The organism is Achromobacter insuavis (genome assembly GCF_902859645.1).
Lineage (GTDB): Bacteria > Pseudomonadota > Gammaproteobacteria > Burkholderiales > Burkholderiaceae_B > Achromobacter > Achromobacter insuavis.
Genome location: NZ_CADIJR010000027.1, coordinates 1 through 55,987, shown reverse-complemented (window position 1 = coordinate 55,987; position 55,987 = coordinate 1). Strand labels below are relative to the sequence as shown.

The following is a 55,987-nucleotide window of genomic DNA, read 5'->3' as shown; positions in this document are numbered from 1 at the left end:
CTATGGCGGCCGCTGGGACATCCTGCAGGCCACCCGCGCCATGCTGGCGGCCGAACCCGCCCTGGCGACGCAGCCGCAACTGGTCGACGAGGCGCGGCTGGCGCGGCATCTTTCCATGTCCTGGGCCCCCGAGCCCGACCTGTTCATCCGCACCGGCGGCGAGCAGCGCATTTCCAATTTCCTGATCTGGCAGATGGCGTACGCGGAGTTCTACTTCACCGACCGTTACTGGCCGGATTTCGGCGCCGACGAGCTGCGCCAGGCGTTCGACTGGTACCGGACGCGCGAGCGCCGCTTCGGCCGCACCAGCGCCCAGCTCACCGAAACCGGCGAAAAATAGTCCGGCCGCGGCTCGCCGCGCCCCGCGCGCGGCGGCTGTGGGCCGACCCGAGGAGATCGTCACCATGTTGGGCCAGCGTATCGTTACCGCCATCGTCCTGCTCGCCGTCCTGGCGGCCGCGATGATGAGCGCCAATCCCTGGTGGTTCGTGGCGCTGCTGGCGCTGGCGGCCGCCTGCGCCAATTGGGAGTGGCTGCGCCTGACGCTGCCGCAGCCGCCGTCGCCCGTGATCGCCGCGGGCATTCCCGTCCTGTTGTTCGCGGCCATGCTGGCCCTGGCGTCGGCCTGGCTGTCGGGCCAGCGCGATGGCATCGCGGATCCGTCCTGGATCCTGCGCTACGCCGCGCCGCTGGTCGCCGCGGTGTGGCTGTTCGGCGCCACCGCCGCGGTGGTGCGCGGCCGTTCCGACGCCGCGCCGGCAAGCCTGGCGTGGTCGCTGTTTTCGGTGCCGGCCGCGTTCACCGCCTGGGCGGTGCTGGCGCAGATGTTCATGGCGCGCGGCGCTGCCTTCGTGGTGTCGCTGCTGGCCCTGGTGTGGGTCGCCGACATCGCCGCCTATTTCGCCGGCCGCGCGTTCGGCAAGCGTAAACTGGCGCCGCGGGTCAGCCCCGGCAAGACCGTGGCCGGCGCGGTCGCCGGCGTGCTGGGCGCGGTCATCTGGATCGGCCTGTCGAGTTTGTGGGAAGGCACGTTCGGCCACGCGCTGGTGGCGCACTGGTCGTTCTGGCTGGCGCTGCCGATCGCGGCGCTGCTGGGGGTGTTGTCCATCATCGGCGACCTGTTCGAGTCGTTGCTCAAGCGCCGCGCGGGCCGCAAGGATTCCAGCGCGCTGCTGCCGGGCCACGGCGGGGTCTATGACCGTATCGACGCGATCCTGCCGGTCGCGCCGTTGGCGCTAATCTTGTCTGGAGTGTTGTTTTGACGGCTTTTCAACGCGTCGTGGTGCTGGGATCGACCGGCTCGATTGGCGAGAGCACGCTGGACGTGATCGCGCGCCATCCGGACCGCCTGGCGGTGTATGCCCTGTCTGCCTACAGCCGCATGGAACGGCTGGCCGAGCAGGCGCTGGCCAGCCGCGCCGCGGTGGTTGTGGTGCCCGACGCCCGGGCGCGCGACAAGTTCGTGGCGGCCTGGCCGGCCGGCCAGGCGACGCCCGAGATCCGCGTCGGCGCCCAGGCCCTGGCCGACACCGCGGCCGATGCGCAATGTGACGCGGTCATGGCCGCCATCGTCGGCGCCGCCGGCTTGCCCGCGGCCCTGGCGGCGGCGCGCGCCGGCAAGCGGGTGCTGCTGGCCAACAAGGAAGCCCTGGTCGCGGCTGGCTCGCTGTTCATGCAGGCAATTCGCGACAACGGCGCCGAATTGCTGCCTATCGACAGTGAACACAATGCCATTTTTCAGTGTCTGCCGCATGGCGGCCGGGCCGCCGCGCCCGACGCGCCGGCGCCGGGCGTGCGCCGGCTGCTGCTGACCGCCTCGGGCGGCCCGTTCCGCGGCCGCGACCTGGAGGACCTGCACGAGGTGACGCCGGACCAGGCCTGCGCCCATCCGAACTGGAGCATGGGCCGCAAGATCTCGGTCGATTCCGCCACCATGCTGAACAAGGGCCTGGAGGTGATCGAGGCGCACTGGCTGTTCGCCATGCCGGCCGACCGTATCGAGGTGGTGGTGCATCCGCAGAGCGTGATCCACTCCATGGTCGAGTACAACGACGGCTCGATCTTGGCGCAGCTGGGCCAGCCCGACATGCGCACGCCGATCGCCTACGGCCTGGGCTTTCCCGAGCGGCTGGACAGCGGCGTGGGCGCGCTGGACCTGACCCGCCTGGGCCGGCTCGACTTCGAAAAGCCCGATCTGGCGCGCTTCCCGTGCCTGGCGCTGGCGTTCGACGCCTTGCGGGCCGGGCAGGGCGCCTGCATCGCCCTGAACGCCGCCAATGAGGTGGCGGTGGACGCCTTCCTGTCGGGGCGCCTGGGGTATACCTGGATACCGCGGGTTATCGAGGCGACCCTGGAGTGGCAGGGGGGGCAATCATCTGTTACGCTCAACAGTCTTGACGATGTGCTGGCGCTGGATGCCGCCGCGCGCGTTTACGCCGGCAATCTCGGCCTGGCGTGATGGCCGCGCAAGCCCCTCGCGCCCCATTGATCCCTTGCGTTGATTCCTTGATTTCCTGACCCCGATGCTTTTCACCCTGCTGGCCTTTGCCGTCGCGCTTGGCTCCCTGATCATTTTTCATGAATTGGGGCATTATTGGGTGGCGCGGTTGTGCGGCGTCAAGGTGCTGCGCTTTTCGGTCGGCTTCGGCAAGGTGATCCTGCGCCGCACCGACCGCCATGGCACCGAATGGGCCCTGTCGGCCTTGCCCCTGGGCGGCTACGTCAAGATGCAGGACGATGCCCCGGCCGGCGCCAGCCCCGCCGAAGCGGCGGGCGCGTTCAACAACAAATCCGTCGGCAAGCGCATCGCCATCGTTGCCGCCGGTCCCATTTTCAATCTCATCCTCGCGGTCTTCCTGTATGCCGGCCTGAACATGGCGGGCACCGAGGAGCCGGTCGCCGTCATCGCCCAGCCCGCCGCCGATACGCCCGCCGCGCGCGCCGGCCTGGCCGCGGGCGACCGCATTCTGTCCATCGACGGTCAGGAAGTCGCATCGTGGTCGGACGCCCGCTGGCGCCTGATGGATGTCATGGCCACCGGCGGCCTGACCCGGATCGAAGTCGGCACGCCCGGCGGCGCCTCGCAGCAGCGTGACGTCACCCTGCCGGCCAATGCCATGGATCCGGCCGGCGGCGATCCGCTGCTGGCCGCCGGCATCCGCCTGGCCCAGCCCAAGCCCGCCGTGCGCGTGGTCAACGATGGCGGCGAAGGGCAGGCCGCCGGACTGCGTCAGGGCGACCTGATCCTGGCCGTCGACGGCCATCCTACCCCGGACACCGGCGCCCTGGTCAAGCAGATCCAGGAAAGCGCGGGCAAGACGCTGGCGCTGACGCTGGTTCGCGATGGCGCCCAGGTTTCCCTGAACGTCACGCCGCGCGCCGAGACGGTCAATGGCCAGGTCATCGGCCGGCTTGGCGTCCAGCTGGGCGGCGACGTGCCCATGGTGACGGTGCGCTACGGCGTCTTCGACAGCCTCTGGCGCGGCGCCGTCCGCACCTGGGACACCGCCCTGTTTTCGCTGCGCATGATGGGTCGCATGGTGACGGGCGATGTCTCCTGGCGCAACGTCAGCGGCCCGGTCACGATCGCCGATTATGCCGGCCAGACCGCCCGGATCGGCATTGTTGCGTATATCGCCTATATCGCGTTGATCAGTATCAGCCTTGGCGTACTAAATTTGCTGCCCATTCCTATGCTGGACGGTGGCCATCTGCTGTACTATCTCGTCGAAATTGTGCGGGGCAGTCCGCCGCCCGCACGGTGGATCGATATCGGACAGCGCGCAGGCATTGGTTTATTGGCAAGCCTGATGGGGCTTGCGTTGTTCAATGATTTCACGCGCTTGTTCACTTAAGCGCCAATTAGCATAAAATCCCCCGCCATTTGCACGACCGAGGATACTCAAGGATGTCTTTTCGCCGGATGTTTCATCACAAAAAGGGTGTACTGCCGGGCATAGTGCCGAGTCTGATCGCCGCATTGCTGCTGCCAGGCATGGCCCACGCCTTCGACCCTTTTGTCGTGCGGGATATCCGCGTAGAAGGGATCCAGCGAACCGACGCCGGCACCGTCTTCGGTTATCTGCCCGTCAAGGTCGGTGAGAAATTCACCGAGGAAGAGGCCACCGAGGCGATCCGCCGCCTGTACGGCACGGGGTTTTTCACCGACGTGCAGATCCAGACCGACAATAATGTCGTGGTCGTGGTGGTTCAGGAACGTCCGACGATTGCATCCGTGAATTTCAACGGCATGCGCGAATTCGATTCCAAGGCCATTACCAAATCGCTGGGGCAGGTCGGTTTCGCCGAAGGCCGCATTTTCGACCGCTCGATGCTCGAGCGCGCCGAATACGAACTCAAGCAGCAGTACCTGTCCAAGGGCAAGTACGGCGTCGAGGTCACCTCCACCGTCACGCCGCTGCCGCGCAACCGCGTCGGCGTGAGCTTCGACGTGTTCGAAGGCTCGGTCGCCCGCATCCAGGAAATCCGCTTCGTCGGCAACAAGGCCTTCTCGGAAAGCGATCTGCTCGACGAGTTCAAGCTGACCACGCCGGGCTGGCTGACCTGGTACACCGATACCGACAAGTACTCGCGCGAAAAGCTCGAAGGCGACCTCGAACGCCTGCGTTCGTTCTACCTGGACCGCGGCTACCTCGAATTCACGGTCGAGCCGCCCCAGGTCACGATCTCGCCCGACCGCAAGGACATCCGCATCACCATCACGGTCCATGAAGGCGAGCCGTACAAAGTGCGCAGCGTCAAGCTGGCCGGCAACCTGATCGGCCTGGACAAGGAAATCAACAACCTGGTCAAGATCAAGCCGGACGAAACCTTCTCGGCGGCCAAGGCCAACGATTCGGCCAAGGCGATCACCGACTATCTGGGCGAGCTGGGCTACGCGTTCGCCAACGTCAACCCGAACCCGCAGCTGGACCGCGCCAAGCACGAGGCCGACCTGACGTTCTACGTCGATCCGAGCCGCCGCGTGTACGTGCGCCGCATCCAGATCGGCGGCAACACCCGCACGCGCGACGAAGTCGTGCGCCGCGAAATGCGCCAGCAGGAAGCCGCCTGGTACGACGCCAAGGACATCAAGACCTCGCGCGACCGCGTCGACCGCCTGGGCTACTTCAGCGACGTCAACGTCAAGACCGATCCGGTGCCGGGTTCGCCCGACCAGGTCGACGTCAACGTCGACGTGAAGGAAAAGCCCACCGGCATGATCAACCTGGGCGTGGGTTACGGTTCGTCTGAAAAAGCGATCCTGTCCGCCGGTATCAGCGAAGACAACGTGTTCGGCAGCGGCACCAACCTGACGCTGCAGTTGAACACCAGCAAGACCAACCGCGCGATCGTGCTGTCGCACACCGATCCGTACTGGACCAAGGACGGCATCAGCCGCACCACGTCCGCGTACTACCGCGTGACCGAGCCCTGGAACAACAACGACGGCGACTACCGCGTCAAGTCCATGGGCCTGGGCATGAACTTCGGCGTGCCGATCTCCGAATACGACCGGATCTTCCTGGGCGCCAACCTCGAGCGCAACCAGATCGACCTGTTCTCGAATTCGCCGCTGGCCTACCGCAACTTCGTCAATCAGTATGGCGACTCGACCAACTCGGTGATCTTCACCGCCGGCTGGTCCAACGACACCCGCGACAGCGCCCTGGCGCCGACCAAGGGTTCGTACACCCGCCTCAAGAGCGACTTCTCGACGGTCGACCTGAAGTACTACATGCTCACCGGCCAGCAGCAGTACTTCATCCCGCTGGGCGGCTCGTACACCCTGGCGCTGAACGGCATGGTCGACTGGGGCCAGAGCTACGGCGGCAAGGACTACCCGATCATCAAGGACGTGTACGCTGGCGGTATCGGCACGGTGCGCGGCTACGAAGGCTCGTCGCTGGGTCCGCGCGACTCGGTCACGGGCGATTACCTGGGCGGTTCGCGCCGCATCGTGGCGAACGCGCAGCTGTACCTGCCGTTCCCGGGCGCGTCCAAGGACCGCACGCTGCGCTGGTTCATCTTCAGCGACGCGGGCCAGGTGGGCGCGGGCAGCGGCCTGTCTTGCACCAACGGCAAGCCGGGCAGCGAGGTCGACGATCCTTGCGGCTGGCGTTTCTCGGCCGGTATCGGTCTGTCGTGGCAGTCGCCGATGGGCCCGCTGCAGCTGTCGTACGCGCGTCCGCTCAATGCCAAGCCGGGCGACGACAAGCAGAGCTTCCAGTTCCAGATCGGGACCGGGTTCTAAGCACTGGCGTTACGCTTGAAAACAAGGGAGAGGACCCCTGGTCCGGCTCCCTTGCCGTTTAGTGGCACAATACATACTTTGGCTTTGCCTTACTGGAAGGTGAGATTTTCATGATGTCTGACTTCGCACTTAAATCATCGAATTCGCCGCGCGTTAATCGTCGTGGCAAGCTGGGCGGCTCCATTGCCCTGGTGGGTGCGCTCATTCTCGGTTCCGTCGCGGCGGTGCCCGCTCAGGCTCAGAACACCAAGATCGGCTTCGTCAATACCGAGCGGATCCTGCGTGAGTCCGGTCCGGCCAAGACGGCGCAAAGCAAGATCGAAGCCGAATTCAAGAAGCGTGACGACGAACTGCAGCGCCTGAACACCAGCCTGCGTTCGCAAGCCGAAAAATTCGACAAGGACGCGCCCGTGCTGTCCGAGTCCGACCGCGTCAAGCGTCAGCGCGAGCTGTCGAACCTGGATACCGACCTGCAGCGCAAGCGCCGCGAATTCCAGGAAGACTTCAACCGTCGCCGCAACGAAGAGTTTTCCAGCATCGTGACGAAGGCCAACGAGGCCATCAAGCGCATCGCTGAACAGGAAAACTACGACCTGATCATCCAGGACGCCGTCACGGTCAACCCGCGCATCGACATCACCGACAAGGTGATCCAGAGCCTGGGCAAGTAAGCTGCAGTCGCCGTATGCCGGTTCTACTGGATCTTGCCCGCGCGCCGACGCTCGAAGCGCTGTTGAGCGCCGCCAATACCCAGGGCATGGACTGGCGCATCAGCGCGCCCGCCGGCGCAGACCCCTTGCGGGTCTGCGGCATCGGCACCCTGGCTTCGGCCAGCGGCCAGGAAATCAGTTTCCTGGCCAACCCCAAGTACCAGAGCCAGCTCGCCGCCACCCAGGCGGGGGCGGTGATCGTCTCGGCCGACGTGGCCGAGACGCTGGAAGCCGCCGGCGCCGACCGGCCGCGCTTCACGCTGGTCGTCTGCAAGCATCCCTATCTGCTGTACGCCCGCGTGGCGCAGTGGTTCGACGCCGCCCGGCGTCCGGCCCTGCCTGCATCCACGCATCCCTCGGCGGTGGTCGCGCCTGACGCGCACATCGAAGAAGACGTGCGTATCGGTCCGAATTGCGTGATCGAATCGGGTGCGCGCATCGGCCGCGGCAGTGTGCTGGGTGCCAGCTGTGTCATCGGCGCCGGGTCCTCGATCGGCCCGGACAGCCGTCTGCATGCGCACGTCACGCTGTACGAAGGCGTGAAGATCGGCGCGCGCGCCATCATCCACAGCGGCGCGGTGCTCGGCGCCGACGGTTTCGGTTTCGCGCCGGATCCATCGCTGGGCAAGGGCGCCTGGGGCAAGATTCCCCAGCTGGGCGGGGTGTCGGTGGGCGACGACGTCGAAATCGGGGCCAATACGACCATCGACCGCGGCGCGCTCGAAGACACCGTCGTGGGCAACGGCGTCAAGCTCGACAATCAGATCATGGTGGCCCACAACTGCCGTATCGGCGCCTACACCGCGATCGCGGCGTGCGTCGGCGTGGCGGGGTCCACCACCATCGGCGAGCGCTGCACCATCGGCGGCGCGGCCATGCTGTCGGGGCACCTGACGCTGGGCGACGACGTACACATTTCGGGCGGCACCGCGGTGACGTCCAACATTTCCAAGCCTGGCCGCTATACCGGGGTGTACCCGTATGCGGAACATGGCGAATGGCAGCGCAACGCCGCCGTGATACAACAGTTAGCGCAATTGCGCCGCCGCTTGCGGACGCTGGAAAAAGACTAGGGCGCCGCCATGCCGCCCTGGCGCTCGCGGCGCCGACAGATTTAATTCATTACGCAGGAATTCACAGAAAAATGGAACTCGACATCAAGGGGATCATGGAGAGGCTGCCGCATCGTTACCCGATGCTGCTGATTGATCGTGTCGTCGAAATGGTGCCCGGCAAATCCATCGTCGCCATCAAGAACGTCTCGATCAATGAACCGTTTTTCAACGGCCACTTCCCCCACCATCCGGTGATGCCGGGCGTGCTCATCGTGGAAGCGATGGCCCAGGCTTCGGCGCTGTTCTCGTTCACCGACGAGAACGGCGGCCTGAAGTGCGAAGGCGCCAAGACGGCCTACTACCTGGTCGGCATCGATGGCGCGCGTTTCCGCCGTCCGGTGGTGCCGGGCGACCAGTTGCGCATCGAGGTCGAAGCCGAGCGCCTGAGCCGCAGCATCTGTAAATACCAAGCGCGTGCCACCGTCGACGGACAGGAAGTGGCGTCGGCCAAGCTCATGTGCGCGATCCGTAGCCTGGAAGAGTAAATGGCAGGAAACATCCATCCCACCGCCGTCGTTGATCCGGCGGCGAAAATCGACCCCAGCGTGGTCATCGGCGCATTCTGCGTCGTGGGACCCGATGTGACGATCGGCGCCGGCACCGAGCTCGGCCCGTATTGCATGGTCGATGGCGTGACCACCATTGGGCGCGACAACCGGTTCTACCGGTATTGCTCGATCGGCGGCATGCCGCAGGACAAGAAGTACAACGGCGAGCCGACCCGCCTGGTGATCGGCGACCGCAACACGGTGCGCGAGTTCGTCACGCTGAACACCGGCACGGTGCAGGATGGCGGCGCCACGACGCTGGGCGACGACAACTGGATCATGGCCTACGTGCACGTGGCGCATGATTGCCATGTCGGCAGCCACACCATCCTGGCCAACTCGGTGCAGCTGGGCGGCCACGTCCACGTCGGCGATTGGGCCATCGTGGGCGGCCTTACCGGCGTGCACCAGTTCTCGCGCATCGGCGCCCACAGCATGACGGGCGGCAACAGCTCGCTGATGCAGGACACGCCGCCGTTCGTGCTGGCCGCGGGCAACCCGTGCCGTCCGGTCGGCGTCAACGTCGAGGGCCTGAAGCGCCGCGGCTTCACGCCGGCCCAGGTGTCGGCGCTGCGCGACGCCTACAAGATCATCTACCGCCGCGGCCTGTCGCTGGATGACGCGCGCGCCGAATTGCGCGCCCGCCAGCAGGCCGAGCCCGAAGTCGCCGAGCACCTGCAGACGCTGCTGGATTTCCTCGACGTGTCGTCCCGCGGCATCATCCGTCCATGAACAGGCGGATCGGCATGGTGGCCGGCGAGCCCTCGGGCGATCTGCTGGCCGGACGCATCATTGCCGGTCTGCAGCAGCGCGCCCCGGGCGTGCTGTGCGAGGGCATCGGCGGCCCGCAGATGCAAGCGCGCGATTTCGACACCTGGCACCCGATGCATGCGCTGACGGTGTTCGGCTACGTCGACGCGCTCAAGCGCCTGCCGAGCCTGCTGCGCACCTATCGCGACGTTTCACGCCGCTGGCTGGCCGAGCCGCCGTCGGTGTTCGTCGGCATCGACGCGCCCGATTTCAACCTGCGCCTGGAGCACCAGCTGCGCCAGGCCGGCACGCCCACCGTCCATTTCGTCGGCCCCTCGATCTGGGCCTGGCGCTACGACCGCATCCACAAGATCCGCGAATCGGTGTCGCACATGCTGGTGCTGTTCCCGTTCGAGGAAGAGATCTACCGCAAGGAAGGTATCCCGGTCACCTATGTCGGCCATCCGCTGGCCGGCGCCGTGCCGATGCAGCCCGATCGCGCCGCCGCGCGCACGCGGCTCGGCATCGACCAGGACGCGCGCGTGCTGGCGATCCTGCCGGGTAGCCGTTCGTCCGAGATTCGCCTGCTGGCGCCGCGCTTCCTGCAAGCCGCGCAGATGCTGCAGAAGCGCGATCCGGCGCTGCAGTGCGTGGTGCCGATGGTCAACGACCAGCGCCGCGCCGAATTCCAGGCGATCCTGGCCAAATACCCGGTGCCGGGGCTGCGCTGCGTCACCGCCCAGGACCTGCACGGCGCCGATGGCGATCGCCAGGCGCCGGTGGCGTGGTCGGTGATGGAAGCCAGCACCGCGGTGCTGGTGGCCAGCGGCACCGCCACCCTGGAAACCGCGCTGTACAAGCGGCCCATGGTGATTTCCTACGTGCTGTCGCCGCTGATGCGCCGCATCATGGCCTGGAAGTCCGGCCAGGAACGGCCGTATCTGCCGTGGGTGGGCCTGCCCAACGTGCTGCTGCGCGACTTCGCGGTGCCCGAGCTGTTGCAAGACGACGCCACGCCGGAGAAGCTGGCCGAGGCCACCTGGACGGCCTTGACCGACGAAGCCCTGGCGGCGCGCATCGAAGCGCGTTTCACGGCCCTGCACCAGGAACTGCTGCGCGATACGCCGGCGCTCGCCGCCCAGGCGATCCTGGAGGTGGCCGGTGGAGCAGCCTGACCTGTTTGCCGCGCCGGCGCAGCCGGCCTTGGTGACGGCCGGCGTCGACGAAGCCGGCCGAGGTCCGCTGGCGGGCGCCGTGTACGCGGCCGCCGTGATCCTGAATCCGGCCCGGCCCATCGACGGCCTGGCCGACTCCAAGGTGCTGAAGGCCGCCACGCGCGAGGCGCTGGCGCTCGAGATCCAGGCGCATGCGCTGGCCTGGTGCGTGGCCAGCGCCAGCGTGGCCGAGATCGACAGCCTGAACATCCTGCGCGCCACCTTGCTGGCGATGCGGCGCGCCGTCGAGGGCCTGTCGCTGGCGCCCCAGCTGGCGCTGGTGGACGGCAACCAGGCGCCCAAGCTGGGCTGCACGGTGCAGACGGTGATCAAGGGCGATGCCCTGGTGCCGGCGATCTCCGCCGCATCGATCCTGGCCAAGACCGCGCGCGACGCCGACCTGCTGCGCCTGCACGCGCTGTACCCGCAGTATGCGTTCGATCAGCACAAGGGCTACGGCACCGCCTTGCACCTGCAGATGCTGCGCGAACACGGCCCCTGCGCCGAGCATCGCCGCAGTTTCGCGCCCATCAAGGCCTTCGGCCTGGTCTCATGAAACACATCAGTTCCCGCGACAACCCCGCGGTCAAGGCGCTCGTCAAGCTGGCGGGCACCGCCGGCAAGCGCGGCGCGCCCGTGCTGCTGGACGGCGTGCACCTGTGCCAGGCGTGGCTGCAGCATCATGGCGCGCCGGACCAGGCCATCTTCGACGTCGAGCGCCTGTCGCAGCCCGATATCGCGGCGCTGGCGGCCGCCGTGCCGGACGCCCGCTGCCTGGCGCTGGACGCCCGCCTGATGCAGGCGCTGGCCAGCGTCGAAAGCGGGCAGGGCGTCGCCTTCGTGGTGACGCCGCCGTCGCTGTCCCTGCCCGAGGCGGTGGACGAGAATTGCGTGCTGTTCGACCGTATCCAGGACCCGGGCAACGTCGGCACCTTGCTGCGCACCTGCGCCGCGGCCGGCATCAAGCGCGTGTTCCTGGCTACCGGCACCGCCGCCGCCTGGTCGCCCAAGGTGCTGCGCAGCGGCCAGGGCGCGCATTTCGCGCTGGCGATCCACGAGCACGTGGACTTGCCGGCGCTGCTGCCCGGGTTGCGCGTGCCGCTGGTGGCGACCGCGCTGGAAGGCGCCCAGGACCTGTACGCCGGGCGCCTGCCCGAGCGTTGCGCCTGGGTCTTTGGCCATGAGGGCCAGGGCGTGGCCGCCGAGTTGCTGGCGGCGGCGCGGCTCAGGCTGCGCATTCCTCATGACATGGCCGCGGTGGAGTCGCTGAACGTCGGCGCCGCCGCCGCCATCTGCCTGTTCGAGCAGCGCCGCCAGGCGCTGGCGGGCGCGCCGCGCTGATTCTGCATTGGTGCGTGTCTGAGCCCGCCGGGGGGACGCCGGGCCGGCATATACTCGACGCTTTGCCGCTCCCAAGGTGTTCCATGGCGCCATTGCCGGTCGCTCATTCCCTGCCAGGCCGCGCCACGCGCGCGCGCTGCCAGTCGTTGCTTGCCGCCTGCCTGTGCGCGCTGGCGCTGGGCGGATGCGCCTCGGGCAAGCCGCAACGGGTCAGCCTGGTGCCGGTCGACATGACCGAATCGGCCGGCCGGCTGCAACTGTCGCGCGAGGTGGTGGCGAAGCTGCCCAACGACGCCGCCGTGACGCTGCCTTCCGGCTCGCAATGGCGGCGGGCCGGCGCCATCGTGCAGGGCGACGTGTTCCGGCCGCTGGGCGGCCCGTTCTCGATTGCCTTGCCGCGCCGCACGGAGGCCTATCTGGTGGCCTCGTCCGGCAAGCTGGTGGGCTTCTACCTGCCGGTCGACAGCAGTTACATCGAACTGTCCCGTCCCGTCGTCCTGCCCGGGGCGGTGCGGCAGTGACGGATGGGCGCAGCCGGGTTTGCCGATCAGGGCGCGCCAATGGCGCGCCCTGATCGTTTTCAGCCGCGGTCCAGGCCCACTTCCTGCAGCACCGTGGTCGAGATCTCCTCGATCGACTTGGTGGTGGTGGACAGCCACGAAATGCCCTCGCGCCGCATCATGCGCTCGGCCTCGGCCACTTCATAGCGGCACTGCTCCAGCTGCGCGTAGCGGCTGTTGGGGCGGCGCTCGTTGCGCACTTCGGACAGGCGCTCGGGCTGGATCGACAGGCCGAACAGCTTGGCGCGGTGCGGCGCGATGGTCGAGGGCAGGGTGCCGCGCTCGAAATCGTCGGGCGTCAGGGGGAAGTTGGCGGCCTTGATGGCGTATTGCATGGCCAGGTACAGGCTGGTCGGGGTCTTGCCGCAGCGCGAGACGCCCACCAGGATGACGTCGGCCTGGTCCAGCTGGTTGACGAACTGGCCGTCGTCGTGGGCCAGGCTGAAGTTGATGGCGTCGATCCGGTTGCGATACTTTTCCGAATTGGCCTGCATGTGCGAGCGGCCGATGGAATGGCTGGATTTGAGCCCCAGCGCCTGCTCGATGTGGCTGACGAAGGTGCCGAACAGGTCCAGGAAAATTCCGTTCGCCTGGCGAACACGGGCCAGGATGTCAGGATTGACCAGGGTGCTGAAGACGATCGGCGGCACGCCGGCCTCCAGGGCGCTGCGGTCGATGCGCATGGCCACTTCGGCGGCTTTTTCCAGGGTGTCGACAAACGGCAGCCGCACCGGCTTGAAATCGACTTGCTCGAACTGGGAAAGCACCGACTGGCTGAAGGTTTCCGCGGTGATGCCGGTGCTGTCGGAAACGATGTATACCGTGCGTACGATCGGGGTAGATGTCATATGTAAAAATTCCAACCAGGCGGATGGCCGGATGTGCTCCTCCGAGTACAATCAGGCCCCTATAAGTCACCCCAAGGGCGGTCCAAGGCCAGTTTGGTCAGCGCAGGCGGATCGGCGAAATCCAGGCGGTAGCCGGCGTCGAATCTGCATTGACCAAACTCGCTTTCATTCCATTGTAAAAGGTGACTTCAATGTCGTACGTTGTTTTGTTCGAGCAGCTCCGCATGACGGACGTGGACTCGGTAGGAGGCAAGAACGCATCACTAGGCGAAATGATCAGCCAGCTGTCTGGCGCGGGTGTCCGCGTGCCGGGCGGCTTTGCCACGACCGCTGACGCCTTCCGCGACTTCCTCCAGGCCTCCGGCCTGGACAAGCGCATCGCCGAACGCCTGACCACGCTGAACCCCGAAGACGTCCGCGAGCTGGCCAACGCCGGCGCGCAGATCCGTCAATGGATCGTCGAAGCGCCGTTCTCGGCTGAATTCGAAGCGCAGATCCGCGACGCCTTCGCCAAGCTCGACGCCGATGGCAAGGGCTCGTTCGCCGTGCGCTCGTCGGCCACCGCCGAAGACCTGCCCGACGCCTCGTTCGCCGGCCAGCAGGAAACCTTCCTGAACGTGGTCGGCATCGACGACGTGCTGGACAAGATCCGCCACGTGTTCGCCTCGCTCTACAACGACCGCGCCATCTCCTACCGCGTGCACAAGGGCTATGCCCACGCAGATGTGGCCCTGTCGGCCGGCATCCAGCGCATGGTGCGTTCGGACAAGGGCAGCGCCGGCGTGATGTTCACCATCGACACCGAATCGGGCTTCCAGGACGTGGTGTTCATCACCTCGTCGTACGGCCTGGGCGAAACCGTGGTGCAGGGCGCCGTCAACCCCGACGAGTTCTACGTCTTCAAGCCCACGCTGGCCCAGGGCCATTTCCCCATCGTCGGCCGCCGCATCGGTTCCAAGCTGATCAAGATGGAATTCGATCCCGAGCGTCCGGAAGGCCGCGCCGTGCGCACGGTCGACGTGCCGGTGTCCGAGCGCAACCGCTACTCGCTGACCGACGACGAGGTCAACGAGCTGGCCCGCTACGCCGTCATCATCGAGAAGCACTACGGCCGCCCGATGGACATCGAGTGGGGCCGCGACGGCGTCGACGGCAAGATCTACATCCTGCAGGCGCGCCCGGAAACGGTGAAGTCGCAGCAGGGCGCCAACGACGTGCAGCAGCGCTATCGCCTGAAGGCCACCGGCCAGGTCCTGATCACCGGCCGCGCCATTGGCCAGAAGATCGGTTCGGGCCCGGTGCGCGTGGTCGGCGACATCTCCGACATGGACAAGGTGCAGCCCGGCGACGTGCTGGTCACCGACATGACCGATCCCAACTGGGAACCCGTCATGAAGCGCGCCTCGGCGATCGTGACCAACCGCGGCGGCCGTACCTGCCACGCGGCCATCATCGCGCGCGAGCTCGGCATTCCGGCCGTGGTGGGTTGCGGCAACGCCACTGACCTGCTCAAGGAAGGCCAGGCCGTGACCGTGTCGTGCGCCGAGGGCGACGAAGGCCGCATCTATGACGGCCTGATCGAGACCGAAGTCGAGGAAGTGCGCCGCGGCGAGATGCCCGCCATCGACCTGAAGATCATGATGAACGTGGGCAACCCCCAGCTGGCGTTCGACTTCGCCCAGATCCCCAACGGCGGCGTCGGCCTGGCGCGCCTGGAATTCATCATCAACAACAACATCGGCATCCACCCGAAGGCGGTGCTGGACTACCCGAACGTCGACGGCGAGCTGAAGAAGGCCGTGGAATCGGCCGCCCGCGGCCATGCCAGCCCGCGCGCCTTCTTCGTCGAGAAGATGGCCGAAGGCGTGGCCACCATCGCGGCGGCCTTCTACCCGAAGCCCGTGATCGTGCGCATGTCGGACTTCAAGTCCAACGAGTACCGCAAGCTGGTCGGCGGTTCGCGCTACGAGCCCGAGGAAGAGAACCCGATGCTGGGCTTCCGCGGCGCTTCGCGCTACATCGCCGACGACTTCGCCGAGTGCTTCCGCATGGAATGCGAAGCGCTCAAGAAGGTGCGCGATGACATGGGCCTGACCAACGTCGAGATCATGGTGCCGTTCGTGCGCACCCTGGGCCAGGCGGAAAAGGTGGTCAACCTGCTCGCCAAGCACGGCCTGGCGCGCGGCGAGAACGGCCTGAAGCTGATCATGATGTGCGAAGTGCCCTCCAACGCCATCCTGGCCGACGAGTTCCTGCAGTACTTCGACGGCTTCTCGATCGGTTCGAACGACATGACCCAGCTGACCCTGGGCCTGGACCGCGACTCCGGCATGGAACTGCTGGCGGCCGATTTCGACGAACGCGACGAGGCCGTCAAGTTCATGCTGCGCCGCGCGATCAAGGCTTGCCTGGCCGCCAACAAGTACGTCGGCATCTGCGGCCAGGGCCCCAGCGATCACCCGGACTTCGCGCAGTGGCTCAAGGATGAAGGCATCCTGTCGATGTCGCTGAATCCGGACACGGTGGTCGACACCTGGCAGCGCCTGGCGAAGCAGTAAGTCGCCCGCGTTGACGCAAACCCCCGCATTCGAAAGAGGCGGGGGTTTTTTCTTGGGGCGGCCCGGCGGCGGTCAACCCCTGGCTGCCGCGCCCGGCCCGCGCCGCCTGGGCAGATACAGGTAGAGCCCCGTGACCAGCACGGCGATGGCCGCCAGATCCAGCAAGGCCCAGATCAGTTTGAGCGGCAGGCCGGCGTAGTTGCCGAAATGCAGCGGCCGCGAGCCTTCCAGCAGCCACATGTACCAGGGCGGCGGATCCGCTTCGAGCAGTGCGCCGTCGGCGATGCGCACCACGACCGGTTGCAGCAGGTGTCGCGTCAGCGGCGTGCGGCCCTGCATGAAGACGGTACAGGCGCCGTCGGACGAGAACAGCGAACCGGGCAGCGCCAGGAAGCTGACGTCGCGCTCCGGCAGTGTGCGCCGGGCCAGGTCGACCGCGGCCTGCAGCGGCCGGGCGACCGGCGGGCCGGGCGGCGGCGCGGCCAACTGCCGGCTGGCCGCATGCTCGCGCCAGGCGCCAAAGACGAACGAATCGAGCGTGTTGATTGCGCCGCTCAGTCCGACCACGGTCAACCAGACCAGCAGCACCATGCCCAGCAGATTGTGCAGGTCCAGCATGCGCAGCAGCCGCGAACGCCCCTTGCGCACGGTGCCGAACGGCGTCTTGCGCATGAAGCCGCCGTACAGCGCCACGCCGGAAACCAGCGATACCAGCAGCAGCGCGCCCATGACGGCCAGGATCAGGCTGCCCGGCATGCCCAGCAGCATGTCGGTGTGCAGCCGCAACAGCAGGGCCATCGGCCCGCCGTGGCGCCAGTCTTTCTCGCTCCAGGCCTCGCCGGTGACGACGGGGCCGCGCGCATCGACCAGCGCGAAGGGCTTCTGGCCGGGCGCGCCCGGGCTCAGCCCGAAACGGTACTGGTGAGGTTCGTCCAGCCAGACGATGAAGCGGATGTCACGGCGCGGGTATTGCTCGCGCACCCGCGCGGCCATGGCATCCACGTCCCGTGGCGCGGCCGCCTCCCGCGCCGGCGGGACACGGGCGGGGGTGTCGAACCAGGCGTCGATCTCGTCATGGAAGATCAGCGGCAGCCCGGTCAGGCACAGCATCAGCAGGAACAGCGTGCATGCCAGGCTGGACCACGTATGCAGCCATCGCCAGATGCGCAGGCGGCGCGGGGCGTCGATGCTCATGCCAGGGCGCCCACGCTTACCAGCGGTAGGTCAGGGTGCCGATGACGGTGCGTCCGGCGCCGTAGAAGCACTTGGTCGCGGTGGCGCACGCCGATACGTATTCGCGATCGAACAGGTTGCTGGCGTTGATGCCGGCGGTCAGTCCCTTCAGCGAAGGGATGGCTTGCCCCAGGTCGTAGCGCACCGCGGCATCCACCACCGTGAAGGGCGAGACCTTCAATGTGTTGTCGGCGTTGGCATAGCTGCTGCCGACGTAACGCACGCCGCCGCCCAGGCTCAGGCCGGCCAGCGCGCCGCTGTGGAAGGTGTAGTTGGCCCAGGCGTTGGCGCTGTGGCGCGAGACGTAGGTGGGGTGCTTGCCCTGCGCGGTGGTGCTGCGCGTGTTGACGTTGTCCATCAGGGTGTAGGACGCCAGCAGGTCCAGGTTGCGCGTCAGGCTGGCCTTGCCTTCCAGTTCCAGACCGCGCGAGCGCACCTCGCCCGTCTGGATGCTGTAGTTGGTGTTGGCCGGATCGGTCGTGAGCACGTTGCTCTGGGTGAGCTGGTAGACGGCGGCGCTGACGAAGGCGTCCTGGCCGGGCGGCTGGTACTTGATGCCGGCCTCGTATTGCTCGCCCTTGGTGGGCTTGAACAGATTGCCCTGGGCGTCGGCGTCGGCCACCGGCTGGAACGAACGCGAATAGCTGACGTAGGGCGCCACGCCGTTGCTGAATTCATAGACTGAGCCAAGGCGCCAGGTGAAGGCGCGGTCGGACTGGTGGGTGGTGTCTCCGTTGATCCGGTTGCGCCGGTCGTTGCCCGCCCAGTCCTGGCGGATGCCGCCCAGCAGCGTCCATTGGCCCAGTTTCACCTGGTCCTGCGCGTACAGGCCTATCTGGTCCAGCGTCTGCTTGCTGCGCACGGTGATCGACGGCGTGGCGATGGCGGCGTCGTAATCGGGCCGATTGATCGACAAGGATGGCGCGGCGCCCATGCCCTGGTCTTCGCGATAACTCAGGCGCTGGTAGTCGATGCCGAACAGCGCGGTGTGCGCGAGGGCGCCGGTGTTGAAACGGGCCTGGGCATGGTTGTCCGCGGTCACCGCGTCCATGTTGGCGTGATTGACGATGGCGCGCCGCGTCAGCAGCGGGTTGGCCGGATCGGCGGCATTCAGCCCCGTGGTGTAGACGCTCTTGTAGTCCGTTTTCATCTGCATGTAGCGCAGGTTGGACTGCACCGACCAGACCTCGTCGATCCGATGCTCCAGCAGATAGCCCAGGGCCGTCTGCGTGCGCTTGAATTCATCGAAGCGCGGCGACCCGTCGAAGAAGCGGCGACCGATGCGGCCGCCGCCGGGCAGGTCCTGGATGGTGCCCACGGCCGGCAGGAAGCCGAAGTAGCCGCCATAGGGATCATGCTGGTACTGCGCCAGGAGCGTCAGCGAGGTGTCGGCGTTGGGGCGGAACGTGACGGCCGGCGCGATCGCCACGCGCTCGTCCTTCTGGTAGTCGATCTGGGTCTTGCCGGTGTGAGCGACGCCGGTCAGCCGGTAGAGCACCTTGCCGGCGTCGTCCACCGGACCGCCGAAGTCGAAGGCGGCCTGCCCGAAGTTGTGGCTGCCCGCCTGCAATTCGATCTCGTGCAGCGGCGTGGCGGTGGGTTTCTTGCTGACCAGGTTGATCAGGCCGCCCGGAGTGCCCTGGCCGAACAGCACGGATGACGGGCCGCGCAGCACTTCGATGCGTTCCAGGTTGTAGGTGTCGATCTGCGGGATGGCGTAGTTCGTGCCCAGCAGGCGCATCCCGTCCAGATAGGCGTAGTCGTAATTGATGCCACCGCCAAAGCCGCGGTAGATCACCGTGTCGTAGCGCGAGCCGCCGGCGCCGCGGTATTCGGCGGTCAGGCCAGGCGTATAGCGCAGCGCCTGGCGCACGTTCTGCACCGCCTGGTCGTCCATTTGCTGGCGTGTCACCACCGAGATGGATTGGGGCGTCTCGATCAGCCGGGCGTCGGTCTTGGTGCCGGCGCCGGAAGTGTCGGCCACGTATCGGACGGTCTCGCTCGCGCCTTGCACCCGGATGGGGGCGAGCGTGGTGGCGTCGCTCGCGGTGGCGGGCAACCGCGACACGATCAGGGTGTTGCCGCTGTGGCGCCAGCCCAGGCCCGAGCCGGCCAACAGGCGCGTCAAGGCCTCATCGCGGGTATAGCTGCCGTGCAGCGCGGGGGCGGTCCGGTCGCGCGCGATGTCGCCGCTCATGACCAGTTGCAGGCCGGTGGACGCGGTATAGGAGAGCAGGGCGCTGGCCAGCGGCTGGCTGGGGATATCGAAGCGTTGATGCGTGGCGGCGTCGGCGGGAGCGGCTTGCGCCTGGGCCGCGGGTTGGCCCGCGGCCCAGGCGGTGGCCGCCAGCAAGGCGGCCGCCAGGCGGCGCAAGCCGTGGCGGCCGGTGTGCAGGGAGGCGCCAGCGCGGTGGCGTAGGGGATGGTGTTGTGCGGCCGACATGTGCGGTTTGCCCTTGTTCGTGTTTCGATATCGCGACGGCGAATTGCGCGTCCTCTCCCTGTCAAACACCGGACGGGCGGGAACTGATGATCGAAGCGGGCGGGAAGTTGGTAACTGAATGTTGTCGGGTGGTCAGCGCGCGTAGACCAGGGTGGCGTAGCCCGCCACGACACGCAGCCGGATCGGGAAGGTTTCCGCCAGGCCACGCAGGGCCTCCTGCGGATCCGCCGTGTGGAAGGCGGCCGTGACCGGCAGCGCGCCCACGCCGGCATCCATCAGGAAGATGGGGCCGCGCTGGTAGCGTTGCAGCTCGGCCAGCACGGTGGCCAGCGGCACGTCGTTGAACACCAGGCGGTCCTGGCGCCAGGCCAGCGCGGCCGCCTGATCGAAGCGCGCGGGCGCGGCGCCGCCCGAGACGCCGTACCGCATCTGCCAGCCGGCTTCGAGCGTCACGGGGGGCGCGTCGGGACGCGGCCGCACCGCGACCGCATGCTCGGTGACCGATACGGTGACGATGTCGTCCAGCAGCTTGACGTCGAATTGCGTGCCGAGCGCAGTGCTGATCCCCTGGCCGGCCCGCACGGAAAAGCGCCGTGCGGCGTCGGCGGCGACCTGGAAGTAAGCCTGGCCGCGATGCAGGGTCAATTGGCGTTGGCGGCTGTCGAAGCGGACCGACAACGCGGTGTCGCTGCCCAGTTCGAGCGCGCTGCCGTCGGCCAGGACGATGCGGCGCCGTTCGCCGATGCCGGTGCGATAGTCGGCCAGCAGGTGCAGGCGCGACAATGCATATAGCGCGGGAACCGTCACGGCCGCCGCGAGCACGCCCAGCATGGCGCGGCGACGATGCATGCGGTCAGCGACGGGGCGAACCGCGTCGAAGCGGTTCCACAGCGCCTGCGCCCGCGCATAGGCGGCGGGGTGGGCCGGGTCGGCCTCCAGCCAGCCGGCGAAGGCGCGGCGATCCTGTTCGGTGGCGTCCTCGTCGTGCAGCCGCGCGAGCCATTCCAGCGCGGCCAGGTAGATCGGGTCCTGGGCGGGGGCGGCCATGGCTCAGGCGGGCTCCAGCGAGGCGTCCAGCTGCGCCATGGCGGCCACGACCTGCGAGATCACGGTATTGCGGCTGGTGCCCATGCGTTCGGCGATCTCGTCATAGGACAGGCCTTCGATGCGCTTGAGCACGAAGGCCTGGCGGCGGCGTTCAGGCAGCGCCGCGATGGCCTCCAGCAGGCGATGCAGCTCGCGCCGGTACATCACGATCATTTCCGGCGTGGGGCGGGAGTCGGGGAGGTGGTCCAGTTCCAGGCCGGTCAACTCCACCTCGGCGCGGCGGCGCGCATCGCGCAGGTGGTTGAGGGCCAGGTTGTGGGCCGCCCGGGTGATGTAGCCGGCATTGACCTGGGCGCGCTGGGCGCCCATGCGCAGCAAATTGGTGAAGGCCTGCTGCACGACGTCCTCGGCCGCGCCCTGGCTGCCGACGATACGGCGCACGATGGCGCGCAGGCGCCGCACTTCGGCTTGGTAGAGGGCGGAGATGTCGCCAACAGGCACGTTCATGGCAGGCCGGCGGGCGAGAAAGCCCGCGTGAGAACAGTCAAATACGATTGACAACTGTTCTCAATTATAGCGGGCTTGCCATCCGTGCCGCGCAGCGCCCCTGGCAAGGACGCGGGCCATGTCCTTCAGGCCGCCTTGGCCTCGCGCTCGATCAGTTCGCGCTTGCGCTCGATGCCCCAGCGGTAGCCGGCCAGCGAGCCGTCGGTGCGCACCACGCGATGGCAGGGGATGGCCAGCGCGATGTTGTTAGTGGCGCAGGCCCGCGCCACCGCGCGCACCGAACGCGGCGAGCCGATGCGTTCGGCGACGTCGGTGTAGGTGACGGTGGTGCCCACCGGGATCTCGCGCAGCGCCTCCCAGACGCGGCGCTGGAAGGCGGTGCCGCGCACGTCCAGCGGCAGGTGCAGGCCCACCGAGGGGTTCTCGACGAAACCGACCACCGCCGCCATCCATTGCTCGAATTCCTGGTCGGCGCCGATCAGCCGGGCCGCCTTGAAGCGGTCCTGCAGGTTGCGCACCAGCTGTTCGGGATCCTCGTGCAGCGCGATTTCGCAGATGCCGGTGTCGCTGGCCGCCACCAGCAGCGCGCCGAGCGCGCACTGGCCCACGGCGAAGCGGATCTCGACGCCTTCGCCGTCCTTGCGGAAGGCGGTGGGCGTCATGCCGAGGATGGCCGGCGCGGCCTCGTAGAAGCGGCCGCTGGAGTTGAAGCCGGCGCCGTACATGGCGTCGGTGACGCTGGCGCTCTGGCGCAACTGCTGGCGGGCGCGGTCGGCGCGCAGCGCGTTGGCGTAGGCCTTGGGCGTGATGCCGGTGGCCGCCTTGAAGATGCGGTGGAAGTGGAAGCGGCTCATGCCGGCCTGTTCGGCCAGCGTGTTCAGGTCGGGCGGCTGCTCGGCCTCCAGCGCCCGGCAGGCGCGTTCGACGGCGGCGGCGTGCTGTTTGCTCAAGGGGGCGGCGTGGGTCATGTCGGGCTCCAGGGGCGCGCCGGTTTGCGCGCTTTCGACAATGTTCTCAAAGGCCGGCCCGCGCCGCACTCCGGTTGTTGCCGGGGGCGGCTCGCGCCCCAGGCCCGGGCCTCAGGCCAGCGCGTAGGCGTCCAGGAAGCGGCGCACCAGTTCGCCCGACACCGGGGTGGCGCGCACGTTGGCGGACAGGCCGGGCACGTCGAGGTTCTCGGCGGCGTAGCGGCGGCCGAAGCGTTCGAGGTGGGCGCGCACGAAATCGGGGCCGAATTCGGGGTGGAACTGGGTCGAGAAGATGTTGCGGCCGATGCGGATCATCTGGTGCGGGTCCAGGTCGGAACGCGCCAGCACGGCCGCGCCGGGCGGCAATTGCAGCACGGTCTGCGCATGCAGCATCTGCGCCGGGAAGGTGGGCGGCAGGCCGGCCAGCAGCTTGTCGCCGGCGGCAGCGGGCAGCAGTTCGACCGTCTGGGTGCCGACTTCGCGGCCGGCGGGGTTGTAGCCCACCTTGCCGCCCAGGGCGTGCGCCAGCAACTGGTGGCCGTAGCAGATGCCGAACATCGGCAGGCCGGCCGCGGCGGCCTCGCGCAGCCAGGCGGCGGTGTCTTCGCTCCAGGGTTCCAGGTCGGTGACCATGGCGGGCGAGCCGGTGATCAGGGCGGCGCGGTACTGGTCCGGCGCGCGCGGGCGTTCGCCGGCGTGGACGGCGACCACTTCAAGGGCGTCGGGCGTCAGGCCGGAGGCCCGCGCCAGCTGCTCGGCATAGCCACCGAACTGGCTTTTGAGCGTATCGTCCGGGTCGCCCGTGTGCAGGATGAGGACGGGGCGGGCGGAGGAGATTGCAGCGGTCATTGGGGTGTGTGCGTGGAAAATGCCAGCGGCCGGGGACGGCAGCCAGCGCACATCATAATCCAGGCGATTGTCCAGGGGCGGCGGGGGTGTCACCGCGGCGTCATGGAAATACGTACAATCCGCTGACCGACTCATCCTTTCAGGCGAACGTAACTATGTGGATTTGGTTAGGGCTGGCCGCGCTGGCGCTCATAGGCGAACTGGCGACGGGAACCTTCTACTTGCTGCTGGTGGCGCTGGGATTGGCCGCGGGCGGTGTCGCCGCCTGGCTGCTGGCGGGCCTGGAATGGCAGCTGGTGGCGTGCGGCGTCGTGCTGCTGCTGGGCCTGCTGGTCCTGCGCAAGACGCGCGTCCTGAAAAAGCGCGAGGTCGACGCGTCCCGCAACGCCGACGTCAACCTGGACATCGGCCAGACCGTCAAGGTGGAAGCCTGGAGCCAGGACGGCAACGCGCGCGTCTGGTACCGCGGCGCGCACTGGCAGGCGGAACTGGCCGAGGGGCAGCCGGCCCACGGCGGCGAACACATCATCACCGAAATGCGCGGCACGCGCCTGGTCCTGACTCCGAAGGGGGACGCGACCGGCGCCACGCGCTAGGGCGTGGCGGCGTGGCGGGCTTGGAGCCTGGCCGCGCCGGCCCGTCCCGAGGCAGGACCCGGACCCGCGCAGACGGGCCGGCCGCAGCAGGCGCCCTGACTTTCGCGGGCAGGCGCGTCACCGCATTCACCCCAGAAGAGGCACCACACCATGATCGATAACTCCACCATCGTCCTGCTCGTCATCGTCGCGCTGGCGATCCTGATCGTCATCAGGGCGATCGCCATCGTCCCCCAGCAGCACGCCTGGGTGGTCGAGCGGCTGGGCAAGTTCGACCGCGTACTGTCGCCGGGCGCCGGCTTCGTGATCCCGTTCATCGAGCGCGTTTCCTACAAGCACTCGCTCAAGGAAATCCCGCTGGACGTGCCGAGCCAGGTCTGCATCACGCGCGACAACACCCAATTGCAGGTGGACGGCGTGCTGTACTTCCAGGTGACCGACCCGATGCGCGCCTCGTACGGCTCGTCCAACTACATCTCGGCCATCACGCAGCTGGCGCAGACCACGCTGCGCTCGGTGATCGGCAAGATGGAACTGGACCGCACCTTCGAGGAACGCGACGCCATCAACAGCACCATCGTGTCCTCGCTCGACGAGGCCGCGCTGAACTGGGGCGTGAAGGTGCTGCGCTATGAAATCAAGGATTTGACGCCGCCCAACGAGATCCTGCGCTCGATGCAGGCGCAGATCACCGCCGAGCGTGAAAAGCGCGCGCTGATCGCGGCCTCGGAAGGCCGCCGCCAGGAACAGATCAATATCGCCACCGGCGAACGCGAAGCCGCCATCGCCCGCTCGGAAGGCGAGAAGCAGGCCCAGATCAACCAGGCGCAGGGTGAAGCCGCTGCCGTGCTGGCCATCGCGGAAGCCACCGCCAAGGCCATTACGCAGGTGGCCGACGCGGTGCGCCAGCCCGGCGGCATGGAAGCGGTCAACCTGAAGGTGGCCGAGCGCTACGTCGAGGCCTTCGGCAACGTGGCCAAGGAAGGCAACACCCTGATCCTGCCGGCCAATCTGGCGGACGTGGGCGGCATGATCGCCTCGGCCATGACCATCGTCAAATCCACCCGCAACAGCTGAACCGCGCGCCGTGAGGCGCCCCGCCCATGATTGCTCCCGTGCATTTGCTGTTGATCGCAGTACTGACGGGAGTGCTGTCGCTCTGCGTGCTGGGATCCCTGGCGCGCAGCGGCATGGCGGGGATCCGCGAAACCATACGCGCCAACCTGCTCACGCTGTTGGCGTTTTTTTTATTCGGGCTGCAGGCCACCGAGGCGCCGCGCTGGCTGTCGATCCTGCTGCCCAACATGCTGGTCAGCCTGGCGCTGTGCGCCTATTACACCGGCCTGCGGCGCCTCCTGGGGCAGCGCCTGCCGCGCCACCTGATGGGCCTGGCCTGCGCCACCGCCTGGCTGGTGCTGGTGGGCTACACCTACCTGGACAGCCAGGTCGCGCCGCGCATCGTGGCCATGTCGGCGCTGCAGATGGGCTTCATGTTCGCGGTGGCCGCGGCGGTGTGGCAGGGCCGGCCGGCCAACCGCTCGCGCTACAGCTACTACTTCGTCTGGTCGGTGGCGATGATCTCGGGCGTGACCTGCGCGCTGCGCGTGGCGCTGTTCGCCTCCGGCGTGGCCCACGCCGATTTCCTGCTGCAGCCGACCGCCTGGAACATTCTGTTCATGACGCTGGGCGTGCTGGCGATGCCGTGCCTGTCGCTGGGCACCATCATGATCATCCATGACCGCATGCTGGCCGACCGCGAGCAGGAGGCCAGCACCGATTTCCTGACCGGGCTGATGTCGCGCAAGGCCTGGTGGCTGCAGGGCGAGCGCTACTGCGCCCACGCCCTGCGCACGCGCCGGCCGCTGACGCTGATGGTGCTGGACATCGACCATTTCAAGCGCATCAACGACACCCACGGCCATGCCGCCGGCGACGCGGTGCTGCGCCATTTCGGCCTGCTGGCCACGGCCACGCTGCGCACCGGCGACCACGTGGGCCGGGTGGGGGGCGAGGAATTCAGCGTGCTGTTCGCCGACATGCGCAGCGATGCGGTGATGGAGGTGGCGGACCGGCTGCTCGATTCGGTGCGGCGCACGCCGTGCGCGCATGGCGGCAGTACCATCGCCTATACCTTCAGCGCCGGGGTGGCGGACTGGCTGCCGGGCGAGAACCTGCAGGCCTTTTTCGAGCGCGCCGACCGCATGCTGTACGCGGCCAAGCAGGGCGGCCGCAACCGGGTGACGGGACCGGGCGTGAGCCTGGTCGAGCCGCCGCCGCTGCCGGTGGCGGCCTGATGCCGCGAGGCGGGGGTCAGCTGTCCTTGCGCGAGGCGCGGGTGTCGTGCTTCATGATGCGTTCTTTTTCGCGCTGCCAGTCCTTTTCGCGGGCCGTGTCGCGCTTGTCGAACAGCTTCTTGCCGCGGCCCAGGGCGAAATCGAGCTTGATGCGGCCGTTCTTGTAGTGCAGGTTGAGCGGCACCAGGGTGTAGCCGCGCTGTTCGACCTTGCCGATCAGCTTGCTGATTTCCTCGGCCTTGAGCAGCAGCTTGCGGGTGCGCATGGCGTCCGGATGGATGTGGGTGGACGCGGTGGGCAGGGGGCTGACGTGCATGCCCAGCAGGTAGAGTTCGCCATCGCGCACGATGACGTAGCTTTCCTTGAGCTGCACGCGGCCATCGCGGATCGCCTTGACTTCCCAGCCCTGGAGCACCAGGCCGGCTTCGTAGCGGTCTTCGATGAAATAGTCGTGCGTGGCCTTGCGGTTATCGATAATGCTCATCTTGTGGGGCCCAATATGCCCGTTTGTTCTTCGTTTGTGCTCGTTTGCGCCCCGGCGGCGCAGTGCCGGTAAAATCCTATCATTCTAGCCATTTGCGATAGTCGATGCACAAAGTACAGCGATCCGTCCTGGTGCCCTACAGCGCCGCCCAGATGTTCGACCTGGTCGCCGACGTGGAAAAGTACCCCGAGTTCATGCCGTGGTGTGGCGGCGCCGAGGTGCAGACCCGCGACGAGCACGGCATGCAGGCGTCCATCCTGATCAGTTTCGCGGGCATGAAGCAGCGCTTCACCACGCGCAACCGGCACGTCTACCCCGACCGCATCGACCTCGAACTGGTCGACGGACCCTTTTCCAGCCTGGTGGGGCACTGGGAGTTCCAGCCGCTGGCCGAGGATGCCTGCAAGGTGCTGTTCACCATGGAATACGCCTTTTCCAACCGGGCGCTGGAGATGGTGGTGGGGCCGGTGTTCAACCGCATCGCCACCAGCTTCATCGATTCCTTCACCAAGCGCGCGCAGGCCAAGTATGGCGAATGAGCCGTCCGCCGCCGGCCAGATCGAGGTCTCGGTCTGTTATGCCTTGTCGGCCCAGGTCTGGCTGCGCGAACTGCGCCTGCCGGCCGGCGCGACGGTGGCCGACGCCCTGCGCGCCAGCGGTTTCGCCCAGGCCTTTCCGGTGGTCCAGCCCTGGGAGCGGGGCGTGGGCGTGTTCGGCCGCGTGGTCGAGGCCGGCACGCCGCTGGCCGACGGCGACCGCGTCGAGATCTATCGCGGACTGAGCTTCGATCCCAAGGAATCGCGCCGCCGCCGCGCCGAGCATCGGCGCGCCAAGACCGCCCGCAACGGCCGGGTGCGTCCGGCCGGGCTGCTCTAGCGGCTGGCCCCGGGCGCGCGCCGCCCGGGCGGGGCGGGCGGCCGCCACATTGTCATCATCAGGACAAATCGCGCCGGTCCTTCCGGCGTAACATTGACGGCGCCGCACCCTTACGTTTACGTCAACGTCATGTCAAAATGGCCTGGCTGACGTTCACGAGACGGCAGCAACGCCAACAGACAATACCGATGACATCAGGAGACAGGCTGTGGACTTGGAACTGACCGACGAGCAGCGCGCGTTCGCGCAGGCCGCGCGCGACTACGCCGAAGGCGAACTGGCGCCGCACGCGGCGCACTGGGACGCCGAAGGCATCTTCCCCAAGGAGGCCTTCGCGCGCGCCGGCGAAATGGGCTTCTGCGCCATCTACGCCAGTGAGGACATCGGCGGCCTGGGCCTGCCGCGCCTGGACGCCACCCTGGTGTTCGAGGAAATGGCCGCCGTCGACCCGTCGACCACCGCGTTCCTGACGATCCACAACATGGCCACCTGGATGGTCGGCAAGTGGGGCCAGCCGGCCCTGCGCGAGGCCTGGGGGCCGCTGCTGGCCAGCGGCCAGAAGCTGGCCTCGTACTGCCTGACCGAACCGGGCGCCGGCTCCGACGCCGCGTCGCTGTCGACCCGGGCGCAGCGCCAGGGCGACCACTACGTGCTCAACGGCGCCAAGGCCTTCATCTCGGGCGGCGGCGACACCGACCTGCTGGTGGTGATGGCGCGCAGCGGCGGCGAGGGCGCGGGCGGCATCAGCGCCTTTGCCGTCCCGGCCGACAGCGAGGGCATCAGCTACGGCCGCAAGGAAGAGAAGATGGGCTGGAACAGCCAGTCCACCCGTCCGATTGTGTTCGAGAACGTGCGCGTGCCGGCCGGCAACCTGCTGGGCGAGGAGGGCGAGGGCTTCAAGATCGCCATGAAGGGCCTGGACGGCGGCCGCATCAACATCGGCACCTGCTCGGTCGGCGCGGCCCAGGGCGCGCTGGACGCGGCCCGCCGCTACATGGACGAGCGGCGCCAGTTCAATCGCCGCCTGGCGGAATTCCAGGCTTTGCAGTTCAAGCTGGCGGACATGGCCACCCACCTGGTGGCGGCGCGCCAGATGGTGCGGCTGGCGGCCTGCAAGCTGGACGCCGGCGCGCCGGACGCCGCCACCTACTGCGCCATGGCCAAGCGCTTCGCCACCGACATGGGTTTCCAGATATGCCTGGACGCGCAACAGATCCACGGCGGTTATGGATACCTGCGGGACTATCCCTTGGAGCGTCTGGTGCGCGATACTCGCGTACATCAGATACTGGAGGGCACCAACGAGATCATGCGCGTGATCATTGCCCGCCAATTGTTGGAAAAAGGAGCTGACATAAGATGAATGCACCGGTGCTGTTCGAAGAAAGAGCCGCCGCCAATGGAATGCGGTTCGGGATCGCGACGCTGAATGCGCCGCAGACCCTGAACGGGCTGTCGCTGGAAATGGTCGACCTGCTGGCCGAGCGCCTGGACGCCTGGGCGCGTGACCCGGGCGTGGTGCTGGTGGTGCTGCAGGGCGCGGGCGACAAGGCCTTCTGCGCCGGCGGCGACCTGCACGGCCTGTACCGCAGCATGACCGAGAACGCCGGCAAGGGCGCCTGGGGCAATGCCTACGCGCGCCGCTTCTTCGAGCACGAATACCGCCTGGACTACCGCATCCACAGCTACCCCAAGCCGGTGCTGTGCTGGGGCCACGGCATCGTCATGGGCGGCGGCATCGGCCTGATGATGGGCGCCAGCCACCGCGTGGTCAGCGAGACCTCGCGCCTGGCGATGCCGGAAGTGTCTATCGGCCTGTTCCCGGACGTGGGCGGCAGCTGGCTGCTGAACCGCATGCCGGGCCGCACCGGCGTGTTTCTGGCGCTGACCGGTGCGCAGATCAACACCGCCGATGCCTTCTTCGCCGGGCTGGCGGATTTCCGCCTGAATCACGAAGACTGGCCCAAGCTGCTGGCCTCGCTCGAGGAACAGCCCTGGGCCGGCCAGGCCACGGGCGCCGCCGAGGACGCGATTCCGCCGCGTTCGATCAACGACGGCCTGTTGCGCCGCGCGCTGACCGCGCTCGAGCCGCAGACGCCGCTGGAAGGCGGCAATCTGCGCCAGCATTCGTTCCTGATCAACAGCCTGTGCAGCGGCAACCGGCTGGACGAGATCTGCGAAGAGCTGGCCACCCTGAAGGACCACGCCGATCCGTGGCTGGCGCGCGCCGCCACCACCATGCTGGCCGCCTCGCCCGGCTCGCTGCGGCTGTCGTTCGCGTTGCAGCAGCGCATGCGGCTGCGGTCGCTGGACGACGTGTTCCGCGCCGAGTACATCGCCGCGCTGCATTGCACCGCGCACGGCGATTTCGCCGAAGGCATCCGCGCGCTGCTGATCGACAAGGACAAGAAGCCGCGCTGGAACCCCGCGGTGCTGGACATGGCCACCGAGGCCTGGGTGCAGAAGTTCTTCGATGAGCCCTGGCCCGAAGGCCAGCCGCATCCGCTGGACGACCTGGGCAAGGAAGGCCGCTGACGTCCGCCGCAGAGCGGGCCGGCATCGCGTCGCAACACTGATTTCACACCTACAGCAATAGCAACAGGAGACAGGACATCATGAGCAGTATCGCGTTTATCGGTTTGGGCAACATGGGCTCGCCCATGGCGCTGAATCTGGTCAAGGCCGGCCACAGCCTGACGGTCTTCGACCTGGTGCCGGCGGCGGTCAAGGTCTTGACCGATGTGGGCGCCAAGTCGGCGGCGTCGGCCGCCGAAGCGGTCAAGGGCGCCGAGGTGGTGATCTCGATGTTGCCGGCCAGCAAGCACGTCGAAGGCCTGTACCTGGACCAGGACCTGCTGGGCAAGATCCCGTCCAGCGCGCTCGTCATCGAGTGCAGCACCATCGCGCCGGACTCGGCCCGCAAGGTGGCGCAGGCGGCCGAGGTGCGCGGCATCGCCATGATCGACGCGCCGGTCTCCGGCGGCACCGGCGGCGCGGCCGCGGGCACGCTGACCTTCATCGTCGGCGGCCAGACCGCCGCGCTGGAGCGCGCCCGCCCGGTGCTGGAAAAGATGGGCAAGAACATCTTCCACGCGGGGCCGGCGGGCGCCGGCCAGGTCGCCAAGATCTGCAACAACATGCTGCTCGGCATCCTCATGGCCGGCACCTCCGAGGCGCTGGCGCTGGGCGTGGCCAACGGCCTCGATCCCAAGGTGCTGTCGGACATCATCGCCAAGAGCTCGGGCCGCAACTGGGCCACCGAGCTGTACAACCCGTGGCCCGGCGTGATGGAACACGCCCCGGCCTCCAAGGGCTACGCCGGCGGCTTTGGCGTCGACCTGATGCTCAAGGACCTGGGCCTGGCGGCCGAGGCGGCGCTGTCGGCGCGCGCCTCGATCCCGCTGGGCGAGCTGGCGCGCAACCTGTACTCGCTGCACAGCGCGGGCGGCTCGGGCCGGCTGGACTTCTCCAGCATCGTCAACCTGGTCAAGCGCGACCAGGACTGACATGGCCGCGCCCGCGACTTGCGTCGATCCGGCCGGGCGGGTCCAGGCGAGCTTCGAGCGGCAGAGCATCATGCGGCTGCTCGGCGCCAGCCTAGACGTGGTCGAGCCGGGCAGGGTGGACATCGTGCTGCCGTACCGCGCCGACCTGTGCCAGCAGAACGGCTTCCTGCACGCCGGCATCTCCACCACCATCGCCGATTCGGCCGGCGGCTATGCCGCCTTCAGCCTGTTCCAGCCGGGCGAGGACGTGCTGACCTCGGAGTTCAAGATGAACTTCCTGGCGCCCGCCAAAGGCGAGCGCTACGTGGCCAGCGGCCGCGTGGTCAAGCCGGGCAAGCGCCTGTCGATCTGCCAGGTCGAAGTGCATGCCTACGAGGGCGAACAGGCCACCCTTTGCGTGATAGGCTTGCTCACCGCGGTGCGCGTGACGCCGCGTTGAGCCGCTGGCGGCGGCCGTCCGCCGCCAGCTTTGTCGCGCCTTGAACGGGTCCACGGCAATGCCTTCCAAAGAACATCACCGGATTTTCCGCAGCAACTGGCTGCGCGCCGCCGTGCTCGGCGCCAACGACGGCATCGTCTCGACCGCCAGCCTCATCACCGGCGTAGCGGCGGCGCAGGCCGGGCACGGCGCCATCCTGACCTCGGGCCTGGCCGGCCTGGTGGCCGGCGCGCTGTCGATGGCGGCGGGCGAATACGTCTCGGTTCGGTCGCAGGCCGACACCGAGGCCGCCGACCTGCGGCTGGAGCAGCGCTCGCTCAAGCGCAACTCGGGCGAAGAACTGGAGGAACTGGTCGAGATCTATGTCGAGCGCGGCCTGTCGCGCGACCTGGCCGAGCAGGTGGCGCGGCAGTTGACGCGCCATGACGCGCTCGATGCGCATGCGCGCGACGAACTCGGCATCTCGATCCACAACCGCGCCCGGCCGGTGCAGGCGGCGGTGGCCTCGGCCGCTTCGTTCGCCGGCGGCGCCGCGTTGCCGCTGGCGGTGGCCGCGGTGGCGCCGCTGCCGCAGCTGATCGGCTGGGTGATCGGCGCGTCGGTCGCCTGTCTGGCCTGTCTGGGGGCCCTGGCGGCAGGCGCCGGGGGCGCGCCCAAGGGGCCGGCGGCGCTGCGCGTGACGATATTGGGCGCGCTGGCGATGGCGGCGACGGCCGGCGTCGGCGCCTTGTTCGGCACCGTGGTCTAGGGCCTGTTCGCAATTCAAGGGAGCTGTCGAAGGCTCCGGGAGTTCTGGTTCACATGCAATACGTTTTGATCAGCGCCTGTCTGTTGGGCCACCCCGTGCGTTACGACGGCCGTTCCGCGCCGCGCGACCACGAGGTGCTGGCCCGCTGGCGCGATGAAGGGCGGATCGTGCCGGTCTGTCCGGAGGTGGCGGGCGGCATGCCGATCCCGCGCCCGCCGGCCGAGATCGAGCCGGGCGCCGATGCCGCCGCCGTGCTGGGCGGCCGCGCCCGCGTGATGGCGGTGTCGGGCGAGGACGCCACCGTGCCGTTCGTGCATGGGGCGCAGCTGGCGTTGGCGGCGGCGCGCGAGCGCGGCATCCGCATCGCGGTGCTCAAGGAAGGCAGCCCGTCCTGTGGCAGCGGCTATGTCTACGACGGCAGTTTTTCCGGCCAGCGCCAGCCGGGCGTGGGCGTGACCGCGCAATTGCTGGCCGATGCCGGCGTGCGCGTCTTCAGCGAATGGCAATGGACGGAGGCCGCGGCCTGCCTGGCGCGGCTGGAGGCGGGCGATGGGCTTTAACGTCGGCGATTGGCTGGTGCTGGTGGCCGTGGCGGCCGGCGTGCTGTCGGCCTGGCGCCTGATCGCCGGCACCGGTCGCGGGCGCCTGCTGGCGCGGGTCGGGGCGGTGGTGTCGCTGGCGGTGTCGGCGTTCTGCTTCTGGCTCTGGTACGAGCAGTACCTGAAGTGGGATTTCAACGAGCTGGGCCGCTACTACGATCCGGTCGACGGGGTCGTCTATACCGACAGCGGCTTCGTCTGGGTGCTGCCGGCCGTGCTGGCCCTGCTGGCCGGGGCGTTTTTCGCCTGGCGCGGCTGGGGTGGCCGGCGCGGTTGAGGTCCGTCTGGGGGCGGATCGCCCGCTGCCGTGAAAACAAAAGGGAGGAGGCCCTGGCGGAGCTCCTCCCGTGGTGACGCGCGGTGGGCGCGATGGTTGTCAGTTGGCCCGGTAGCCGCGGCTGTTCATGCAGGAATCGAGCGCGCGGTTGTAGGTGTCCACCATGACCTGGGTGGTCCATTGCGAAATGGTCGCCGGGTCATAGCCGCTCTGGTTCATGGCCCAGTGCTGGCAGTCGGCCGAGGCGCTGGCCTGGGCTTTGTTGACGGGCGCGGCCGGCTCGTACTGCACCGGGGCGTACTGGGCCGGAGCCTGGTAGACCGGCGGCGCGGCATACACCGGCGGCGCTTCATAGACGGGCGCCGCGTACACCGGCGGCGGGTAGTAGGCCACGCCCGGGGCGTAGACGCCGGTCTGCACATAGCTCGGACCGGAATTGTTGGCCGCCAGGATCAGCCCGGTGGCCGCCAGCGCGACCGCGCCGCCGATCCACCAGCCGCTGCCGCCGCCACCGCCGTGGTGATGGTGATACCCGCCACGATAGCCGCCCGCCAGCGCGGGGGAACTTGCCAAGGCCAGTGCCAGCGCGACGCCGACCATACGACCTGTAAACCGCTTCATGATCTTGCTCCTGAGCCGCCGGGCGTCCACGTGCTGCGGCGACCGGCGATACCGTACTGTACTGCCGCCACGGCGCAATAGTTGTGTCAAGAATTACGAAGATTTCAAGTGATTTCAGGAGGTTGGACGGGTCTCGCGCATGAAGGGCGAAGCATTGGGATTGTCGCAAGTTTGCGACACCCCGGGCTTGAGCTGGACGACCGCCTTGGGGTCGAAAGCGTCGGCATTGCGGTCGTGGGTGGCGTAGGTCTCGTAGCCGGGTTTTTCGACGCACCAGTTCCAGAAGAACAGTTCCGAGCCATGGATCGCCAGCACCTCCACGCGCCATTCGTGGCGCGCCTCGAAGCCGGCCCGGCCGTCGGCGCCGGTGCGTTGCTCGACGCGGTAGCGGTCGTAGCCGTAGGGATAGGCCCCGGCGATCAGCACCACGCGGGCATTCGCCAGCGGTTGCCCGGTCTCGTCCTGCACCGTGATGGCCGCGCGCGGCTGCAGGGTCTTGTAAGTGGGGTAAGGTACACAGCCCGGCAGGGCCGACAGGAGCGTGGCGGCGCAGAAAGCGTGGAGCAGGCGCGACAGTCGGGGCATAGGGTTTCTATGTATGCAGGAATGTATGGCAAAAAGACTGGAAGGATAGTATTTTCACGCGATGACGACGGCACTACCCCCATCTGTACCGCAAGAAAGGCGTTTGACGAAAGGTGAGCGCACCCGGTTGCAACTTCTGGAAGTCGCGGCGGCGGAGTTCGCCGAGCGCGGATTCCAGCACACCCGGATCAGCGATATTGTTGCCCGCGCGGGGGTGACGCAACCGGTTTTTTACCAGTACTTCGCCGGCAAGCAGGCGGCCTACGACGAACTGGTGGGCATGTTCGCGCAGCGCCTGCGGCAGGAGGTTTGCCAGGCGCGGCTGTCCGACGACCAGGATCTGCCGGTCGAGGTGCGAGTGCGCCGCGGCGTGAGCAACTGGCTGGCGATCCTGCAGGAGGACCCGAATCTCACGCGCATCGGCTTCTTTCAGGTCGACGCGGCCGAGGCGCTCAAGGACGAGCTGGTCGAGATGATTTCCGAGAATGTGCGCATCGATCAGCGCGCCGGCGTGTTCCGCAAGGACATTCCGCCGGAATGGCTGTCGCACGCGTTCATGGGCGTGATCGAGCGCTTCACGCGCCGCGAGCCCAACGCCGAGGAGCGCGAGGCGCTGGCCGACTTCATCACCGACATGTTCCTGGAAGGCGTGCGCCAGCGCTAGCCGGGCCTGTCCCGGCCTGGCGGCCGCCGCGGGCGGCGCGCCAGGGACATCGCGCTTGGCGCTTTATTCGACGCGGGCGCCGGACGCGGTCACCAGGCCGCCGGTGGCGTCCCAATCCGCTTTCAACAGATCCTGGAACTGGGCCGGCGACTTGGCTTCTGCCTCCACGCCCAGCGCCGCCAGGCGCGCCTGCACCTTGGGATCGGCCAGCACCTGATTGACGGCGGCGTTGATGCGGTCGCGCTCGGCCGGCGCGATGCCCGCCGGGGCCAGCAGGCCCAGCCACGAATCGAAGGCATAGCCGGGCAGGCCGCTTTCGGCCACGGTCGGCAGATCGGGGGCGAAGCGCGAGCGCTGCTTGCCGGTGTACGCCAGGAAGGTCACGCGCGGATCGTTGCGGTAGCCGGTGACGCCGATGGTGGCGGCGGTGACGGCCTGCACCCGGCCGGCCAGCAGCTCGGTCACCGCGTCGCCGGTGGACTTCATCGGGATGTGCTGCATCCGCGCGCCGGCGGCGGCCAGCAGCGAGGCCATGCCCAGGTGCGAGGCGCTGCCGTTGCCGGCCGAGGCGTAGTCGTAGGCGTCGGGCCTGGCTTTGATGGCCTGGATGAATTCGGCGGTGTTGGCCACCTTCAGTGTCGAGGACGCCAGCAGGATGTAGCCGGTGTTGCCCAGGTAGGCGACGCCGGTGAAATCCTTGTAGGGGTCGTAGCTCAGGTTCTTGTACAGGTAGCCGGCGATGTGGTGGCTGGCGGCGGCCAGCACCAGCGTGTTGCCGTCGGGGGCGGCGCGCGCCACCTGCGCGGTGCCGACGGTGCCGCCGGCGCCGGCGCGGTTCTCGACCACGATGGAGGCGTCCAGGGCGCGGCCCAGTTCGTCGGTGATGGCGCGGGCGATGGTGTCCTGCACCGCGCCGGTGCCGTACGGCACGACGACGCGGATGACGCGCGATTCGGCGTGGGCGGCGCCGCTCCAGGCGGCCAGGGCCAGCAATGCGGCGCCCAGGCGCGCACGGGCGCCGCGCGGGGCGGACGAGGGCGCGCGCGGGGCACGCGAAGCGAAGGGGGTGAAGCGATCAGGCATGAGGCGGCAATGTGGTCCGGGAATGTGGGGCGTTGGACTCTACCGGCCGCGGCGGCGCGCGCCAACGATTGATTCCCGCGTTGCTTATTGCCGGCGGCCATATCGCGGCCGGATGGCTGCGCCGGCGTTGGCGGCGCGGCGGGGATGGATATACTCGCTAGCGCCATCAGCGATCAGCCATCGGCCAACGACAAGACAAGGGAATGCAATGAACGCGCTCATGCAGCAGGCGATCCAGTTCGCCAACGACCACGAAACCGCCTGGGACCGCAGCGTCGACGGGGTCTTCGGGGTGCACCAGAACGATCCGCCGCCGTGGAACCGGCTGCTGGGCCCGATCCACGACCGCGGCCCGGTGTCGGGCGTGGTGGTGCGCGACGGCCAGACGCTGGCGGCCTGGGGCGAGCCCGAGCGCGCCGACCTGACGTTCAGCGTGGCCAAGCTGTACCTGGCGATCCTGGCCGGCCTGGCGCACGACCGCGGCCTGCTGCCCGACGTCGACGAGCCCGTCGGCAAGCGCGTGCCGGGCATCGGCTTCGATCATGGACAGAACGCCGACATCACCTGGCGCCATCTGCTGCAGCAGACCAGCGAATGGGAGGGCGAGCGCTTCGGCGTGTCCGACCAGGCCGACCGCTACCGCGCCGTCACCTTCGGCGTGCCGCCGGACGGCAAGAAGGGCGATGCGCGGCCCTTGCAGCGTCCCGGCGCGTACTGGGAATACAACGACGTGCGCATCAACCAGCTGTCATATGCGCTGCTGCACCTGTTCCGCAGGCCCTTGCCCGAGGTGTTCCGCGAGGCCGTCACGCGGCCGCTGGGCGCCAGCGAGAACTGGCAATGGGTCGGCTACGACAACGCCTGGGTCGAGATCGACGGCCAGCGCATGCCGTCGGTGCCGGGCGGCTCGCACTGGGGCGGCGGCATGTCGATCAGCGCGCGCGACCAGGCGCTGATCGGCCAGATGCTGCTGAACCAGGGCCGCGCGGCCGACGGCCGCCAGGTGCTGTCGCCCGAGTGGATCGCCGCCATGCGCCAGCCTTGCGCGATCGCGCCGTACTATGGCTATCTGATCTGGCTGAACCACGAGGGCCGCGTGTTTCCGAGCGTGCCGGCGTCCAGCTTCTTCGGCGTCGGCGCGGGCAGTTCGTTCACCTGGGTCGAGCCCGAGCGCAAGCTGGTGGTGATCGTGCGCTGGCTCGATTCGGCGCATGCCGACGCGCTGTTCGGCAAGATCCTGGCGGCGGTGGACGCCCCGCCGGCCTGACGCGCCGTGGGTGGATTCCCTGCCGGGCGCAGGGATTTTCAGCGGCGCGCCGGCCGGCTTCTGGCAACATGCCCCTTTGCCCGCCGCGCCCCGGGCGCGCCGCATCGCTTCGCTTCCTGTCACGCTTTCCCCGCGCACCTCGCGCGCCGACCAAGGATTTCGCCATGAACTACCGCCGTCTCGGATCAAGCAATCTTCGCGTATCGCCCCTGTGCCTGGGCACCATGATGTTCGGCGAGCAGACGCCCGACGACGAGGCCGCGCGCATCGTCGCGTCCGCGCGCGACCACGGCCTGAACTTCATCGACACCGCCGACGTCTACAACGACGGCCGTTCCGAGGAAGTGGTGGGCAAGTTGCTGCAAGGACAGCGCCACGACTGGGTGCTGGCCAGCAAGATCGGCAACGTGGTGGGCAAGGGCCCGAACCAGTCGCACTATTCGCGCCAGTGGCTGATCCGCGGCGTCGAGCAGAGCCTGGCGCGCCTGGGCACGGATTTCCTCGACATCCTGTACCTGCACCGCGACTACCACGAGGAAAACCTGGAAGAGGCGCTGTGGGCGCTGGGCGACCTGATCCGCGCCGGCAAGCTGCGCAGCTTCGGGCTGTCGAACTTCCGCGGCTGGCGCATCGCCGAAACCCTGCGCCTGTGCGAAAAGCTGGGCGTGCCGCAGCCGGTGGTGTGCCAGCCGTACTACAACATGCTCAATCGCGGCCCCGAGGTCGAGATCCTGCCGGCCTGCCAGCACTACGGCCTGGGCGTGGTGCCGTACAGCCCGATCGCGCGCGGCGTGCTCACCGGCAAGTACCTGCCGGGCCAGGCGCCGGCCGCCGACACCCGCGCCGGGCGCGGCGACCGCCGCATCCTGGCCACCGAGTTCCGTGAAGAGTCGCTGCAGATCGCGCAGCGGCTGGTCGAGCACAGCGCCGCCCGTGGCGTGCAGCCGGGCCATTTCGCCACCGCCTGGGTGCTGGCCAATCCGGTGGTGACCGGCGTCATCGCCGGCCCGCGCACGCTGGCGCAGATGGACGACTACTACGCGGCGCTGGATGTCACGATCACGCCCGAGGACGAGGCGCTGGTGGACAGCTGGGTCACGCCGGGCCACGCCTCGACCCACGGCTACAACGATCCCAACTATCCGTTCCACGGCCGTCCGGTCGCGGCGGGCTGAATTCCGGCGAAGGGCGGGGAGCGCGCAGATGTCGCGCCTGGCGCCTTCGCGGGTCTGGCGCCGGGGCCTGTCAGGCGGCAGGCCTGGTGACGCCTGGGCGGGGCGCTTTCAGCGCGCCGCCGGCGCCGGTTCGGCGCTGATGCCGTGCAGCAGGATCTGTTCGGCCACGCCGGCGATGCCCAGCCGCGCGATGCGGCCGCGGCGTTCGGCGTCCACCATGCTGGTGATCACCGTGATCAGCAATTCGGTCAGCGCCGCCGCCGTCACGTCGACGCGGAACGCGCCTTCGCGCTGGCCGCGCAGGAAGAACGCGTCCAGCGTTTCCTGGTAGCCGGACCAGCTGTCCATGATGTCCGGCTGCATCTCCATGTCGGGCTTCCAGTTGTACATCAGGAAGACCGTCAATTCCTTGTGCGCCAGGTGCTGTTCGATCAGGTTGCGCAAGGCCTCGCGCGGCGGCGCGGCGTCCAGCCGGGAATCGGCCAGCGTCTGCTTCATGACCTGCGCGCCGTGCGTCATCAGCCGCGTCACCAGCTGATCGCGCGTCTGACAGAAGCGGTACAGCGTCGCCTTGCTCACCCCCACCGCCTTGGCCAGTTCCTGCAAGGTGCCGCGGGGGTGGTCGACCATCGCCTGGGCCAGCGCAATCAACAGCCGTTCGTGCCCGATATCCTCAGACATCGCGTTTCCTTCCTCATTGTTCCGCTCATGGGATAGCTATTGGAGCATAAGCGATTCAATTTGCGCAAATTTTCGCAAAATTGACAAGTTAAGAGTTGTTAAGCACTCAAAAGGTACTTAACAGAATTAAATGAATCATTATTGATTCAAAATGATCTTCAAGATACCATTCGACTCTTATTGAGTTCAAGACGCCGTGGGCGGGAGGTATCGAAATGAGCAAGCATCAACCCTGGCGTTGGCCTGTCGCGGTGGCGGCCGCCGCCGTTCTGTTGGCCGGTTGCGGCGGCGAGGCCGGGCCGACCGCCGCCGCCGAGCCCCGCGCCGTGCAGGCAGTGGCGGTGCAGCCACAGCGCTACACGCTGGCCAGTTCGCTGCCGGGCCGGGTCGAGCCGGTGCGGGTGGCCGAGGTGCGGGCGCGGGTGGCCGGCATCGTGCTCAGCCGCGAGTTCGAGGAAGGCGCCGACGTCAAGGCCGGCGACGTGCTGTTCCGTATCGACCCGGCGCCGTTCAAGGCGGCCCTGTCGCGCGCCGAGGGCGACCTGGCCAAATCCGAGGCCGCGCTGTCCGAGGCCCAGGCGGTGGTGCGGCGCTATACCCCGCTGGTCAAGATCGAGGCCGTCAGCCAGCAGGACTTCGACACCGCCACCGCGGCGCTCAAGAGCGCCCAGGCCGCGCGCCGCTCGGCCCAGGCCGACGTCGAGACCGCGCGCCTGAACCTGGACTACGCCACCGTCAAGGCGCCGATCTCGGGCCGCATCGGCCGCGCCCAGGTCACCGAGGGCGCGCTGGTGGGCCAGAACGAGGCCACCGTGATGGCCAAGGTCCAGCAGCTCGATCCCATCTACGTCGACTTCACCCAGCCGGTGGCCGACATGCTGCGCACGCGCACCGCCATGCAGACCGGCGAGCTGGGCCAGGAAGAGGGCGCCGCCATCTCCATCAGCATCGACGGCACCGACCGCAGCCGCAATGGCCGCCTGCTGTTCTCGGATATCGCGGTGGACCGCGGCACCGGTCAGGTGTCGCTGCGCGGCGAGTTCGCCAATCCCGACGTGCTGCTGCTGCCGGGCATGTATGTGCGGGTGCAGACCCGCCAGGGCGTGGACCCCGACGCCATCCTGGTGCCGCAGCGCGCGGTGGTGCGCAGCACCGACGGCAAGCCGCAGGTGCTGGTGGCGGGCCCGGACGACGTGGTCGAGACGCGCGCCGTGCGCACCGGCACCATGCGCGGCGCCGACTGGCACATCGTCGAAGGCCTGGCGGCCGGCGACCGCGTCATCGTCGGCGGCGTGAGCGCCGCCGTGCCCGGCCAGAAGGTCAGCGTGACGCTGGTGCCGCAGGCCGACAAGGTCGCGGCCGCGCCGGTCGCGGACGCCGTGGCGCGGCACTGATGGCCATGTCGCCCCTTCCTTCCTCTTGCCCGCAGGGCCGGCCGTTGCGGCGGCCGGTCTCCCTGCGCCGCTCATCCTTCCGAGGATAGATCATGTCCAGGTTTTTCATCGACCGCCCCAAATTCGCGTGGGTGGTGGCTCTCTTCATCTCGCTCGCCGGCCTGCTGGCGATTCCCTCGCTGCCGGTGGCGCAGTTCCCGGTGGTGGCGCCGCCCCAGGTGACCATCAACGCGACCTATCCCGGCGCGTCCGCCAGCACCCTGGTGGACTCGGTGACCAGCGTCATCGAGGAGGAACTGAACGGCGCCAAGCACATGCTGTACTACGAGTCGTCCAGCAGCTCCAGCGGCAGCGCCGAGATCACCGTCACCTTCCAGCCCGGCACCGATCCGGCGCTGGCGCAGGTGGACGTGCAGAACCGCATCAAGAAGGCCGAGGCGCGCCTGCCCACGGCCGTGACGCAGCAGGGCCTGCAGGTCGAGCAGGCCAGCTCCAACTTCCTGATGATCTACGCCCTGACCTACAAGGGCGAGGACGCCGGCAAGGACGTGGTGGGCCTGTCCGACTACGCCGCGCGCCACGTCAACAATGAGATCCGCCGCGTCGACGGCGTGGGCAAGGTGCAGTTCTTCGGCGCCGAGGCGGCCATGCGGGTCTGGATCGACCCGCAGAAGCTGCTCGGCGTGGGCCTGTCGGTGGCCGACGTCAATGCCGCTATTGCCGCGCAGAACGTGCAGGTGCCGGCCGGCAGCTTCGGCAGCCGCCCCGGTTCGCCCGAGCAGGAGCTGACCGCCACGCTGGCGGTCAAGGGCACGCTGGACACGCCCGAGGAATTTGGCCGCATCGTGCTGCGCGCCAACGCCGACGGCTCGTCGGTGCGGCTGGCCGACGTGGCGCGCATGGAGGTCGGGCGCCAGAGCTATGACTTCGAGACCCGCCTGAACGGTCGCAAGGCGGTGGGCGCGGCGGTGCAGCTGGCGCCGGGCGCCAACGCCATCGACACGGTCAAGTCCGTCAAGGCGCGCCTGCAGGAGCTGTCGGCCTCGTTCCCCGAGGACGTCGCCTATTCGGTGCCGTTCGACACCTCGCGCTTTGTCAGCGTGGCCATCGAGAAGGTGGTGCACACGCTGCTGGAAGCCATGGTGCTGGTGTTCCTGGTGATGTTCCTGTTCCTGCAGAACGTGCGCTACACGCTGATTCCGGCCATTGTGGTGCCGGTCTGCCTGCTGGGCACGTTCGCGGTGATGTCGGTGCTGGGCTTCTCGGTCAACATGATGACCATGTTCGGCATGGTGCTGGCCATCGGCATCCTGGTGGACGACGCCATCGTGGTGGTCGAGAACGTCGAGCGCATCATGGCCGAGGAAGGGCTGTCGCCGCGCGAGGCCACCATCAAGGCCATGGGCCAGGTGTCGGGCGCCATCGTCGGCATCACCATGGTGCTGGCGGCCGTGTTCCTGCCGCTGGCCTTCATGAGCGGCTCGGTGGGCGTGATCTACCGCCAGTTCTCGTTGTCGCTGGCGGTGTCGATCCTGTTCTCGGGCTTCCTGGCGCTGACCTTCACGCCGGCGCTGTGCGCCACCTTCCTCAAGCCGATCCCCAAGGGGCATCACGAGGAGAAGCGCGGCTTCTTCGGCGCCTTCAACCGCTTCTTCACGCGCCTGACCAGCCGCTTCGAGGCGCTCAATTCGCGGCTGGTGCGCCGCACCGGGCGCTACATGGTGGTCTACGGCGCCATCGTGGCGATGCTGGGCGTGCTGTACGCGCGCCTGCCGGAATCGTTCGTGCCGCCGGAAGACCAGGGCTACGTCATCGTCGACATGCAGCTGCCGCCGGGCGCGACCCATCTGCGCACCGACAAGGTGGTGGCGGATGTCGAGCAGCACCTGATGTCGCTGGACGCCATGGGCGACGCCTTCACCGTGATGGGCTTCAGCTTCTCGGGCACCGGCCAGAACGCGGGCATCGCTTTCCCGACCCTGAAGGACTGGTCCGAACGCGGCAAGGGCCAATCGGCCAATGACGTGGCCGACAGCGTCAACGGCCGCTTCGCGGCGATCGACGACGGCGCGGTCATGGCCGTCAACCCGCCGCCCATCGAGGGCCTGGGCAATTCGGGCGGCTTCGCGCTGCGCCTGCAGGATCGCGGCGGCGTGGGCCGGGCGGCGCTGACGGCGGCGCGCGACGAGCTGCTGACCAAGGCCAACAGCTCGCCGGTGATCGCCTACGCCATGATGGAAGGCCTGGCCGATGCGCCGCAGCTGCGCCTGGACATCGACCGGCAGAAGGCCGAGGCGCTGGGCGTGGGCTTCGACGTGATCAATACCGCCATCTCGTCGGCCTACGGCTCGGCCACGGTGAACGACTTCGCCAATGCCGGCCGCCTGCAGCGCGTGGTGGTGCAGGCCGACGTGCGCGACCGCATGACGCCCGAAAGCGTGCTGCAGCTGAACGTGCCCAACAAGTCGGGCGGCATGGTGCCGCTGTCCGCCTTCGTCCAGACCCGCTGGGAGAACGGGCCGGTGCAGATCTCGCGCTACAACGGCTATCCGTCGTTCAAGATCGCGGGCGACGCCCGGCCGGGCCACAGCACCGGCGAGGCCATGGCCGAGATCGAGCGCATCGCCTCGGAGTTGCCGGCCGGCATCGGCTACCAGTGGACCGGGCTGTCGCTGCAGGAGAAGTTCGCCGGCGCGCAGGCTCCGATGCTGTTCGCGCTGGCGTTCCTGGTGGTGTTCCTGCTGATGGTGGCGCTGTACGAAAGCTGGGCCATTCCGGCCTCGGTGATGCTGATCGTGCCGATCGGCGCGCTCGGCTCGGTGCTGGCGGTGACGGTGCTGGGCATGCCCAACGACGTGTACTTCAAGGTCGGCCTGATCACCATCATCGGCCTGGCCGCCAAGAACGCCATCCTGATCGTGGAGTTCGCCAAGAGCCTGCGCGAGCAGGGCCACACGCTGATCGACGCCGCGGTCGAGGCGGCCAAGCTGCGCTTCCGGCCGATCGTGATGACCTCGCTGGCCTTCATCCTGGGCGTGGTGCCGCTGGCGCTGGCCAGCGGGGCCGGCGGCGCCAGCCAGCGCGCGCTGGGCGTGGGCGTGATCGGCGGCATGTTGAGCGCGACCCTGCTGGGGGTGATCTTCGTGCCGGTGTTTTTCGTGTGGGTGCTGTCGTGGATCAAGGCCAAGCGGGCGGCAACGCCGGCCGCCGCCGCCGCGACGCAGGAGTGAATCTGATGAAACCGACTTTTATCTTCTCGCGGCTGGCCGCCGCGGTCCTGGCCGCCGTCCTGGCCGGCTGCTCGATGGCGCCGACCTACCAGCGGCCCGAGGCGCCCGTGCCCACGACCTGGAACGCGCCCGCGGCGGGGGGCGCGCCGTCGGCCGCCGCCACGCTGGACTGGCAGTCGTTCGTCACCGACGACGGCCTGCGCCGGCTGGTGACGCTGGCGCTGGACAACAACCGCGACCTGCGCCAGGCGCTGCTGAACATCGAGGCGGCGCGGGCCCAGTACCGGGTGCAGCGCGCCGACCGCCTGCCGGGCATCAACGCGCAGGGCAGCGGCACGCGCCAGCGGGTGCCGGGCGACCTGAACAGCAGCGGCAGCGCCGGCGTGCAGAGCAATTACCAGGCGGGCATCGGCCTGACGTCTTTCGAGATCGACCTGTTCGGCCGCGTGCGCAGCCTGTCGGACGCGGCGTTGCAGGAATACCTGGCCACCGAGGCCACGGCCCGCAGCGCCCAGATCAGCCTGGTGGCCGAAGTGATCCAGGCCTACCTGGCGCGCGACAGCGCGCTGCGCCGCCTGCAGGTCACGCGCCAGACCCTGGAAAGCCGCGAGGCCTCGCTCGGTCTGACCGCCAAGCGGCGCCAGGCCGGCTCGGCCACGGCGCTCGACTACCAGGAAGCGCTGGGCCTGGCCGAACAGGCGCGCGCCGACCTGGAGCGCATCGACCGCGAAGCGCGCCAGGCCGGCAATGCGCTGGCGCTGCTGGTGGGCGTGGGCGACCTGGGGCCGTTCCTGCCCAAGGGGCTGGCCGAGGGGCCGATGCTGGTGCAGGAGATCGCCGCCGGGGCGCCGTCCGAATTGCTGGAGCGGCGGCCCGACATCCTGGCGGCCGAACACCAGCTGCAATCGCGCAACGCCAGCATCGGCGCGGCGCGGGCGGCGTTCTTTCCGAGCATTTCGCTGACCGGCATGTTCGGCAGCTCCAGCGCCGAGCTGTCGAATCTGTTCGACTCGGGCCAGCGCGCCTGGTCGTTCGCGCCGCAGATCACGCTGCCGATCTTCGCCGGCGGCCGCAATACCGCCAACCTGGACCTGGCCAACGCGCGCAAGGACATTGCCGTGGCGCAGTACGAGAAGACCGTGCAGTCGGCCTTCCGCGAGGTGGCCGACGCGCTTGCCGCCACCGACACGCTGCGGCGCGAGGAGGCTTCGCGGCTGGCGTTGACGCAGTCCAGCGCGCAGGCCATGCAGCTGTCCGAGGCGCGCTATCGCGGCGGGGTCGACAGCCACCTGCGCTACCTGGATGCGCAGCGCCGCGCCTATGCCGACCAGCTGTCGTACATCGAGGTGGCGACGCAGCGGCAGGCGGCATTGGCGACGCTGTTCAAGGCGCTGGGCGGCGGCTGGCTGCCGTCGGCGCGCGGCTGAGCGCCGGCCGCTCGCGCGGTGCAAGCGCCTAGGCCTTGCGCAGGTTGGCGCCCGCCGGCGGCGCCGCGCCATCCTGCGCGGCGCTGCGCCCGCCGCGTCCGATCAGCCACACGCACAGGGCCGACACCACGCCCGAGAACAGCACGTACAGGCAGATCAGCCATGGCTGGCCATTGCCGGTCTTGAGCAGCGCGGTGGCGATGATGGGCGTGATGCCCGAGGCGAAGATGCCCGAGAACTGGTAGACGAACGAGATGCCGGTGTAGCGCACCTTGGCGTCGAACAGCTCGCAGAACAGGGCCGCCTCCGGCCCGTAGACGGCGGCGTAGAAGATGCCGAACGGAATGATGATGGCCAGCCACACCAGCATCACGCTGCCCTGGCTGTTGAGCATCAGCCAGAAGCCGGGGAAGGCCGCCACCGCCGTGATCAGCGAGCCCCAGAAATACACGCGGGTGCGGCCGATGCGGTCGGACAGCCGGCCGAAGTAGGGGATGGTGAAGCACATCACCAGCGCCGCCGCCATCACCCCGGTCAATGCTTCGGTGCGGGTGATCTGCAGCGTCTGGGTCAGGTACGAGATCGAGAACACGCCGAAGACGTTGAAGAACACGCCGTCGATGTAGCGCGCGCCCATGCCCTTGGCGACGTTGCCGGGATAGCGGCGGATCATGTCCATGAACGGGATGCGGCTTTCGGCGTTGTCGCGCTTGACCGCGGCGAACTCGGGCGTTTCCTTGATGTTCAGGCGGATGTACATGCCGACCCCGACCATCGCGGCCGAGGCCAGGAACGCCAGGCGCCAGCCCCAGGCCATGAACTGCTCGTCGGTCAGCAGCGTCGACAGCAGCGCCACCGTGCCGGACGCCAGGCACAGGCCGATCGCCAGGCCGATCTGCGGCAGCGAGGCGTAGTAGCCCTTCTTTTCGGGCGGGGCGTATTCGTAGGCCATCAGCACCGCGCCGCCCCATTCGCCGCCCAGGCCGATGCCCTGGAACACGCGCAACAGCAGCAGCAGGATCGGCGCCCAGATGCCGATGCTGTCATAGGTGGGCACCAGGCCGATCAGGAAGGTCGACACGCCCATGATCATCAGCGTCATCACCAGCATGCTTTTCCGGCCGATGCGGTCGCCGAAATGGCCGAACACCAGCCCGCCCAGCGGGCGGGTGATGAAGCCCACCGCGAAGGTGGTGTAGGCCAGCATGGTCGAGACCAGCGGGTCGCCAGTGGGGAAGTACAGCTTGTTGAACACGATGCCGGCGACCACGCCGTACAGGAAGAAGTCGTACCACTCGATGGTGGCGCCGATCAGCGACGCGGCGACGACTTTGCGCACCGCGGTTTCGTTCTGCTTGGCCATGCCTGTCTCCTTTGGGGGAAGCGGGCGGCGCTCTGCGGCGCCGCTCCGCGGGTTGCGGTCAGCTCATGTCATGCCGCCTGTTGCAATACCGGCTGCGCCTGGACGCGCGGCCGCGCCGCGTGCAGGTCCTGCAGGATGAAATCGGCCGCGCGCTCGGCCAGCATCACCACCGGCACGTTGGTGTTGCCCGAGACCAGCGTCGGCATGATGGAGCAATCCACCACCCGCAGCCCGCTCACGCCGTGCACCCGCAGGCGCTCGTCGACCACCGCCAGGGGGTCTGCGCGCGGGCCCATCTTCGCGGTGCCCGACGGGTGGAAGATGGTGGCGCCGTACTCGCGGCAGAAATGCAGGATCTCGTCGTCGCCCTGCACCTCGGGCCCGGGCCGGAATTCGCGCTTCATCAGGCCGGCCAGCGGTTCGGTGGCGGCCAGCCGGCGCGCGTACTTGACCGCTGCCACCGTCATGCGCCGGTCCAGCTCGGTGGACAGGTAGTTGGGCTGCATGGCGGGCGCCTCGAACGGATCGGCGCTGCGCAATTGCACGGTGCCGCGCGAGGACGGCCGCAGCTGGCACACCGAATAGGTGCAGCCCGAGAACGGATGCACCTTGCCGCCGGCCATGTCGGCCGACAGCGTGGCGAAATGGAATTGCGTGTCGGGCGTGGCGCTGGCCGGATCGACGCGGCAGAACAGGCCGCCCTGGTTGATGCCCACCGCCAGCGGCCCGCCGCGGAACAGCAGCCATTGCAGCCCCATCGCGGCGCGGCCGTGCAGCGTGCGCAGCTGGTCGTTGGTGGTGATGGGCCGGCGCGTCTCGTAGATGAGGCGGATCTGCAGGTGGTCCTGCAGGTTCTCGCCCACGCCTGGCAGGTCGCGCACCACGCCGATGCCGAAGCGGCGCAGCAGCGCGGCCGGGCCCACGCCCGACAGTTGCAGCAGTTGCGGCGATTGCAGCGCGCCGGCGCACAGGATCACCTCGCGGCGGGCGCGCAGGGTGCGCACCTGGCCGTCCTGGCGATAGCGCACGCCGCAGGCGCGGCTGCCCTCGAACAGGATCGCCATGGCGTGCGCGCCGGTCTCCACCCGCAGGTTGGCGCGGCCGCGCGCCGGACGCAGGTAGGCCACGGCGGTGGAGCAGCGGCGGCCGTTGCGGGTGGTCAGCTGGTAGTAGCCCACGCCTTCCTGGTCGCCGGTATTGAAGTCGCGCACATGCGGCAGGCCGAGCGCGCCGGCGGCGCCGATCAGGCCTTCGACCAGCGGATGCGGCGTCTTGATGGAGGTGGCGTTCAGCGGCCCCTCGGTGCCGCGCGTGGCGCCCGCGCCGAGATCATTGTTTTCCAGCTTGCGGAAGTAGGGCAGGCAGTCGTCCCAGCTCCAGCCGGGGTTGCCGGCGGCGGCCCAGTCGTCGTAGTCGCGCCGCTGGCCGCGGATGTAGATCAGGCCGTTGATGGCGCTGGAGCCGCCCAGCGTGCGGCCGCGCGGCCAGTAGATGCGGCGGTTCAGCATGTTGGGGTCGGGCTCGGTGTAGTAGCCCCAGTTCAGCACCTTGTGAAACATGGTCTTGCCGTAGCCGATGGGGATGTGGATCCACGGCGAGCGGTCCGGCGGCCCCGCCTCCAGCAGGCACACGCTGTGCTGGCCGCTGGCGCTCAAGCGGTTCGCCAGCACGCAGCCGGCGGAACCGGCCCCCACCACGATGTAGTCCACGGCATCGGACATGTCTGTTTCCTCCTTGGCCTGGCCGTGCCGTGACGCGGGGAGTCCCTCGTCCGGACGGCGCGTTTACCCTGCTTGCCGCGCCGCCGGGCACTTATATACTGGCCTGATGCGAGGGGGCGCGGCGACGCGCAAAGGTTCCGTATCTGTGGCGATTCTAGGAAGCCGCCACGGGAAAGAAAGCGCGGCAAGCGCGGGAACGGCGAAATGGCACAGAACATGGATCTTCGGTTTCAAAATCGCAGTGCAGCATCGGCGCGGACGCCCGACGCCGACGAACCGCAGGATGCCTCGCGCTCGCTGCGCGCGCTGCTGGTGCTGGACTACCTGGCCCGCGCCCAGCATCCGCCCACGCTGGCGCAACTGGCGCAGCGCCTGGATATGCCCAAGTCCACCTTGATGCGCTTGCTGGCGTCGATGCAGCGCGCCGGTTTCGTCGCCGCCACGCCCACTGAAAACGGTTTCGTGCCGGGGCCGCAGGCCACCGCGCTGGCGCTGTCCACGCTGCACGCCTCGGCCTTCACGCGCGCCTGCCGCGCGGTGCTGGCGCAGCTGGTCGGCAAGCTGGGTGAAACCTGCAATCTCACCGCGCCCGACGGCGACCAGGTGATCTACATGGAGCGGGTCGAGACCACCGAACCGCTGCGCCTGTTCTTCGCGGTCGGCAGCCACGTGCCGATGCATTGCACCGCCAGCGGCAAGCTGTTTCTGGCGTCGATGAGCCGGCTGGAGCGCGGCCGGGTGCTGGCGCGCCTGCCGCTGACGCGCAACACGCCGCGCACGCTGACCGACCCGGCGCGGCTCGAAGACGAACTGGAACGGCTGGCCACGCGCGGCATCGGCATCGACAACGAGGAGTTCGTGCGCGGCATGAGCGCGGTGGCGGTGCCGGTGCGCGACGCGCAGGACCGCGTGGTGGCGGCGGTGGCGTGCCACGCGCCCACCGCGCGGCTGATGCTCGACGACCTGCTGCGCGCGGTGCCGGTGCTGCAGGGCGCGGCGCAGTCGATGAGCGCGGTGCTGGCCGAGCACCGGCCGGGCGGTTGAGGGCGGCGGCAGGGCGCCCGATGGCTGGCGCGGGGGGCGCCTTTCAGGATTGAGCGCGCGAGGCCCGGTAACGCAAGTCCTTATCCCGGCAGCGCGGCCGCCCGCCGCCAAGCCAGCGCCAGCACGGCCGCCGCGCCCGCCGTCAACGTCGCCAGCATCGCGACCGGACCGGCCACATCGAGCAGGATCCCGGCCGCCAGCGGCGCGGCGATGCGCGTCAGTGCGAACAGGCTGGACTGGATGCCGTAGTCCAGCGCCTGCAGGCCCGGCCGCGCGTGCGACATCATCAGGCCGAACGCCAAGGCGGCGGTGGCGCCCATGGCTGCCGCCACCATCATGGCGCAGGCCGCCAGCACGGCCGGCGCCGCGTTCAGGCCGATTGCCAGCGTCAACGCCAGCAACGCGGCGGCCCCGGCGCCGGCGTGCAGCCGCACCGCGCGGCCCGCGCCCAGGCGCTTGAGCAGCCGCGCGCCCGCGATGCTGGCCACGGCGCCGATCGCGCCGCCCGCGACGCCGACCAGCCAGGCCACGCGTTGCGGCGCCAGCCCCTGGTCCAGCAGCAGCGGCTTCAGATAGAACCAGCCGGCGCCGATGAAGGGGAACAGCAGGGCCAGCAGCGGCAGCCAGTGGCGGCTCGCGGGCAGGCGCAGGTAAGCGATGGCCTGGCGCGTGGTCGAGGTAGCGCCGGCGGCGGGCAGGGGCGCGCAGGGTTGCCCCTGTGCGTCATCCCGCGTCGATGCGAAGGCCATGTCGACGTGTGCATCGCGCGGGGCGACCGCATCGTCGTTGGCACGCTCGGCATGCATGGCGTCCATGGTTTCCCGCAGCAGCAAGGTCAGCGCCGCGCCCAGCGCCAGCGCGCCGGCCATGATCAGGAACGGCGCCTGCCAGCCCCAGCGCGCCTGCGCCAGCAGCATCAGGCCGCCGCCAACGATCGCGCCCAGGCACAACGCCATCGAGCGGATGCCACCCGCCGAGGCGCGGCCAGCCGCGGGCAACACGCGGATCGCCAACGCGTTGACGGGCACGTCGGCCCAGGTGCCGGCCAGCGCGGCGGCGGCCGCCAGCGCGAACAGCATGGCGCCATCGTTCAACAGGTCGCGCCAGCCCAGCGCCAGCAGCACGGCGGCGTAGGCCAGCAGCAGCGCCACCGTCCAGCGCCGATAACCGCCACGGCTGGCGCCGCGCCGGTCCAGCGGCATCGCCAGCAGGAACTTGAACACGGTCGGCAGGCTGGCCAGCTGGAACAGGCCGATGGCGGTGCCGGACCAGCCGTGCTGGCGCAGCACCAGCGGCAGGCCCAGCCACAGATAGACACCCGGCGCGGTCAGCGCCAGGTTGAGCCAGCCGAACAGGGCCTGGGCCAGGCCGTGGCGCAGGCGCGGCGTCATGGCGCGGCCCGGCGCGCCGACAGCACATGCAGCGGCGCCAGCGGAAAGCGGTCGGCGTCGAAGCCGCGCACCTCGGCGAAGCCGGCGGCGCGCAGCGCGTCGGCCAGTTCCCCCTGGCGCGTGACGCGCCGGCCCAGCAGCAGCATCGGCAGGTAATAGCGCAGCACGCGCGCGGCGGCCTCGGCGTCATCCGGGATTTCGGCGTGCGCCATCACCAGCAGGCCGCCCGGCGCCAGCGCATCGTGCATCTTGCGGATCGCGGCGGCGGCGTCGGGCACGAAATGCAGCACCGACGAGCACCAGATCAGGTCGTAGCCGGCGCCGATATCGGCCGTGGCCAGGTCGCCGCCCACGGCCGCCATGCGCTCCGCCAGCCCGGCGGCGGCGATGTTCTCGCGCGCCACGGCGGCGGTCTCGGGCCAGTCGAACACCACGCCGCTGGCGTGCGGGCGGTCCTGCACCAGCGCGATGCCGATCAGGCCCGGACCGCCGCCCAGGTCGAGGATGCGGCGGGCCGCATCGGCGCCGGGCACGCACGCGACCGCCTCGCGCGCCGCCGCCACGGCCAGGGCGCGTTGCTCCTGGCCGATCTGCACGCGCGCCGCGTTGGCCCATGCGCCGGCCTCGGACGGGGCGGCCGGGGTGGCCAGTGCGGCGGCGGGATCCTGGCGCAGCCGTTGCGCCAGCTGCTCGCCGGACTGCGCCAGCGAGCGGCGCCGGTAGCGCCAGGCGTCGCCGCAGTAGTGGGGGCGTCCCGCCACGAAGTGGTCGCGCGCGGTGGCCGCGCAGCGGTAGAGCGGCGGCGCGCCGGCGATGCGGTGCAGCAGGCGCAGGCTCCACAGCATGTCCAGCAGGTGCTCGGCGGCGGCGGGGCGCAGCGCCAGCGCCTGCGCGATTTGCGCGGCGCTGGCCGGCGCCAGCAGGTGCGCGAACAGGCCCAGTTCCAGGGCGGCGTCGAGCGCGGCGGTTTCGACCGGCGCGGCGGCCAGGTCCCAATAGCGTTGCAGGGGCAGGGGGGAAGTCGGCATGGCGGGTTCCTTGGGATGCGGTTCAAAGGCGCCAGGTCAGGCGCAGGCCCACTTCGCGCGGCGGGCTGTAGACGGTGACGATGCCGTTCTGGTAGCCCACCGCGTCGTAGCGGCGGTTGGCGAGGTTGTTGACGTAGGCGGCGATCTCGACCTGCCGCACGGTGACGCCGGCCGCCAGGTTGACCAGCGCGTAGCCGTTGCGGCGGTAGCGGTTGGCGGCGTCCAGATAGACCGGGCCGGTGCCGCTGAGCGAGGCCTGTGCGTACCAGCCGGCGGGGGCGTCGTAGCGCGCGGTCAGGTGGCCGTTCAGGCGCGGCGCGAACGGGTTCTGGTTGCCGCTGTAGTCGTTGGCGCCATCGCGGAAGTGGCTGAAGCGGGTGCGGTTCAAGCCCAATCCGGTCTGCAACGACCAGCCCTGGCCCAGCAGGTATTCGAGCTCGAATTCCGCCCCGATCGAACGCGCCGACGCGGCGTTGGTGACGTACACCAGGCCCGGCAGCGGCATCTGCTGCACCTGCATGTTGTCGACCGTCATCACGTAGAACGCGGCGGCGTAGCGCAGGCGGTTGCCGGGCAGCCAGCCCTTGGCGCCGATCTCGTACGCGCGCAGCGTTTCCGGCTGGTAGGCGGCGTAGTCGGCGGCCGGCGAAAACACGTTGTAGCCGCCGGCGCGAAAGCCATCCGCGACCGAGGCGTAGACCTGCTGGCGCGGCGCGAAGGCGTATTGCAGCGCCAGCTTGGGCGTGACGCGGGTCCAGTCGGCGCGGCGCGCGCTGTCGCCTTGCGGCGTGAAGCGCACGGCGTCGCGCTCGACGCGGGCGCCGGCCTCCAGGGTCCAGCGCTCGGCCAGCGGCACGGTCCAGTGGGTGAAGGCGGCGCCGGACTGGCCGCGCAGCCGCACCACGCTTTCGGTCAGGCCGCGCGGCATCTTCTGGGTGTTGCGCAGGTCATGGTCGTCGCCGTCGGCGTACAGCCCCGCCAGCCAGTGGGCGCGGCCCAGCGCGCCCTCCAGCCGCAGCTCCTGCGACAGATTGCGGAAATGGTGGTCGCGGGCGATGTGCAGCAGGTCGGCGGGCTGGAAATCGGTGTCCTGCTGCACGCGGTCGCGCAGGTCGTTCCAGGCCGTCACCGACGTCAGGCGCAGGCCGCCGTCCAGATCGTGGCGCAGCGACAGCGACGCGCTGCGGCCGATGGACCGGTTCCAGCTCGGCGTGCCGGACGCCACGGTGGCGCGCGAGGCCGTGGGCGAGCCCCACAGCGCGGCGCCGTCGCGGTAGTTGATCTGCGCATAGCGCAAGGTGGCGTCGGTGCGCGCCGACGGCGTCCAGCGCAGCGCCAGCTTGCCGTTGCGCAGTTCGCGGTCGTCCTCGCGCCGGCCGGTGTAGGTGTTGTCGATGAAGCCGTCCTGGCCGCGCCAGGCGCCGGCCACGCTGGCGTAGAGCGTGTCGTCGATGATCGGCCCGCTCAGGTCGAAGCGCAGCATGCGCAGGTCGCGGCTGCCCACGGTGGTGGAGACGCTGCCGCGCAGGCTGTCGCCCGGCTGGCGGGTATGGACGTTGATGACGCCGGCTTCCGCGTTGCGGCCATAGAGCGCCGATTGCGGGCCGCGCAGCACTTCGACGCGGTCGATGTCCAGCAACTGGTCGTCGAAGCCCTGCGCCATCAGCGTGGGCACGCCGTCCACCACCAGCAGGGTCGAGGTCGAGAACGAAAAGAAGTTGGCCGACAGGCCGCGCATCACGGCCGCATTGACGCCGGCCTGGCCGAACGGCTGGAACGTCAGGCCGGGCGTGATGCGCTGCAGGCCCGCCAGGTCGACGACGCCCTGGCTTTCGAGCATGTCGCCGTCGAACACCGACAGGCTGCCGGGCAGCGATTCGAGGGCGCGTTCCTGCTTGTCGGCGGTGACGGTGATGGCGGGCAGTTGCGCGGCGGTCTGCGCCAGCGCGGCGGGCGTGGCGCAAAGCCACAGCACAACCCAGGCGGCGCGAGGGTGGGGAAGAGGGCGATTCATCGGGATTCCTGTGCAAGCAGTCACGGCGGCCGAACGCGCGGCGCCGTCCCGAAGATGGTATTTTCTTATGCGAACGAATATCATTAGCATTCATATGCGAACCGGATGGATTCGTATGCATTCCGGCGCATCCGCGCCCGGGCCGATTCCTGGCCCCCGTCCCGACGCCATCCCGGCCCCGTCCCGCCACCCGTCATCCGCCGTCGAAACCATGTCCCTGCGCATCTCCGCCACGCTCGCCCAACCCGGTCCGGCCGCCCGTCCCGGCTGGTCGCGGCTGGCGCTGCCGGCGGATCTGGGCGAGTGCGTGGCCGACCGCCTGGACCTGGGCGAGGGCCTGGCCCTAGTGCATTCGCAATACACCCCCGTGCGCGACCTGATCGAGGAGAACGCCGCCGCGCATGGTGGGCGCACGCTGGTCATCACGCTGGCCCTGGGCGGGGTCTCGGCCTATCGCGGCGCCGATGGCGCCGAGCTGGATTTCCGCGGTGGCCAGACCACGGTGACAGCGTTTCGCCGTCACCTGGGCGAGCGCCGCTACCTGGGCGGCAGCACCGTCTCGCAACTGCGCCTGCTGGTGGGCGAGGCGGCGCTGCGCCGCTATGCCGGCGAGGCCCAGGCCGAGGCGTTGTTCGGCGCCGGCGGCCTGCGGCGGCTGGCGCAGGGCCGCACCAGCGCCGACCTTGCCGCCGTCGCGGCCGAGCTGGCGCGGGCCAGCGACCCGCTGGACACCCACATCAAGGCGTTGACGCTGCTGTCGCGCCAGTTGCGCGCGCTGGCGCCGACGCCAGCGGCGGGCCGGTTCAGCCAGGCCGACATCGCCCGGCTGGAGCGGGCCCATGCGCTGATGCGCGAACAGATGGATCGCGAACTGACGGTGCAGTACCTGTGCCTGGCGACCGGGCTGAACGAGTTCAAGCTCAAGCAGGGCTTTCGCGCGCTATACGGCGACAGCCCCATGCGGCTGCTGACCGGCATGCGCATGCGGCGCGCCTGGGAATTGCTGGAAGGCGGTTGCCAGGTGGCGCAGGCGGCCTATCAGGTGGGCTATCGCCATCCGGCCAACTTCAGCGCCGCCTTCACCCGTTTCCATGGCCGCGCGCCCAAGTCGGTGTTCGGCAAGCGGGGGTGACGCCCTTAGTGCGCCGCCCGCATCCGCCGCCGCGACACGCTTTCCCACCCGGCCACCAGCATCATGATCAGCGTCGTCAGGCCCCCGACCATCAGGTTGTCGGTGACGAACGCGATCGGCGCCAGCGCCGCCAGCAGCGCCAGCCCGATCACGTGCGACAGCGGGAAACGGCCATACACCACCGTCTTGTAGATGCCGTTGCCCAGCAGGTACAGCGCCGGGCCGCCGAGCAGCGCGGCGGCGGCCGCCGTGACGATGCGGCCGTCCGGATGCAGGATGACCAGTTCGTTGGCCACCGCCGAGACGATCACGCCGGCGATCAGGATCACGTGCACGTAGTGGAAGTAGGCCCCGACCCGACCCGGATCGGCGTGGTGCGCGATGGCCTCGCTGCCGTCCTTGCTGCTGGTGTCGAAGTACACCCACCACATCGCCGCCGTGCCCAGGAACGCGGCCAGCAGCGCGATCAGCGTGGGCGCGTCCCAGTGCGGGTGCTCGCCCAGCGTGGCGCCGGTGATCAGCAGCGTCTCGCCCAGCGCCACGATCACGAACAGCTGGCAGCGTTCGGCCAGGTGGCCGCCCTCGATGGTCCACTCGCGGGTGCTGGAGCGGCCCATGCCGGGCAGCCAGAAGCCGGCCATGGGCGACAGGTATTCGCAGGCCACCGCCACGATCCACAACGCCAGCCGCGTATCGCCCGAGGACAGGCCGCCGGCGATCCAGAACACCGCCGAGATGCACAGCCAGCCCAGCATGCGGCGGAAGTTCGGCGCCAGCGGATGCGACGGCCCCAGGTGCAGCACCACGAACAGAGTGCGGCCCACCTGGATCAGCACGTAGCAGATAGCGAAGACCAGCCCGCTCTCGCCGAAGGCGCCCGGCAGCACCGCCGCCGCCACCAGCCCGGCCAGCATCACCGCGAACAGCATCAGCCGCATCGGCACCGCGTCGGGATCGAACCAGTTGGTGACCCAGCAGGTGTATTGCCAGCCCAGCCACACCGCGAACCACAGCACCAGCGTGTGCAGCGCGCCCATCAGGGTCAGGTCGTGCAGCAGGCTGTGCGACAGCTGCGTCACGGCAAAGACATAGACTAGGTCGAAGAACAGCTCGACAAAGGTGACGCGGGCCTCGTGGCCGTCGCGATGGCGCAGCAGATGGGCGCTGGCGAGAAATGTCATGGCGGCGCTTCCTGTCCGGTGGAGGGGCGTCGCCAGATTACTCCCGGCCGCGCGGGCCGATCGTAAATAATTCAAAAGACGTGGCGCGCCCGCGACGCCTCAGTGGCCGGCCGGCGTGTCGCCGTGTCCGCCCAGCTCGCGGTTGCGCGAGCGCACCAGCGCGGCGGCCAGCGCCGCCGCCACGGCCGCGATCACCGCGCCGGCCAGGAAGGTCACGCGGTAG

Annotated in this window: 52 protein-coding genes (1 of these 52 cut by a window edge); 34 read left to right on the top strand and 18 right to left on the bottom strand. The window is 68.9% G+C overall.

Annotation, left to right across the window (positions count from 1 at the left end):
* From uppS to H0523_RS15470, 13 genes are all read left to right on the top strand, one after another.
* Positions 1 to 340, top strand: the end of a protein-coding gene (uppS, locus tag H0523_RS15530; RefSeq protein ID WP_054431134.1) for a polyprenyl diphosphate synthase. Its footprint begins 425 nt before the window's first position; the window shows 340 of its 765 coding nt (coding positions 426–765); the start codon falls outside the window, past its left edge; the stop codon is at positions 338 to 340.
* Positions 341 to 404: 64 nt separating this feature from the next.
* Complete coding sequence (locus H0523_RS15525; RefSeq protein ID WP_054431135.1) at positions 405 to 1,262, top strand: phosphatidate cytidylyltransferase; 858 nt, start codon at positions 405 to 407, stop codon at positions 1,260 to 1,262.
* The gene (locus tag H0523_RS15520; RefSeq protein ID WP_054460750.1) at positions 1,259 to 2,458 is read left to right on the top strand and encodes a 1-deoxy-D-xylulose-5-phosphate reductoisomerase; all 1,200 of its coding nucleotides are present in this window, start codon (positions 1,259 to 1,261) and stop codon (positions 2,456 to 2,458) included. The genes H0523_RS15525 and H0523_RS15520 overlap by 4 nt, the downstream gene beginning before the upstream one ends.
* Before the next feature lie 64 nt (positions 2,459 to 2,522).
* A complete protein-coding gene (rseP, locus tag H0523_RS15515) occupies positions 2,523 to 3,854 on the top strand; it encodes an RIP metalloprotease RseP (RefSeq protein ID WP_054431136.1) in 1,332 nt (443 codons plus the stop codon).
* 53 nt (positions 3,855 to 3,907) lie between these two features.
* Positions 3,908 to 6,253, top strand: a complete 2,346-nt coding sequence (gene bamA / locus H0523_RS15510) for an outer membrane protein assembly factor BamA (protein WP_054431137.1) — start codon at positions 3,908 to 3,910, stop codon at positions 6,251 to 6,253.
* A 110-nt stretch (positions 6,254 to 6,363) separates the two neighbouring features.
* Positions 6,364 to 6,924, top strand: a complete 561-nt coding sequence (locus tag H0523_RS15505) for an OmpH/Skp family outer membrane protein (protein ID WP_035360323.1) — start codon at positions 6,364 to 6,366, stop codon at positions 6,922 to 6,924.
* Between the two features lie 14 nt (positions 6,925 to 6,938).
* Positions 6,939 to 8,036 (top strand): UDP-3-O-(3-hydroxymyristoyl)glucosamine N-acyltransferase, encoded by a 1,098-nt coding sequence (gene lpxD, locus H0523_RS15500; protein ID WP_054431138.1) that lies wholly within the window; start codon positions 6,939 to 6,941, stop codon positions 8,034 to 8,036.
* A gap of 71 nt (positions 8,037 to 8,107) precedes the next feature.
* Entirely contained in the window at positions 8,108 to 8,563 is a 456-nt protein-coding gene (gene fabZ, locus H0523_RS15495) for a 3-hydroxyacyl-ACP dehydratase FabZ (RefSeq protein WP_006385190.1), read from the top strand.
* Complete coding sequence (gene lpxA / locus H0523_RS15490) at positions 8,564 to 9,358, top strand: acyl-ACP--UDP-N-acetylglucosamine O-acyltransferase (RefSeq protein WP_006394504.1); 795 nt, start codon at positions 8,564 to 8,566, stop codon at positions 9,356 to 9,358.
* Complete coding sequence (lpxB, locus tag H0523_RS15485; protein WP_054431139.1) at positions 9,355 to 10,551, top strand: lipid-A-disaccharide synthase; 1,197 nt, start codon at positions 9,355 to 9,357, stop codon at positions 10,549 to 10,551. Before lpxA ends, lpxB begins: the two co-directional genes overlap by 4 nt.
* On the top strand, positions 10,538 to 11,146 hold the full coding sequence (gene rnhB / locus H0523_RS15480) for a ribonuclease HII (protein ID WP_054431140.1): 609 nt from the start codon (positions 10,538 to 10,540) through the stop codon (positions 11,144 to 11,146). Before lpxB ends, rnhB begins: the two co-directional genes overlap by 14 nt.
* A complete protein-coding gene (locus tag H0523_RS15475) occupies positions 11,143 to 11,931 on the top strand; it encodes a TrmH family RNA methyltransferase (RefSeq protein WP_054431141.1) in 789 nt (262 codons plus the stop codon). Before rnhB ends, H0523_RS15475 begins: the two co-directional genes overlap by 4 nt.
* Before the next feature lie 83 nt (positions 11,932 to 12,014).
* Entirely contained in the window at positions 12,015 to 12,452 is a 438-nt protein-coding gene (locus H0523_RS15470) for a hypothetical protein (RefSeq protein ID WP_231689877.1), read from the top strand.
* Between the two features lie 59 nt (positions 12,453 to 12,511).
* Here H0523_RS15470 and ppsR read toward each other — a convergent pair whose 3' ends face one another.
* The gene (gene ppsR, locus H0523_RS15465) at positions 12,512 to 13,339 is read right to left on the bottom strand and encodes a posphoenolpyruvate synthetase regulatory kinase/phosphorylase PpsR (protein WP_054431142.1); all 828 of its coding nucleotides are present in this window, start codon (positions 13,337 to 13,339) and stop codon (positions 12,512 to 12,514) included.
* Positions 13,340 to 13,530: 191 nt separating this feature from the next.
* On the opposite strand from ppsR, the gene ppsA reads away from it, so the two are divergent.
* Positions 13,531 to 15,897, top strand: coding sequence for a phosphoenolpyruvate synthase (gene ppsA, locus H0523_RS15460; protein ID WP_006394510.1), 2,367 nt, complete (start codon positions 13,531 to 13,533; stop codon positions 15,895 to 15,897).
* A gap of 72 nt (positions 15,898 to 15,969) precedes the next feature.
* Here ppsA and H0523_RS15455 read toward each other — a convergent pair whose 3' ends face one another.
* The 6 genes from H0523_RS15455 to H0523_RS15430 form a co-directional block, all read right to left on the bottom strand.
* A complete protein-coding gene (locus H0523_RS15455) occupies positions 15,970 to 17,091 on the bottom strand; it encodes a PepSY-associated TM helix domain-containing protein (protein ID WP_054431143.1) in 1,122 nt (373 codons plus the stop codon).
* A 16-nt stretch (positions 17,092 to 17,107) separates the two neighbouring features.
* Positions 17,108 to 19,573, bottom strand: coding sequence for a TonB-dependent siderophore receptor (locus H0523_RS15450; protein WP_082404490.1), 2,466 nt, complete (start codon positions 19,571 to 19,573; stop codon positions 17,108 to 17,110).
* A gap of 132 nt (positions 19,574 to 19,705) precedes the next feature.
* Positions 19,706 to 20,620, bottom strand: coding sequence for a FecR family protein (locus tag H0523_RS15445; RefSeq protein ID WP_054431146.1), 915 nt, complete (start codon positions 20,618 to 20,620; stop codon positions 19,706 to 19,708).
* 3 nt (positions 20,621 to 20,623) lie between these two features.
* Entirely contained in the window at positions 20,624 to 21,127 is a 504-nt protein-coding gene (locus H0523_RS15440) for an RNA polymerase sigma factor (RefSeq protein ID WP_054431147.1), read from the bottom strand.
* 125 nt (positions 21,128 to 21,252) lie between these two features.
* Positions 21,253 to 22,095, bottom strand: a complete 843-nt coding sequence (locus tag H0523_RS15435; RefSeq protein WP_082380491.1) for a bifunctional transcriptional activator/DNA repair enzyme AdaA — start codon at positions 22,093 to 22,095, stop codon at positions 21,253 to 21,255.
* Between the two features lie 111 nt (positions 22,096 to 22,206).
* Complete coding sequence (locus tag H0523_RS15430; protein ID WP_054431152.1) at positions 22,207 to 22,944, bottom strand: glutamine amidotransferase; 738 nt, start codon at positions 22,942 to 22,944, stop codon at positions 22,207 to 22,209.
* 155 nt (positions 22,945 to 23,099) lie between these two features.
* Between H0523_RS15430 and H0523_RS15425 the strand changes: the two genes are divergently transcribed.
* The 3 genes from H0523_RS15425 to H0523_RS15415 all read left to right on the top strand — a co-directional run bounded on the left by H0523_RS15425 (position 23,100) and on the right by H0523_RS15415 (position 25,834).
* A complete protein-coding gene (locus H0523_RS15425; RefSeq protein WP_054431154.1) occupies positions 23,100 to 23,540 on the top strand; it encodes an NfeD family protein in 441 nt (146 codons plus the stop codon).
* 150 nt (positions 23,541 to 23,690) lie between these two features.
* Positions 23,691 to 24,617: an SPFH domain-containing protein gene (locus H0523_RS15420; RefSeq protein ID WP_006394518.1), complete on the top strand. Its 927-nt coding sequence runs from the start codon at positions 23,691 to 23,693 to the stop codon at positions 24,615 to 24,617.
* 26 nt (positions 24,618 to 24,643) lie between these two features.
* The gene (locus tag H0523_RS15415) at positions 24,644 to 25,834 is read left to right on the top strand and encodes a GGDEF domain-containing protein (protein ID WP_054431157.1); all 1,191 of its coding nucleotides are present in this window, start codon (positions 24,644 to 24,646) and stop codon (positions 25,832 to 25,834) included.
* A gap of 16 nt (positions 25,835 to 25,850) precedes the next feature.
* Here H0523_RS15415 and smpB read toward each other — a convergent pair whose 3' ends face one another.
* On the bottom strand, positions 25,851 to 26,318 hold the full coding sequence (gene smpB / locus H0523_RS15410; protein ID WP_006394520.1) for an SsrA-binding protein SmpB: 468 nt from the start codon (positions 26,316 to 26,318) through the stop codon (positions 25,851 to 25,853).
* 104 nt (positions 26,319 to 26,422) lie between these two features.
* Between smpB and H0523_RS15405 the strand changes: the two genes are divergently transcribed.
* From H0523_RS15405 to H0523_RS15365, 9 genes are all read left to right on the top strand, one after another.
* Positions 26,423 to 26,857 carry a type II toxin-antitoxin system RatA family toxin gene (locus tag H0523_RS15405; protein ID WP_006385176.1) on the top strand — a complete coding sequence of 145 codons (435 nt, stop codon included), beginning with the start codon at positions 26,423 to 26,425 and terminating at the stop codon, positions 26,855 to 26,857.
* Positions 26,847 to 27,194, top strand: coding sequence for an RnfH family protein (locus H0523_RS15400; protein WP_054476880.1), 348 nt, complete (start codon positions 26,847 to 26,849; stop codon positions 27,192 to 27,194). Before H0523_RS15405 ends, H0523_RS15400 begins: the two co-directional genes overlap by 11 nt.
* A 208-nt stretch (positions 27,195 to 27,402) precedes the next feature.
* Positions 27,403 to 28,557, top strand: a complete 1,155-nt coding sequence (locus tag H0523_RS15395; protein ID WP_024068658.1) for an acyl-CoA dehydrogenase family protein — start codon at positions 27,403 to 27,405, stop codon at positions 28,555 to 28,557.
* Positions 28,554 to 29,729, top strand: a complete 1,176-nt coding sequence (locus H0523_RS15390; protein WP_054431159.1) for an enoyl-CoA hydratase/isomerase family protein — start codon at positions 28,554 to 28,556, stop codon at positions 29,727 to 29,729. Before H0523_RS15395 ends, H0523_RS15390 begins: the two co-directional genes overlap by 4 nt.
* An 80-nt stretch (positions 29,730 to 29,809) precedes the next feature.
* Positions 29,810 to 30,700: a 3-hydroxyisobutyrate dehydrogenase gene (gene mmsB, locus H0523_RS15385; RefSeq protein WP_054431161.1), complete on the top strand. Its 891-nt coding sequence runs from the start codon at positions 29,810 to 29,812 to the stop codon at positions 30,698 to 30,700.
* A gap of 1 nt (position 30,701) precedes the next feature.
* Complete coding sequence (locus tag H0523_RS15380) at positions 30,702 to 31,139, top strand: PaaI family thioesterase (protein ID WP_006385171.1); 438 nt, start codon at positions 30,702 to 30,704, stop codon at positions 31,137 to 31,139.
* 58 nt (positions 31,140 to 31,197) lie between these two features.
* On the top strand, positions 31,198 to 31,887 hold the full coding sequence (locus H0523_RS15375) for a VIT1/CCC1 transporter family protein (protein ID WP_054431163.1): 690 nt from the start codon (positions 31,198 to 31,200) through the stop codon (positions 31,885 to 31,887).
* A gap of 53 nt (positions 31,888 to 31,940) precedes the next feature.
* Positions 31,941 to 32,447, top strand: coding sequence for a 2-thiouracil desulfurase family protein (locus tag H0523_RS15370; protein WP_054431165.1), 507 nt, complete (start codon positions 31,941 to 31,943; stop codon positions 32,445 to 32,447).
* Positions 32,437 to 32,763 (top strand): hypothetical protein, encoded by a 327-nt coding sequence (locus tag H0523_RS15365; protein WP_054431167.1) that lies wholly within the window; start codon positions 32,437 to 32,439, stop codon positions 32,761 to 32,763. Before H0523_RS15370 ends, H0523_RS15365 begins: the two co-directional genes overlap by 11 nt.
* A gap of 99 nt (positions 32,764 to 32,862) precedes the next feature.
* Here the strand turns inward: H0523_RS15365 and H0523_RS15360 are convergent, their stop codons facing one another.
* Together H0523_RS15360 and H0523_RS15355 are read right to left on the bottom strand one after the other, a co-directional pair.
* Positions 32,863 to 33,384 (bottom strand): hypothetical protein, encoded by a 522-nt coding sequence (locus H0523_RS15360; RefSeq protein WP_054431169.1) that lies wholly within the window; start codon positions 33,382 to 33,384, stop codon positions 32,863 to 32,865.
* A 114-nt stretch (positions 33,385 to 33,498) separates the two neighbouring features.
* Positions 33,499 to 33,969 (bottom strand): hypothetical protein, encoded by a 471-nt coding sequence (locus H0523_RS15355; protein ID WP_054431171.1) that lies wholly within the window; start codon positions 33,967 to 33,969, stop codon positions 33,499 to 33,501.
* 103 nt (positions 33,970 to 34,072) lie between these two features.
* Between H0523_RS15355 and H0523_RS15350 the strand changes: the two genes are divergently transcribed.
* On the top strand, positions 34,073 to 34,633 hold the full coding sequence (locus H0523_RS15350) for a TetR/AcrR family transcriptional regulator (protein WP_238924943.1): 561 nt from the start codon (positions 34,073 to 34,075) through the stop codon (positions 34,631 to 34,633).
* Positions 34,634 to 34,696: 63 nt separating this feature from the next.
* Here the strand turns inward: H0523_RS15350 and H0523_RS15345 are convergent, their stop codons facing one another.
* Complete coding sequence (locus tag H0523_RS15345; RefSeq protein ID WP_231689876.1) at positions 34,697 to 35,716, bottom strand: tripartite tricarboxylate transporter substrate-binding protein; 1,020 nt, start codon at positions 35,714 to 35,716, stop codon at positions 34,697 to 34,699.
* A 208-nt stretch (positions 35,717 to 35,924) separates the two neighbouring features.
* Here H0523_RS15345 and H0523_RS15340 point away from each other — a divergent pair, with 208 nt between their 5' ends.
* A complete protein-coding gene (locus H0523_RS15340; protein WP_054431174.1) occupies positions 35,925 to 36,983 on the top strand; it encodes a serine hydrolase domain-containing protein in 1,059 nt (352 codons plus the stop codon).
* Positions 36,984 to 37,147: 164 nt separating this feature from the next.
* The gene (locus H0523_RS15335; RefSeq protein ID WP_054431176.1) at positions 37,148 to 38,158 is read left to right on the top strand and encodes an aldo/keto reductase; all 1,011 of its coding nucleotides are present in this window, start codon (positions 37,148 to 37,150) and stop codon (positions 38,156 to 38,158) included.
* Between the two features lie 108 nt (positions 38,159 to 38,266).
* Here the strand turns inward: H0523_RS15335 and H0523_RS15330 are convergent, their stop codons facing one another.
* Entirely contained in the window at positions 38,267 to 38,839 is a 573-nt protein-coding gene (locus tag H0523_RS15330; protein ID WP_054431178.1) for a TetR/AcrR family transcriptional regulator, read from the bottom strand.
* Positions 38,840 to 39,054: 215 nt separating this feature from the next.
* On the opposite strand from H0523_RS15330, the gene H0523_RS15325 reads away from it, so the two are divergent.
* From H0523_RS15325 to H0523_RS15315, 3 genes are all read left to right on the top strand, one after another.
* A complete protein-coding gene (locus tag H0523_RS15325) occupies positions 39,055 to 40,233 on the top strand; it encodes an efflux RND transporter periplasmic adaptor subunit (RefSeq protein ID WP_054431180.1) in 1,179 nt (392 codons plus the stop codon).
* Between the two features lie 92 nt (positions 40,234 to 40,325).
* Entirely contained in the window at positions 40,326 to 43,463 is a 3,138-nt protein-coding gene (locus H0523_RS15320) for a multidrug efflux RND transporter permease subunit (RefSeq protein ID WP_054431181.1), read from the top strand.
* Between the two features lie 5 nt (positions 43,464 to 43,468).
* The gene (locus H0523_RS15315) at positions 43,469 to 44,890 is read left to right on the top strand and encodes an efflux transporter outer membrane subunit (RefSeq protein ID WP_054431183.1); all 1,422 of its coding nucleotides are present in this window, start codon (positions 43,469 to 43,471) and stop codon (positions 44,888 to 44,890) included.
* A 28-nt stretch (positions 44,891 to 44,918) separates the two neighbouring features.
* Here H0523_RS15315 and H0523_RS15310 read toward each other — a convergent pair whose 3' ends face one another.
* Both H0523_RS15310 and H0523_RS15305 read right to left on the bottom strand, forming a co-directional pair.
* Complete coding sequence (locus H0523_RS15310; RefSeq protein WP_054431185.1) at positions 44,919 to 46,253, bottom strand: MFS transporter; 1,335 nt, start codon at positions 46,251 to 46,253, stop codon at positions 44,919 to 44,921.
* A 68-nt stretch (positions 46,254 to 46,321) separates the two neighbouring features.
* Positions 46,322 to 47,974, bottom strand: a complete 1,653-nt coding sequence (locus H0523_RS15305; RefSeq protein WP_054431187.1) for a GMC family oxidoreductase — start codon at positions 47,972 to 47,974, stop codon at positions 46,322 to 46,324.
* 204 nt (positions 47,975 to 48,178) lie between these two features.
* Here H0523_RS15305 and H0523_RS15300 point away from each other — a divergent pair, with 204 nt between their 5' ends.
* Positions 48,179 to 49,018 carry an IclR family transcriptional regulator gene (locus H0523_RS15300; RefSeq protein ID WP_054431189.1) on the top strand — a complete coding sequence of 280 codons (840 nt, stop codon included), beginning with the start codon at positions 48,179 to 48,181 and terminating at the stop codon, positions 49,016 to 49,018.
* An 80-nt stretch (positions 49,019 to 49,098) separates the two neighbouring features.
* Here H0523_RS15300 and H0523_RS15295 read toward each other — a convergent pair whose 3' ends face one another.
* The 3 genes from H0523_RS15295 to H0523_RS15285 are packed head-to-tail and all read right to left on the bottom strand — an operon-like array spanning position 49,099 to position 53,451.
* Positions 49,099 to 50,409: an MFS transporter gene (locus tag H0523_RS15295; protein WP_054431191.1), complete on the bottom strand. Its 1,311-nt coding sequence runs from the start codon at positions 50,407 to 50,409 to the stop codon at positions 49,099 to 49,101.
* The gene (locus H0523_RS15290; protein WP_054431193.1) at positions 50,406 to 51,437 is read right to left on the bottom strand and encodes a class I SAM-dependent methyltransferase; all 1,032 of its coding nucleotides are present in this window, start codon (positions 51,435 to 51,437) and stop codon (positions 50,406 to 50,408) included. The genes H0523_RS15295 and H0523_RS15290 overlap by 4 nt, the downstream gene beginning before the upstream one ends.
* Positions 51,438 to 51,459: 22 nt before the next feature.
* Positions 51,460 to 53,451, bottom strand: coding sequence for a TonB-dependent receptor (locus tag H0523_RS15285; protein ID WP_054431195.1), 1,992 nt, complete (start codon positions 53,449 to 53,451; stop codon positions 51,460 to 51,462).
* A gap of 211 nt (positions 53,452 to 53,662) precedes the next feature.
* Here H0523_RS15285 and H0523_RS15280 point away from each other — a divergent pair, with 211 nt between their 5' ends.
* Complete coding sequence (locus H0523_RS15280; protein WP_054460746.1) at positions 53,663 to 54,583, top strand: helix-turn-helix domain-containing protein; 921 nt, start codon at positions 53,663 to 53,665, stop codon at positions 54,581 to 54,583.
* A 5-nt stretch (positions 54,584 to 54,588) separates the two neighbouring features.
* Here H0523_RS15280 and H0523_RS15275 read toward each other — a convergent pair whose 3' ends face one another.
* Positions 54,589 to 55,764 carry a low temperature requirement protein A gene (locus H0523_RS15275; RefSeq protein WP_054431197.1) on the bottom strand — a complete coding sequence of 392 codons (1,176 nt, stop codon included), beginning with the start codon at positions 55,762 to 55,764 and terminating at the stop codon, positions 54,589 to 54,591.
* Positions 55,765 to 55,987 lie beyond the last annotated feature (223 nt).

Bases quoted from the DNA above. Each gene is read 5' to 3' on its own strand.
- H0523_RS15445 (WP_054431146.1), bottom strand. From the start codon at position 20,620: ATGGCCGCCCCCGCCCAGGACCCGATCTACCTGGCCGCGCTGGAATGG.
- H0523_RS15295 (WP_054431191.1), bottom strand. From the start codon at position 50,409: ATGACGCCGCGCCTGCGCCACGGCCTGGCCCAGGCCCTGTTCGGCTGG.
- H0523_RS15455 (WP_054431143.1), bottom strand. From the start codon at position 17,091: ATGAGCATCGACGCCCCGCGCCGCCTGCGCATCTGGCGATGGCTGCAT.
- H0523_RS15405 (WP_006385176.1), top strand. From the start codon at position 26,423: ATGCACAAAGTACAGCGATCCGTCCTGGTGCCCTACAGCGCCGCCCAG.
- H0523_RS15475 (WP_054431141.1), top strand. From the start codon at position 11,143: ATGAAACACATCAGTTCCCGCGACAACCCCGCGGTCAAGGCGCTCGTC.
- lpxA (WP_006394504.1), top strand. From the start codon at position 8,564: ATGGCAGGAAACATCCATCCCACCGCCGTCGTTGATCCGGCGGCGAAA.
- H0523_RS15330 (WP_054431178.1), bottom strand. From the start codon at position 38,839: ATGTCTGAGGATATCGGGCACGAACGGCTGTTGATTGCGCTGGCCCAG.
- H0523_RS15420 (WP_006394518.1), top strand. From the start codon at position 23,691: ATGATCGATAACTCCACCATCGTCCTGCTCGTCATCGTCGCGCTGGCG.
- H0523_RS15525 (WP_054431135.1), top strand. From the start codon at position 405: ATGTTGGGCCAGCGTATCGTTACCGCCATCGTCCTGCTCGCCGTCCTG.
- H0523_RS15275 (WP_054431197.1), bottom strand. From the start codon at position 55,764: ATGACATTTCTCGCCAGCGCCCATCTGCTGCGCCATCGCGACGGCCAC.
- H0523_RS15370 (WP_054431165.1), top strand. From the start codon at position 31,941: ATGCAATACGTTTTGATCAGCGCCTGTCTGTTGGGCCACCCCGTGCGT.
- ppsA (WP_006394510.1), top strand. From the start codon at position 13,531: ATGTCGTACGTTGTTTTGTTCGAGCAGCTCCGCATGACGGACGTGGAC.
- H0523_RS15360 (WP_054431169.1), bottom strand. From the start codon at position 33,384: ATGAAGCGGTTTACAGGTCGTATGGTCGGCGTCGCGCTGGCACTGGCC.
- rseP (WP_054431136.1), top strand. From the start codon at position 2,523: ATGCTTTTCACCCTGCTGGCCTTTGCCGTCGCGCTTGGCTCCCTGATC.
- H0523_RS15355 (WP_054431171.1), bottom strand. From the start codon at position 33,969: ATGCCCCGACTGTCGCGCCTGCTCCACGCTTTCTGCGCCGCCACGCTC.
- H0523_RS15290 (WP_054431193.1), bottom strand. From the start codon at position 51,437: ATGCCGACTTCCCCCCTGCCCCTGCAACGCTATTGGGACCTGGCCGCC.
- H0523_RS15365 (WP_054431167.1), top strand. From the start codon at position 32,437: ATGGGCTTTAACGTCGGCGATTGGCTGGTGCTGGTGGCCGTGGCGGCC.
- H0523_RS15425 (WP_054431154.1), top strand. From the start codon at position 23,100: ATGTGGATTTGGTTAGGGCTGGCCGCGCTGGCGCTCATAGGCGAACTG.
- H0523_RS15505 (WP_035360323.1), top strand. From the start codon at position 6,364: ATGATGTCTGACTTCGCACTTAAATCATCGAATTCGCCGCGCGTTAAT.
- H0523_RS15315 (WP_054431183.1), top strand. From the start codon at position 43,469: ATGAAACCGACTTTTATCTTCTCGCGGCTGGCCGCCGCGGTCCTGGCC.
- H0523_RS15285 (WP_054431195.1), bottom strand. From the start codon at position 53,451: ATGAATCGCCCTCTTCCCCACCCTCGCGCCGCCTGGGTTGTGCTGTGG.
- H0523_RS15435 (WP_082380491.1), bottom strand. From the start codon at position 22,095: ATGACCCACGCCGCCCCCTTGAGCAAACAGCACGCCGCCGCCGTCGAA.
- H0523_RS15320 (WP_054431181.1), top strand. From the start codon at position 40,326: ATGTCCAGGTTTTTCATCGACCGCCCCAAATTCGCGTGGGTGGTGGCT.
- H0523_RS15345 (WP_231689876.1), bottom strand. From the start codon at position 35,716: ATGCCTGATCGCTTCACCCCCTTCGCTTCGCGTGCCCCGCGCGCGCCC.
- H0523_RS15310 (WP_054431185.1), bottom strand. From the start codon at position 46,253: ATGGCCAAGCAGAACGAAACCGCGGTGCGCAAAGTCGTCGCCGCGTCG.
- H0523_RS15415 (WP_054431157.1), top strand. From the start codon at position 24,644: ATGATTGCTCCCGTGCATTTGCTGTTGATCGCAGTACTGACGGGAGTG.
- smpB (WP_006394520.1), bottom strand. From the start codon at position 26,318: ATGAGCATTATCGATAACCGCAAGGCCACGCACGACTATTTCATCGAA.
- mmsB (WP_054431161.1), top strand. From the start codon at position 29,810: ATGAGCAGTATCGCGTTTATCGGTTTGGGCAACATGGGCTCGCCCATG.
- H0523_RS15450 (WP_082404490.1), bottom strand. From the start codon at position 19,573: ATGTCGGCCGCACAACACCATCCCCTACGCCACCGCGCTGGCGCCTCC.
- H0523_RS15280 (WP_054460746.1), top strand. From the start codon at position 53,663: ATGTCCCTGCGCATCTCCGCCACGCTCGCCCAACCCGGTCCGGCCGCC.
- H0523_RS15400 (WP_054476880.1), top strand. From the start codon at position 26,847: ATGGCGAATGAGCCGTCCGCCGCCGGCCAGATCGAGGTCTCGGTCTGT.
- lpxB (WP_054431139.1), top strand. From the start codon at position 9,355: ATGAACAGGCGGATCGGCATGGTGGCCGGCGAGCCCTCGGGCGATCTG.
- H0523_RS15440 (WP_054431147.1), bottom strand. From the start codon at position 21,127: ATGAACGTGCCTGTTGGCGACATCTCCGCCCTCTACCAAGCCGAAGTG.
- H0523_RS15375 (WP_054431163.1), top strand. From the start codon at position 31,198: ATGCCTTCCAAAGAACATCACCGGATTTTCCGCAGCAACTGGCTGCGC.
- bamA (WP_054431137.1), top strand. From the start codon at position 3,908: ATGTCTTTTCGCCGGATGTTTCATCACAAAAAGGGTGTACTGCCGGGC.
- H0523_RS15380 (WP_006385171.1), top strand. From the start codon at position 30,702: ATGGCCGCGCCCGCGACTTGCGTCGATCCGGCCGGGCGGGTCCAGGCG.
- H0523_RS15430 (WP_054431152.1), bottom strand. From the start codon at position 22,944: ATGACCGCTGCAATCTCCTCCGCCCGCCCCGTCCTCATCCTGCACACG.
- H0523_RS15470 (WP_231689877.1), top strand. From the start codon at position 12,015: ATGGCGCCATTGCCGGTCGCTCATTCCCTGCCAGGCCGCGCCACGCGC.
- H0523_RS15340 (WP_054431174.1), top strand. From the start codon at position 35,925: ATGAACGCGCTCATGCAGCAGGCGATCCAGTTCGCCAACGACCACGAA.
- ppsR (WP_054431142.1), bottom strand. From the start codon at position 13,339: ATGACATCTACCCCGATCGTACGCACGGTATACATCGTTTCCGACAGC.
- fabZ (WP_006385190.1), top strand. From the start codon at position 8,108: ATGGAACTCGACATCAAGGGGATCATGGAGAGGCTGCCGCATCGTTAC.
- lpxD (WP_054431138.1), top strand. From the start codon at position 6,939: ATGCCGGTTCTACTGGATCTTGCCCGCGCGCCGACGCTCGAAGCGCTG.
- H0523_RS15335 (WP_054431176.1), top strand. From the start codon at position 37,148: ATGAACTACCGCCGTCTCGGATCAAGCAATCTTCGCGTATCGCCCCTG.
- H0523_RS15325 (WP_054431180.1), top strand. From the start codon at position 39,055: ATGAGCAAGCATCAACCCTGGCGTTGGCCTGTCGCGGTGGCGGCCGCC.
- H0523_RS15305 (WP_054431187.1), bottom strand. From the start codon at position 47,974: ATGTCCGATGCCGTGGACTACATCGTGGTGGGGGCCGGTTCCGCCGGC.
- H0523_RS15390 (WP_054431159.1), top strand. From the start codon at position 28,554: ATGAATGCACCGGTGCTGTTCGAAGAAAGAGCCGCCGCCAATGGAATG.
- H0523_RS15300 (WP_054431189.1), top strand. From the start codon at position 48,179: ATGGCACAGAACATGGATCTTCGGTTTCAAAATCGCAGTGCAGCATCG.